Source organism: Streptomyces viridiviolaceus, assembly GCF_014650995.1.
In the GTDB taxonomy this organism is placed as follows: Bacteria; Actinomycetota; Actinomycetes; order Streptomycetales; family Streptomycetaceae; genus Streptomyces; species Streptomyces viridiviolaceus.
In genome coordinates this window covers 345,541-402,031 of sequence record NZ_BMWA01000001.1, presented here as the reverse complement: position 1 = coordinate 402,031, position 56,491 = coordinate 345,541, and the positions used below count along the sequence as shown (strand labels likewise).

The 56,491-nt window shown below is 72.0% G+C and carries 53 protein-coding genes (2 of these 53 running past the window's edge); 31 read left to right on the top strand and 22 right to left on the bottom strand.

What is annotated here, in order from left to right:
- A protein-coding gene (locus IE260_RS01640; RefSeq protein WP_189868703.1) for a glycerate kinase crosses the window boundary here: on the top strand, positions 1-248 show its final stretch. The gene continues 871 nt to the left of window position 1, outside the view; only the last 248 of its 1,119 coding nucleotides appear in the window; the start codon falls outside the window, past its left edge; the stop codon is at positions 246-248.
- A gap of 433 nt (positions 249-681) precedes the next feature.
- Here IE260_RS01640 and pssA read toward each other — a convergent pair whose 3' ends face one another.
- The 9 genes from pssA to IE260_RS01595 form a co-directional block, all read right to left on the bottom strand.
- Positions 682-1,500 (bottom strand): CDP-diacylglycerol--serine O-phosphatidyltransferase, encoded by an 819-nt coding sequence (pssA, locus tag IE260_RS01635; protein ID WP_189868702.1) that lies wholly within the window; start codon positions 1,498-1,500, stop codon positions 682-684.
- Positions 1,501-1,522: 22 nt separating this feature from the next.
- Positions 1,523-2,179, bottom strand: a complete 657-nt coding sequence (locus IE260_RS01630) for a phosphatidylserine decarboxylase (protein ID WP_189868587.1) — start codon at positions 2,177-2,179, stop codon at positions 1,523-1,525.
- A 170-nt stretch (positions 2,180-2,349) separates the two neighbouring features.
- The gene (locus IE260_RS01625) at positions 2,350-3,555 is read right to left on the bottom strand and encodes an acyl-CoA dehydrogenase family protein (RefSeq protein ID WP_189868586.1); all 1,206 of its coding nucleotides are present in this window, start codon (positions 3,553-3,555) and stop codon (positions 2,350-2,352) included.
- 7 nt (positions 3,556-3,562) lie between these two features.
- Entirely contained in the window at positions 3,563-4,075 is a 513-nt protein-coding gene (locus IE260_RS01620; RefSeq protein ID WP_189868585.1) for a MaoC family dehydratase, read from the bottom strand.
- 5 nt (positions 4,076-4,080) lie between these two features.
- Positions 4,081-5,043 (bottom strand): HpcH/HpaI aldolase/citrate lyase family protein, encoded by a 963-nt coding sequence (locus IE260_RS01615; RefSeq protein ID WP_189868584.1) that lies wholly within the window; start codon positions 5,041-5,043, stop codon positions 4,081-4,083.
- Positions 5,040-7,067, bottom strand: a complete 2,028-nt coding sequence (locus IE260_RS01610; protein WP_189868583.1) for an ethylmalonyl-CoA mutase — start codon at positions 7,065-7,067, stop codon at positions 5,040-5,042. Before IE260_RS01610 ends, IE260_RS01615 begins: the two co-directional genes overlap by 4 nt.
- A gap of 10 nt (positions 7,068-7,077) precedes the next feature.
- Positions 7,078-8,415 carry a crotonyl-CoA carboxylase/reductase gene (gene ccrA / locus IE260_RS01605; RefSeq protein WP_189868701.1) on the bottom strand — a complete coding sequence of 446 codons (1,338 nt, stop codon included), beginning with the start codon at positions 8,413-8,415 and terminating at the stop codon, positions 7,078-7,080.
- Between the two features lie 433 nt (positions 8,416-8,848).
- Positions 8,849-9,661: a TetR family transcriptional regulator gene (locus IE260_RS01600; protein WP_229880322.1), complete on the bottom strand. Its 813-nt coding sequence runs from the start codon at positions 9,659-9,661 to the stop codon at positions 8,849-8,851.
- A 136-nt stretch (positions 9,662-9,797) separates the two neighbouring features.
- A complete protein-coding gene (locus IE260_RS01595) occupies positions 9,798-11,603 on the bottom strand; it encodes a 3-hydroxyacyl-CoA dehydrogenase family protein (protein WP_189868581.1) in 1,806 nt (601 codons plus the stop codon).
- Positions 11,604-11,980: 377 nt separating this feature from the next.
- Here IE260_RS01595 and IE260_RS01590 point away from each other — a divergent pair, with 377 nt between their 5' ends.
- Entirely contained in the window at positions 11,981-12,565 is a 585-nt protein-coding gene (locus IE260_RS01590) for an adenylosuccinate lyase (RefSeq protein WP_189868580.1), read from the top strand.
- A gap of 4 nt (positions 12,566-12,569) precedes the next feature.
- Here the strand turns inward: IE260_RS01590 and IE260_RS01585 are convergent, their stop codons facing one another.
- From IE260_RS01585 to IE260_RS01570, 4 genes are all read right to left on the bottom strand, one after another.
- Positions 12,570-13,073, bottom strand: a complete 504-nt coding sequence (locus IE260_RS01585) for a GNAT family N-acetyltransferase (RefSeq protein ID WP_189868700.1) — start codon at positions 13,071-13,073, stop codon at positions 12,570-12,572.
- 20 nt (positions 13,074-13,093) lie between these two features.
- On the bottom strand, positions 13,094-13,492 hold the full coding sequence (locus IE260_RS01580; RefSeq protein ID WP_189868579.1) for a RidA family protein: 399 nt from the start codon (positions 13,490-13,492) through the stop codon (positions 13,094-13,096).
- A 60-nt stretch (positions 13,493-13,552) separates the two neighbouring features.
- Complete coding sequence (locus IE260_RS01575) at positions 13,553-15,133, bottom strand: alpha/beta hydrolase (RefSeq protein ID WP_189868578.1); 1,581 nt, start codon at positions 15,131-15,133, stop codon at positions 13,553-13,555.
- A gap of 136 nt (positions 15,134-15,269) precedes the next feature.
- Complete coding sequence (locus IE260_RS01570) at positions 15,270-16,307, bottom strand: Rv2578c family radical SAM protein (RefSeq protein WP_189868577.1); 1,038 nt, start codon at positions 16,305-16,307, stop codon at positions 15,270-15,272.
- 182 nt (positions 16,308-16,489) lie between these two features.
- On the opposite strand from IE260_RS01570, the gene IE260_RS01565 reads away from it, so the two are divergent.
- From IE260_RS01565 to IE260_RS01545, 5 genes are all read left to right on the top strand, one after another.
- The gene (locus IE260_RS01565; protein WP_189868576.1) at positions 16,490-16,933 is read left to right on the top strand and encodes an SRPBCC family protein; all 444 of its coding nucleotides are present in this window, start codon (positions 16,490-16,492) and stop codon (positions 16,931-16,933) included.
- A gap of 147 nt (positions 16,934-17,080) precedes the next feature.
- Positions 17,081-19,483: an MFS transporter gene (locus tag IE260_RS01560; RefSeq protein ID WP_189868575.1), complete on the top strand. Its 2,403-nt coding sequence runs from the start codon at positions 17,081-17,083 to the stop codon at positions 19,481-19,483.
- Between the two features lie 361 nt (positions 19,484-19,844).
- Positions 19,845-20,294: a nitroreductase family deazaflavin-dependent oxidoreductase gene (locus IE260_RS01555; protein WP_189868574.1), complete on the top strand. Its 450-nt coding sequence runs from the start codon at positions 19,845-19,847 to the stop codon at positions 20,292-20,294.
- Positions 20,295-20,476: 182 nt separating this feature from the next.
- Positions 20,477-22,081 carry an FAD-binding oxidoreductase gene (locus IE260_RS01550; RefSeq protein WP_189868573.1) on the top strand — a complete coding sequence of 535 codons (1,605 nt, stop codon included), beginning with the start codon at positions 20,477-20,479 and terminating at the stop codon, positions 22,079-22,081.
- A gap of 28 nt (positions 22,082-22,109) precedes the next feature.
- Positions 22,110-22,964 (top strand): aldo/keto reductase, encoded by an 855-nt coding sequence (locus IE260_RS01545; RefSeq protein WP_189868572.1) that lies wholly within the window; start codon positions 22,110-22,112, stop codon positions 22,962-22,964.
- A 69-nt stretch (positions 22,965-23,033) separates the two neighbouring features.
- On the opposite strand, the gene rfbA is transcribed toward IE260_RS01545, so the two are convergent.
- A complete protein-coding gene (rfbA, locus tag IE260_RS01540; RefSeq protein ID WP_189868571.1) occupies positions 23,034-23,909 on the bottom strand; it encodes a glucose-1-phosphate thymidylyltransferase RfbA in 876 nt (291 codons plus the stop codon).
- Between the two features lie 249 nt (positions 23,910-24,158).
- On the opposite strand from rfbA, the gene IE260_RS01535 reads away from it, so the two are divergent.
- Both IE260_RS01535 and IE260_RS01530 read left to right on the top strand, forming a co-directional pair.
- Positions 24,159-24,443 (top strand): acyl carrier protein, encoded by a 285-nt coding sequence (locus tag IE260_RS01535; protein WP_229880318.1) that lies wholly within the window; start codon positions 24,159-24,161, stop codon positions 24,441-24,443.
- 267 nt (positions 24,444-24,710) lie between these two features.
- A complete protein-coding gene (locus IE260_RS01530) occupies positions 24,711-25,481 on the top strand; it encodes an AfsR/SARP family transcriptional regulator (RefSeq protein ID WP_189868570.1) in 771 nt (256 codons plus the stop codon).
- A gap of 105 nt (positions 25,482-25,586) precedes the next feature.
- On the opposite strand, the gene IE260_RS01525 is transcribed toward IE260_RS01530, so the two are convergent.
- Complete coding sequence (locus IE260_RS01525; protein ID WP_189868569.1) at positions 25,587-26,444, bottom strand: class I SAM-dependent methyltransferase; 858 nt, start codon at positions 26,442-26,444, stop codon at positions 25,587-25,589.
- 154 nt (positions 26,445-26,598) lie between these two features.
- Here IE260_RS01525 and IE260_RS01520 point away from each other — a divergent pair, with 154 nt between their 5' ends.
- Genes IE260_RS01520 through rdmE form a run of 5 tightly spaced genes read left to right on the top strand, consistent with a single transcriptional unit; the run spans position 26,599 to position 31,517 of the window.
- Entirely contained in the window at positions 26,599-27,072 is a 474-nt protein-coding gene (locus IE260_RS01520) for an ester cyclase (protein ID WP_268254911.1), read from the top strand.
- A gap of 38 nt (positions 27,073-27,110) precedes the next feature.
- Positions 27,111-28,223, top strand: coding sequence for a methyltransferase (locus IE260_RS01515; RefSeq protein WP_189868567.1), 1,113 nt, complete (start codon positions 27,111-27,113; stop codon positions 28,221-28,223).
- A 6-nt stretch (positions 28,224-28,229) separates the two neighbouring features.
- The gene (rdmC, locus tag IE260_RS01510) at positions 28,230-29,132 is read left to right on the top strand and encodes an anthracycline biosynthesis tailoring methylesterase RdmC (protein WP_189868566.1); all 903 of its coding nucleotides are present in this window, start codon (positions 28,230-28,232) and stop codon (positions 29,130-29,132) included.
- The gene (locus IE260_RS01505; RefSeq protein WP_189868565.1) at positions 29,129-29,872 is read left to right on the top strand and encodes a class I SAM-dependent methyltransferase; all 744 of its coding nucleotides are present in this window, start codon (positions 29,129-29,131) and stop codon (positions 29,870-29,872) included. The genes rdmC and IE260_RS01505 overlap by 4 nt, the downstream gene beginning before the upstream one ends.
- Positions 29,873-29,921: 49 nt before the next feature.
- Positions 29,922-31,517 carry an aklavinone 12-hydroxylase RdmE gene (gene rdmE / locus IE260_RS42520; RefSeq protein WP_189868564.1) on the top strand — a complete coding sequence of 532 codons (1,596 nt, stop codon included), beginning with the start codon at positions 29,922-29,924 and terminating at the stop codon, positions 31,515-31,517.
- A 115-nt stretch (positions 31,518-31,632) separates the two neighbouring features.
- Here rdmE and IE260_RS01495 read toward each other — a convergent pair whose 3' ends face one another.
- A complete protein-coding gene (locus tag IE260_RS01495; protein ID WP_189868698.1) occupies positions 31,633-32,637 on the bottom strand; it encodes a Gfo/Idh/MocA family protein in 1,005 nt (334 codons plus the stop codon).
- A gap of 194 nt (positions 32,638-32,831) precedes the next feature.
- Between IE260_RS01495 and IE260_RS01490 the strand changes: the two genes are divergently transcribed.
- From IE260_RS01490 to IE260_RS01470, 5 genes are read left to right on the top strand one after another with little or no spacing between them, the layout of a single operon-like run.
- Complete coding sequence (locus tag IE260_RS01490; protein ID WP_189868563.1) at positions 32,832-33,971, top strand: cytochrome P450 family protein; 1,140 nt, start codon at positions 32,832-32,834, stop codon at positions 33,969-33,971.
- Positions 33,968-35,284, top strand: a complete 1,317-nt coding sequence (locus tag IE260_RS01485) for an activator-dependent family glycosyltransferase (RefSeq protein ID WP_189868562.1) — start codon at positions 33,968-33,970, stop codon at positions 35,282-35,284. The genes IE260_RS01490 and IE260_RS01485 overlap by 4 nt, the downstream gene beginning before the upstream one ends.
- Positions 35,285-35,295: 11 nt before the next feature.
- The gene (rfbH, locus tag IE260_RS01480; RefSeq protein WP_189868561.1) at positions 35,296-36,597 is read left to right on the top strand and encodes a lipopolysaccharide biosynthesis protein RfbH; all 1,302 of its coding nucleotides are present in this window, start codon (positions 35,296-35,298) and stop codon (positions 36,595-36,597) included.
- Between the two features lie 7 nt (positions 36,598-36,604).
- Positions 36,605-37,390, top strand: coding sequence for an SDR family NAD(P)-dependent oxidoreductase (locus IE260_RS01475; RefSeq protein WP_189868560.1), 786 nt, complete (start codon positions 36,605-36,607; stop codon positions 37,388-37,390).
- 8 nt (positions 37,391-37,398) lie between these two features.
- Positions 37,399-38,757: an SRPBCC family protein gene (locus tag IE260_RS01470; protein ID WP_189868559.1), complete on the top strand. Its 1,359-nt coding sequence runs from the start codon at positions 37,399-37,401 to the stop codon at positions 38,755-38,757.
- 70 nt (positions 38,758-38,827) lie between these two features.
- Here IE260_RS01470 and IE260_RS01465 read toward each other — a convergent pair whose 3' ends face one another.
- Together IE260_RS01465 and IE260_RS01460 are read right to left on the bottom strand one after the other, a co-directional pair.
- On the bottom strand, positions 38,828-39,574 hold the full coding sequence (locus IE260_RS01465) for an SDR family NAD(P)-dependent oxidoreductase (RefSeq protein ID WP_189868558.1): 747 nt from the start codon (positions 39,572-39,574) through the stop codon (positions 38,828-38,830).
- A 42-nt stretch (positions 39,575-39,616) separates the two neighbouring features.
- Entirely contained in the window at positions 39,617-40,033 is a 417-nt protein-coding gene (locus IE260_RS01460) for a nuclear transport factor 2 family protein (protein ID WP_268254910.1), read from the bottom strand.
- 182 nt (positions 40,034-40,215) lie between these two features.
- On the opposite strand from IE260_RS01460, the gene IE260_RS01455 reads away from it, so the two are divergent.
- The 3 genes from IE260_RS01455 (at position 40,216) to IE260_RS01445 (ending at position 43,019) form a co-directional block, all read left to right on the top strand.
- The gene (locus IE260_RS01455; RefSeq protein WP_189868557.1) at positions 40,216-40,995 is read left to right on the top strand and encodes a cyclase family protein; all 780 of its coding nucleotides are present in this window, start codon (positions 40,216-40,218) and stop codon (positions 40,993-40,995) included.
- 189 nt (positions 40,996-41,184) lie between these two features.
- Entirely contained in the window at positions 41,185-41,913 is a 729-nt protein-coding gene (locus tag IE260_RS01450; protein WP_189868556.1) for a class I SAM-dependent methyltransferase, read from the top strand.
- The gene (locus tag IE260_RS01445) at positions 41,910-43,019 is read left to right on the top strand and encodes a DegT/DnrJ/EryC1/StrS family aminotransferase (RefSeq protein WP_189868555.1); all 1,110 of its coding nucleotides are present in this window, start codon (positions 41,910-41,912) and stop codon (positions 43,017-43,019) included. The genes IE260_RS01450 and IE260_RS01445 overlap by 4 nt, the downstream gene beginning before the upstream one ends.
- A gap of 82 nt (positions 43,020-43,101) precedes the next feature.
- Here the strand turns inward: IE260_RS01445 and IE260_RS01440 are convergent, their stop codons facing one another.
- From IE260_RS01440 to IE260_RS01425, 4 genes are all read right to left on the bottom strand, one after another.
- Positions 43,102-44,538, bottom strand: coding sequence for an NDP-hexose 2,3-dehydratase family protein (locus tag IE260_RS01440; protein WP_189868554.1), 1,437 nt, complete (start codon positions 44,536-44,538; stop codon positions 43,102-43,104).
- Positions 44,535-45,494: an NAD-dependent epimerase/dehydratase family protein gene (locus IE260_RS01435; protein WP_189868553.1), complete on the bottom strand. Its 960-nt coding sequence runs from the start codon at positions 45,492-45,494 to the stop codon at positions 44,535-44,537. The genes IE260_RS01440 and IE260_RS01435 overlap by 4 nt, the downstream gene beginning before the upstream one ends.
- A gap of 9 nt (positions 45,495-45,503) precedes the next feature.
- A complete protein-coding gene (locus IE260_RS01430) occupies positions 45,504-46,130 on the bottom strand; it encodes a dTDP-4-dehydrorhamnose 3,5-epimerase family protein (RefSeq protein WP_189868552.1) in 627 nt (208 codons plus the stop codon).
- Between the two features lie 67 nt (positions 46,131-46,197).
- Positions 46,198-47,487, bottom strand: coding sequence for an activator-dependent family glycosyltransferase (locus IE260_RS01425; protein WP_189868551.1), 1,290 nt, complete (start codon positions 47,485-47,487; stop codon positions 46,198-46,200).
- Between the two features lie 247 nt (positions 47,488-47,734).
- Here IE260_RS01425 and IE260_RS01420 point away from each other — a divergent pair, with 247 nt between their 5' ends.
- The 9 genes from IE260_RS01420 to IE260_RS01380 form a co-directional block, all read left to right on the top strand.
- The gene (locus IE260_RS01420) at positions 47,735-48,304 is read left to right on the top strand and encodes a PadR family transcriptional regulator (RefSeq protein WP_189868550.1); all 570 of its coding nucleotides are present in this window, start codon (positions 47,735-47,737) and stop codon (positions 48,302-48,304) included.
- 102 nt (positions 48,305-48,406) lie between these two features.
- Entirely contained in the window at positions 48,407-49,288 is an 882-nt protein-coding gene (locus tag IE260_RS01415; protein ID WP_229880313.1) for a hypothetical protein, read from the top strand.
- A 114-nt stretch (positions 49,289-49,402) separates the two neighbouring features.
- Complete coding sequence (locus IE260_RS01410; RefSeq protein ID WP_189868548.1) at positions 49,403-49,738, top strand: antibiotic biosynthesis monooxygenase family protein; 336 nt, start codon at positions 49,403-49,405, stop codon at positions 49,736-49,738.
- On the top strand, positions 49,735-51,003 hold the full coding sequence (locus IE260_RS01405; protein WP_189868547.1) for a beta-ketoacyl-[acyl-carrier-protein] synthase family protein: 1,269 nt from the start codon (positions 49,735-49,737) through the stop codon (positions 51,001-51,003). The genes IE260_RS01410 and IE260_RS01405 overlap by 4 nt, the downstream gene beginning before the upstream one ends.
- The gene (locus IE260_RS01400; protein ID WP_189868546.1) at positions 51,000-52,244 is read left to right on the top strand and encodes a ketosynthase chain-length factor; all 1,245 of its coding nucleotides are present in this window, start codon (positions 51,000-51,002) and stop codon (positions 52,242-52,244) included. Before IE260_RS01405 ends, IE260_RS01400 begins: the two co-directional genes overlap by 4 nt.
- Positions 52,241-53,275 (top strand): ketoacyl-ACP synthase III family protein, encoded by a 1,035-nt coding sequence (locus tag IE260_RS01395; protein WP_189868545.1) that lies wholly within the window; start codon positions 52,241-52,243, stop codon positions 53,273-53,275. Before IE260_RS01400 ends, IE260_RS01395 begins: the two co-directional genes overlap by 4 nt.
- A complete protein-coding gene (locus IE260_RS01390; RefSeq protein WP_189868544.1) occupies positions 53,272-54,321 on the top strand; it encodes an acyltransferase domain-containing protein in 1,050 nt (349 codons plus the stop codon). Before IE260_RS01395 ends, IE260_RS01390 begins: the two co-directional genes overlap by 4 nt.
- Before the next feature lie 155 nt (positions 54,322-54,476).
- Entirely contained in the window at positions 54,477-55,727 is a 1,251-nt protein-coding gene (locus tag IE260_RS01385) for a cytochrome P450 family protein (RefSeq protein ID WP_189868543.1), read from the top strand.
- A gap of 34 nt (positions 55,728-55,761) precedes the next feature.
- Positions 55,762-56,491 carry the 5' portion of an activator-dependent family glycosyltransferase gene (locus IE260_RS01380; protein WP_189868542.1) on the top strand. It continues 551 nt past the right edge of the window, so only the first 730 of its 1,281 coding nucleotides appear in the window; it begins with the start codon at positions 55,762-55,764; its stop codon lies beyond the right edge, outside the window.

Below are 56,491 nucleotides of genomic sequence, written 5' to 3'. Positions count from 1 at the left end.
CGCTGGACGAGCAGACCCTGCACGGCAAGGCCCCGGCGGGCGTCGCCGCCGCCGCACGGGCCGCGGGCAAGGAGGTCGTCGCGGTGTGCGGGCGGCTCGCCCTGCCGCCGGAGACGCTGGGGCGGGCCGGGATCCGGCGTGCGTACCCGCTGACGGACGTCGAGCCGGACGTGGCGAAGTGCATCGCGGAGGCGGGGCCGATCCTGGAGCGGGTCGCGGAGCGCATCGCGCGGGATTTCCTGGCCTGAGGGTTCTCGCCCCCGCCGCCCCTACCCGGTCCAGACCCGGGGGCTGCCGCCCCCGGACCCCCGCTTCGGCCCTGACGGGCCTCGTCCTCGAACGCCGGACGGGCCGAATTCCTCGCCTCGGCCGACTGTCATCCGCCCGGGTCGGACGGTCGCCGGGCGGGCTGGATTCGCCTGTCTCGGCCGACTGTCATCCGCCGGACTCGGGCGGATGACAGTCGGGCTGAATGCGCCCGCGACGGCCGCATCCATTCGCCCGGGTCGGGCGGAAATCGCCCGCGACGGCCGCATTCCATCCGACCGAGTCGGGTGGTGGGTGGGCACAGGCCCGGGGGTCCGGGGGCGGGGCCCCCGGCGAGGCCCGCACACACGCCGGGCGCGGACAAGCGAAGGGCCCCGAACCCGACCCGGGTCCGGGGCCCCACTCAGCGGAGCGCTACGGCAATTGCGCCGCCCGCGCCTCCCGCCGATTGTCACGGAAGTTGTTCACCCGGCGAGCCGTGGCGAACAGGGGGATCACCGCACCCATCACCAGCTGCAGCGCACACCCCGTCTGCAGCAGCAGCTGGCCGCTCGGGGCGTCGAAGGCCCAGGCGGCCAGCAGGCCCATGGACAGGACGATCCAGGACAGCATCGCCACGGCGAGGCGGCCCCGGGGCTTGGGGTACTCGACCCGGCTCACCATCAGCCAGGCCGTGCCGATGATCGCGAGGAGCGTCGCCACGAAGGGCAGCTCCAGCAGCACGATCGACACCACCGTCAGCGCGCCGAACGGCGACGGCATGCCCTGGAACGTGCCGTCCTTCACGGTGACGCAGGAGAATCTCGCAAGCCTCAGCACCACCGCCAGCAGCACCACGATCGCCCCGACCGCCGCGACCCGCTGATACGCGTCGTGCGCGACCATGCCGTAGACCAGGACGAAGTACGCCGGCGCCAGCCCGAAGCTGATCAGGTCGGAGAGGTTGTCCAGCTCGGCGCCCATGGGGGAGGAGCGCAGCTTGCGCGCCACCAGGCCGTCGAACAGGTCGAAGATCGCCGCGCACAGCATCAGGATGACCGCCGTGGCCGCGCTGTGCCGGGCCATGCCCGACTCCTCGCTGCCCGTGAGGTGCGGGATCAGGATGCCGGTGGTGGTGAAGTACACCGCCATGAAGCCGCACGTGGCGTTGCCGAGGGTGAGGGTGTCGGCTATCGACAGGCGGAGCGAGAGGGGCATCTCCTCCTCGTCGTCCACCTCGTCGGCCTCGGGCACCCAGCCCGCCTGCGTCTGTGGATCAATCACGGTCAATGCGAGTCACCCCAGCCACGGTCTTCTGCCCCACTTCGACCGCCACCTCCACGCCCTCCGGCAGGTAGAGGTCGACACGCGAGCCGAAGCGGATCAGACCGATCCGGTCGCCCTGCTCGACCTTGGTGCCCTGGGGCAGGTACGGGACGATGCGGCGGGCCACCGCGCCGGCGATCTGGATCATCTCGATGTCGCCGAGCTCGGTGTCGAAGTGCCACACGACCCGCTCGTTGTTCTCGCTCTCCTTGTTGAAGGCGGGAACGAAGCCACCGGGCACGTGCTCCACCGACGTCACCGTGCCGGACAGCGGGGCGCGGTTGACGTGGACGTTGAGCGGGCTCATGAAGATCGCGACCCGGGTGCGGCCGTCCTTCCACGGCATGATGCTCTGCACCACGCCGTCGGCGGGCGAGATGACCCGGCCCTGGGCGATCTCGCGCTCGGGGTCGCGGAAGAACCACAGCATCCCCGCCGCGAGCGCGGTGGCGGGGACGGCGACGGCCTTGGCGGCGCCGGAGCGACGTGCGCGGGCCAGGCTGAGGGCCGCCGTGGCGACGGTCGGGAGGAGCCACGGCGATGCTCCGCGCGCGAGGCGTACGCCAGCGATGCTGTCGCGTGGTGCAGAGGTTTGGCTGTGGGGCATGGATGACCTTCGTAGCGGATGATGCCGCGCTCTGACGGGGGACGGCGGCTTTCCGGCGATCGTAGCGGCTCCGGGCCGCAACTGGGTAAGCCAGGAAGCCGAGTCGGCGGCCGAACAGTGCCTACGGGGTGTGACCTTCTTCTCCAAGAAAACACCCCGTATCCGGACATCTAACCCTGGAATCGATACTCTTCGAGCAGTCGGCGGCCGATGATCATTTTCTGGATCTCGGCGGTGCCTTCACCGATCAGGAGCATCGGAGCCTCGCGATAGAGGCGCTCGATCTCGTACTCCTTGGAGAAGCCGTAGCCGCCGTGGATCCGGAAGGCGTCCTCCACGACCTCCTTGCAGTACTCGGAGGCGAGGTACTTGGCCATACCCGCTTCCAGGTCGTTTCGTTCGCCGGAGTCCTTTTTGCGCGCAGCGTTCACCATCATGGCATGCGCCGCCTCCACCTTGGTAGCCATCTCGGCGAGCTTGAACTGAATGGCCTGGTGCTGGGCGATCGCCTTGCCGAAAGTGTGACGCTGCTGGGCGTACTGGACACCGAGCTCGAAGGCACGCTGAGCGACGCCGCAGCCACGCGCCGCGACGTTGACGCGGCCGACCTCCACGCCGTCCATCATTTGGTAAAAACCTCGGCCGGTGACGCCGCCGAGCACCCGGTCGGCCGGAATGCGCAGGCCGTCCATGATGAGCTCGGTGGTGTCGACGCCCTTGTAGCCCATCTTGTCGATCTTGCCCGGGATGGTCAGGCCGGGGCGGACCTCGCCGAAGCCGGGCTCCTTCTCCACCAGGAAGGTCGTCATCGACTTGTGCGGCGCGGTGCCCTCGGGGTGACCCTCGTCACTGCGGACCAGTACGGCCACCAGCGACGACGTGCCGCCGTTCGTCAGCCACATCTTCTGGCCGTTCAGGACGTACTCGTCGCCGTCCTTCACCGCCTTCGACGTGATCGCCGACACGTCCGAGCCCAGGCCCGGCTCCGACATCGAGAAGGCGCCCCGGATGTCGCCGGCCGCCATACGGGGCAGGAAGTGGTCCTTCTGCTCCTGCGTGCCGTGCTGCTTGAGCATGTACGCCACGATGAAGTGCGTGTTGATGATGCCGGACACCGACATCCACCCGCGGGCGATCTCCTCCACACACAGGGCGTAGGTCAGCAGCGACTCGCCCAGGCCCCCGTACTCCTCGGGGATCATCAGTCCGAACAGGCCCAGCTCCTTGAGCCCGTCGACGATCGCTTGCGGGTACTCGTCGCGGTGCTCCAGCTCCGTCGCGACTGGGATGATCTCCTTGTCCACGAAGTCCCGGACGGTGGAGAGGATCTCCTGCTGGACGTCCGTGAGGCCGTGGGTCTGTGCGAGTCGGCTCATTGCTGCCTCACTTCTCCTGGGACTTGAGCTCGGGACGGCCGGGCTGCTCGCCGCCGCGTTCCTTGATGTACGTCTCGGTGGGCACCATCACCTTGCGGCGGAAGACGCACACGAGCGTGCCGTCCTGCTTGTAGCCCTTGGTCTCGACGTGGACGATGCCGCGGTCGTTCTTGGACTTCGACGGCCACTTGTCGAGCACGGTCGTCTGGCCGTAGATGGTGTCGCCGTGGAAGGTCGGCGCCACGTGCTTGAGCGACTCGATCTCCAGGTTGGCGATCGCCTTGCCGGAGATGTCCGGCACCGACATGCCGAGCAGGAGGGAGTAGATGTAGTTCCCGACCACCACGTTCTTGCCGAAGTCCGTCGTCTTCTCGGCGTAGTTCGTGTCCATGTGGAGCGGGTGGTGGTTCATGGTGAGGAGACAGAAGAGATGGTCGTCGTACTCCGTGACCGTCTTGCCCGGCCAGTGCTTGTACGTCGCCCCGACCTCGAACTCCTCGTAGGTGCGTCCGAACTGCATCGGGCTCAGGCCTCCGGGATCTCGAACTTGCTGGTGCGCTGCATGCCGGCCGCGCGGCCCTTGCCGGAGATGACGAGGGCCATCTTGCGGCTGGCCTCGTCGATCATCTCGTCGCCGAGCATCGCGGAGCCCTTCTTGCCGCCCGCCTCGGACGTGTAGTAGTCGTACGCGTCCAGGATCAGCTCGGCGTGGTCGTAGTCCTCCTGCGAGGGCGAGAAGATCTCGTTGGACGCCTCGACCTGGCCCGGGTGCAGCACCCACTTGCCGTCGAAGCCGAGGGCGGCGGCGCGCCGGGCGACCTCGCGGTAGCCGTCGATGTTGCGGATCTGGAGGTAGGGGCCGTCGATCGCCTGGAGGTCGTTGGCGCGGGCGGCCATCAGGATCTTCATGAGGATGTAGTGGTAGGCGTCCGCCGGGTAGCCGGGCGGCTGCTCGCCCACGACGAGGGACTTCATGTTGATGGACGCCATGAAGTCGGCCGGGCCGAAGATGATGGTCTCGACGCGCGGGGAGGCCTGCGCGATCTCGTTGACGTTGTTCAGGCCCTGCGCGTTCTCGATCTGCGCCTCGATGCCGATCCGGCCGACCTCGAAGCCCATCGTCTTCTCGATCTGGGTCAGCAGCAGGTCGAGGGCGACGATCTGCTGGGCGTCCTGGACCTTCGGCAGCATGATGCAGTCCAGGTTCTGGCCGGCCCCCTCGACGACCGTGACGACGTCGCGGTACGTCCATTCGGTCGTCCAGTCGTTGACGCGCACGACGCGGGTCTTGCCCGTCCAGTCGCCCTCGTTGAGGAACTTGACGATGGTGTGCCGGGCCTCGGGCTTGGCCAGCGGGGCGCACGCGTCCTCCAGGTCCAGGAAGACCTGGTCCGCCGGGAGGCCCTGGGCCTTCTCCAGGAAGCGCGGGTTCGAGCCCGGTACCGCCAGGCAGGAGCGCCGGGGGCGAAGGCGGTTGACCGTGGTCATGCGGGGACCTCCAGGGGGTCGAGCTTGTTCGCTGTCCGGATCTCGTCGACGATCCGGCCGATGATTCCGGTGATGTCGAAGTCCTTCGGAGTGAAGACCGCGGCCACTCCCGCGGCCCGCAGCTGTTCGGCGTCACCGTTCGGGATGATGCCACCGGCGATCACCGGTATATCTGTGGCACCGGCCACACGGAGCCTGTCCAGCACGTCCGGCACCAGCTGGGCGTGCGAGCCGGAGAGGATCGACAGGCCCACCGCGTGGACGTCCTCGGCGAGGGCGGCGTCCACGATCTGCTCCGGGGTGAGCCGGATGCCCTGGTAGACCACCTCGAAGCCGGCGTCGCGGGCACGCACGGCGATCTGCTCGGCGCCGTTGGAGTGACCGTCCAGGCCCGGCTTGCCGACCAGGAAGCGCAGCTTGCCGACGCCGAGGTCCTTCGCCGTCAGATCCACCTTCCGGCGTACCAGGGCCAGGGAGCTGCCCTCCTCGGCGGCGACCGCGACCGGCGCCGACGACACGCCCGTCGGCGCGCGGAACTCGCCGAACACCTCGCGCAGCGCCCCGGCCCACTCGCCGGTCGTGACCCCGGCGCGGGCGCACTCCAGGGTGGCCTCCATGAGGTTCTCGGTGCCCTTCGCGGCCTCCTTCAGCCGCTCCAGCGCCTTGCAGGGGCGGGGGTGGTTGAACGGCGGCTGGTAGCGGGTGTCCCGCCAGTTCTGCAGCGAGGCGATCACGCGCGCCTCCACCGCCGGGTCGACCGTCTGGATCGCGGTGTCCAGGTCGGCGGTGAGCGGGTTCGGCTCGGTGCCCTCGAAGGCGTTGACGCCGATGATCTTCTCCTCGCCCGACTCGATCCGGGCCCGGCGCTCGGCGTGCGAGGCGACCAGCTGCGACTTGAGGTAGCCGGACTCGACGGCCGCCATGGCGCCGCCCATCTCCTGGATCCGGTCGATCTCGGCGAGCGCCTCGGCGACCAGCTCGTCCACCTTCGCCTCGATCACCTTCGAGCCGTCGAAGATGTCGTCGTACTCCAGCAGGTCGCTCTCGTACGCCAGCACCTGCTGGATGCGCAGCGACCACTGCTGGTCCCAGGGGCGGGGAAGGCCCAGGGCCTCGTTCCAGGCGGGCAGCTGCACGGCACGCGCGCGTGCGTCCTTGGAGAGGGTGACGGCCAGCATCTCCAGCACGATCCGCTGGACGTTGTTCTCCGGCTGCGCCTCGGTCAGCCCGAGGGAGTTGACCTGGACGCCGTAGCGGAAGCGGCGGTGCTTGGGGTTCTCGATGCCGTACCGCTCGCGCGTGACCTTGTCCCAGATGCGGCCGAAGGCCCGCATCTTGCACATCTCCTCGATGAAGCGGACACCCGCGTTCACGAAGAAGGAGATGCGCCCGACGACGTCACCCATGCGCTCCTGGGGCACCTGGCCGCTGTCGCGCACGGCGTCGAGCACGGCGATGGCGGTGGACATCGCGTACGCGATCTCCTGCACCGGCGTGGCGCCCGCCTCCTGCAGGTGGTAGCTGCAGATGTTGATCGGGTTCCACTTGGGCATGTGGGAGACCGTGTACGCGATCATGTCCGTCGTCAGGCGGAGCGACGGTCCCGGCGGGAACACGTGCGTGCCCCGGGACAGGTACTCCTTGACGATGTCGTTCTGGGTCGTGCCCTGGAGCTTGGTGATGTCCGCACCCTGCTCCTCCGCCACGACCTGGTAGAGCGCCAGCAGCCACATGGCCGTGGCGTTGATGGTCATCGAGGTGTTCATCTGCTCCAGGGGGATGTCCTGGAACAGCCGGCGCATGTCACCGAGGTGTGCGACCGGCACCCCGACCCGGCCGACCTCGCCGCGGGCGAGGACGTGGTCGGAGTCGTAGCCGGTCTGCGTCGGCAGGTCGAACGCCACCGACAGACCCGTCTGGCCCTTGGCGAGGTTGCGTCGGTACAGCTCGTTGGACGCCTCGGCCGTGGAGTGGCCGGCGTAGGTCCGCATCAACCACGGCCGGTCCTTCTGACGCTCAGTCATGCCGTGCTCCTCAGACGTTCCGGAAGCGGTTGATGGCGTCGACGTGCTGGGCGCGCATCTCCTCGTCGCGCACGCCGAGGCCCTCCTCGGGTGCCAGGCAGAGCACACCGACCTTGCCCTGGTGGAGGTTGCGGTGGACGTCGTACGCCGCCTGGCCGGTGTCCTCCAGGGAGTACACCTTGGAGAGCGTCGGGTGGATCTTGCCCTTGGCGATGAGGCGGTTGGCCTCCCAGGCCTCGCGGTAGTTGGCGAAGTGGGAGCCGATGATGCGCTTCAGGGACATCCACAGGTAGCGGTTGTCGTACTGGTGCATGTAGCCCGAGGTCGAGGCGCAGGTGGTGATGGTGCCGCCCTTGCGGGTGACGTAGACGCTCGCGCCGAAGGTCTCGCGGCCGGGGTGCTCGAAGACGATGTCGATGTCCTCGCCGCCCGTGAGTTCGCGGATGCGCTTGCCGAAGCGCTTCCACTCCTTCGGGTCCTGGGTGTTCTCGTCCTTCCAGAACTTGTAGCCCTCGGCGCTGCGGTCGATGATCGCCTCCGCGCCCATGGACCGGCAGATGTCCGCCTTCTGCTCGCTGGAGACGACACAGATCGGGTTGGCGCCGCCGGCCAGCGCGAACTGGGTGGCGTAGGAGCCGAGACCGCCGGAAGCGCCCCAGATGAGGACGTTGTCGCCCTGCTTCATTCCGGCGCCGTTGCGGGAGACGAGCTGGCGGTAGGCGGTGGAGTTCACCAGGCCCGGGGCCGCGGCCTCCTCCCAGCTGAGGTGGCCGGGCTTGGGCATCAGCTGGTTGGACTTGACGAGCGCGACCTCCGCGAGCCCGCCGAAGTTGGTCTCGAAGCCCCAGATGCGCTGCTCGGGGTCGAGCATCGTGTCGTTGTGGCCGTCGGACGACTCCAGCTCCACGGAGAGGCAGTGCGCGACGACCTCGTCACCGGGCTGCCAGGAGTTGACGCCGGGGCCGGTGCGCAGCACGACGCCCGCCAGGTCGGAGCCGATGATGTGGTACGGCAGGTCGTGGCGCTTGGCCAGCTCGCTGGTGCGGCCGTAGCGCTCCAGGAAGCCGAAGGTGGACAGCGGCTCGAAGATCGAGGTCCACACCGAGTTGTAGTTGACCGAGGAGGCCATGACGGCCACCAGGGCCTCGCCCGGTCCCAGTTCGGGCAGCGGGACCTCGTCCAGGTGGATGGACTTGCGGGGGTCCTTGTCGCGGGTCTCGAGGCCCGCGAACATCTCCGTCTCGTCCTTGTGCACGGTGATCGCGCGGTACGACTCGGGGAGCGGGAGAGCGGCGAAGTCGGCCGAGGTGGTCTCGGGCGCCTGGATCGCGGCCAGGATGTCCTTCATGGTCACGGTGTTGCCTCCGGCGTCGAGCGCCCTGAGGGAGGGGCGCTGAGGGTTACGTCGGTGCTGCTGAGGGTCGGGTTGCTGGTCTGCCGTCGGTTCGGCGGTGGGTGGTGCTTCGGCAGCGCTTTGTGGCGCGGGAGGGTGCCTGTGACGCAGGCGTCCGGGCGCGCAGGCCATTGGCTTGCTGGGACAGCCGACGCGCGAATGGTCTCTGCGCGCCGGCCGCCCGGACTCCTTCAACGTATGGCACCGCGTGTCACCCCGCAAGGCACTGCGTGCCAGAAATTGGCCTCAGATGAAATCTTTACGTAACAAATGAGCGATGATCGATCGAAGCGGTCCTCGGAGACGGCGGAAAACGGCCCCTGACATGCCAAAACGGCCACCCGGGGGGTGGCCGTTCTCACAGGAGGATCACGGGAGTAGGAGTGGCTCAGCGCTCCTTCAGGGCCTGCTCGATGGTCCGCATGACCTCGTGCAGCGGCGCGTCGGTGCGGGCGACCGTCACCAGCACCTCGCCCTGCGCGGAGGCCGAGGCGGCCGGCGGGCGCGTGGCCGAGCCGCTGCGTCCGGCGCCGATACCCGTGCCGAACGTCTTCCGCACGATCGCGAAGGCGTGGTCGAGCTGGGCCTCCACGTCGCCCTGCCCGCCCGCCCGCAGCCAGCGGCGCAGCACGTGGTTGTGGGCGGTGACCACGGCGGACGCGGCGACCTCCGCGAGCAGCGGGTCGTCGTTGGCGTCGTCGTCGTGCGCGTGCTCGTCGAAGTGGCCCAGCAGATAGCGGGTGAACAGGCGCTCGTAGCGGGCCACCGACGCGATCTCCGCCTCGCGCAGGGTGGGCACCTCACGCGTCAGCTTGTAACGGGCGACCGAGATCTCCGGCCGGGCCGCGTACATCTTCATGACTTCCTTGATGCCGCGGCACACCGTGTCGAGCGGGTGCTCGTGCGCGGGCGCGGCGTTGAGCACCGCCTCGGCGCGGACGAGGGTGTCGTCGTGGTCCGGGAAGATGGCCTCTTCCTTGGAGCGGAAGTGGCGGAAGAAGGTGCGGCGGGCAACGCCTGCCGCGGCCGCGATCTCGTCGACCGTGGTCGCCTCGTACCCCTTGGTCGCGAACAGCTCCATCGCCGCGGCTGCCAATTCCCGGCGCATTTTCAGCCGCTGGGCGGCGGCTCGGCTGCCGGCGGCGCTCTCCGGAGCGTCGGGCGTAGCTGGTGTACGTGAGGACTTGGCGGGCTGGGGCATGACCCGAACGTACTGCATGTGCGCAGCTTGATGCGCATGACCGGGGATTCCCCCGCCCCGGGAGGGCGGGGGAGACCCGGCGGGATCCAGCAGTCCGCCCCAGTCCTCTTCGGACCGGAACCAGTCGCCCGGACGTTCAGCGCCGGGCATATTCGCGGAAACCGCGGCCCGTCTTGCGGCCGAGGCAGCCCGCGGCCACCAGGTGCTCCAGGAGCGGCGCGGGTGCGAGGCCGGGGTCGCGGAACTCGCGGTGGAGCACCTTCTCGATGGCCAGCGAGACATCGAGCCCGACGACGTCCAGCAGCTCGAACGGGCCCATCGGGTAACCGCCGCCCAGCTTCATCGCCGCGTCGATGTCGTCGAGCGTCGCGTAGTGCTCCTGCACCATCTTCACCGCGTTGTTCAGGTACGGGAACAGCAGCGCGTTGACGATGAACCCGGCCCGGTCACCGCAGTCCACGGCGTGCTTCCTGACCTTGGCGCACACCTCACGGACGGTGGCGTGGACGTCGTCGGCCGTCAGCACCGTGCGGACCACCTCGACCAGCTTCATGGCCGGCGCCGGGTTGAAGAAGTGCATGCCGATCACGTCCTGCGGGCGCGAGGTGGCGCGGGCGCAGGCGACGACGGGCAGGGAGGAGGTGGTGGTGGCCAGGACCGCGCCGGGCTTGCAGACCTTGTCCAGCGTGCCGAACAGCTGCCGCTTGACCTCCAGGTCCTCGGCGACCGCCTCCACGGCCAGGTCGACGTCGGCGAAGTCGTCGTACGTGCCGGTCGGAACGATCCGCTCCAGGGTCTCGGCGGCGGCCTCGGCGGTCATCCGGCCCTTGTCGACGCTGCGCGCGAGGGACTTGCCGATCCGGGCCTTCGCCGTCTGCGCCTTCTCCGCGCTGCGGGCGGCGAGCACGACCTCGTACCCGGCCTTGGCGAACACCTCGGCGATGCCGGAGGCCATGGTGCCCGAGCCGGCGACGCCCACCGAGCGGACGGGGCGGCCGGGGACCGGGGTGTCGCTCTTCCGCGGCGTCAGCGCGTCCGGCACGACGACCGCGCTGCCCGGTGCCTCGTAGGTGTAGAAGCCGCGCCCGGACTTGCGGCCGGTCAGGCCCGCCTCGCTGAGCTGCTTCAGGATCGGGGCGGGGGCGTGCAGACGGTCGTGGGAGGCCGCGTACATGGCCTCCAGGACCGTGCGCGCGGTGTCGACACCGATCAGGTCCAGCAGGGCCAGCGGCCCCATGGGCAGGCCGCAGCCCAGCCGCATCGCGGCGTCGATGTCCTCCCGGGAGGCGTAGCGCGCCTCGTACATCGCCGCGGCCTGGTTGAGGTAGCCGAACAGCAGCCCGTCGGCGACGAACCCGGGCCGGTCACCGACCGCGACGGGCTCCTTGCCGAGGTCGAGGGCGAGGTTGGTGACCGCCGTGACGGCCGCGGGCGCGGTCAGCACGGAGGAGACGACCTCGACCAGCTTCATCGCCGGGGCCGGATTGAAGAAGTGCAGGCCCAGCACCCGCTCCGGGCGGGCCGAGTCGGCGGCGAGGCGGGTGACGGACAGGGCGTTGGTGCCGGTGGCCAGGATCGTCTCCGGCGGCACGATCCCGTCGAGCTCCCGGAAGATCTGCTGCTTGACCTCGTACGACTCCGGAGCCACCTCGATCACCAGGTCGGCGCCGGACGCCGCCCGCAGATCGGTGGAGGTACGGAACCGGGCGAGGGCGTCCGCGCGCTCGCGCTCGGTCAGCCGGCCGCGCTCGACGGCACGGGCGGTGGAGGACTCCAGGGCGGCGACGGCCTTCGCGGCCTGCGCCTCGCTGACGTCGATGCCGACGACGTCACGGCCGGCCTTGGCCAGCACCTCGGCGATACCGGTGCCCATGGTGCCGAGGCCGACCACGGCGACGGTCCGGAGCGGGGACAGAGGGGTGTCGGACAGGGGAGTGGCCATCGCGGACTCCAGGAGAATGAGGGTGACGACGGGAGACACGCCCGGGTACGCCGAGGGGCGCACCGGGTGCGTGCGGAAGGAGTGCGGGTGTTGCCGGGCTGACTGGCGCACACGCCCGGAGCCGTCGGGGAGGGCGTGCACACGCCCGCCGCTGCGGCGGTGACCGACCGGCCCTGTCCCGAGGCCGAGTCGCACTGCGGTACCTGATGTACCGAACCGACTGCTCTCACAGCGGCTGCGTCACCAAACCGCCGTGAGGAGTGCAGCGAGTGGGTAACTCGCTCGTCTGAGCTTAACTGCCGGGTAACGAGCGCGCCAGCCCTTGGTGTTCGTGATGTACGTCCCACACGACCGGCAAGGCCCCTAACCTCGGTGTCATGGACGAAGAGTTGCGAGCGCTCACGGAGCGTTTGCGGGGCGAGTCGGCCGCCGCGGGCGGTTCGGCGGCGTACGACCGCCTCGTGGCCACCGAGGACCGGGACGAGCTGGCAGCGGTGCTGATCGAGCCCGCACAGCCTTTGTGGGCGCGCGAGCTGGCCGCCTTCCGGCTGGGCGTCGCGGGGGACCGCCGGGCGTTCGAGGCCCTAGTGCTGCTGCTGAACCACCGTGACCCGCCGCGCTGCGCCTTGGCCGCCCACGCCCTGGCCCGCCTCGGCGACCCCCGTACCGCCCGCGCCGCCGCCGCGCTCGCCACCAACGAGCTGCGCGTCGCCTACGCCCTGTACCCCGTGCGGCTGCTCGTCGAGCTGCGCGCCCCGGAGGCCGTGCCCGCGCTGATCACCACGCTGGAACGGCGGCTGCGCCCGCACGACCCCTACCGCCGGGTCGCGCTCGCCTGCGTCGACGGGCTCGGCTCGCTCGGCGACGACCGGGCCAGACCGGTGCTGAACGACGCCCTCGCCCACCCTGCGCTGGCGGAGGCGGCGGTGCGGGCCCTGGCGCGCATCCCGGGCCCGCGGTGAGCCGTCAGCCGGTCAGTGCCCGGGCGTACCGCACCTCGGGCACGGCGACCCCGTCCACGTCGAACGGCTCCTCGGCGCCGTCGGCGTGGAATCCCGCCTTCTCGTAGAAGCGCCGGGCGCGGGCGTTGCCCTCGAGCACCCACAGGAGCATGCGCGTGTGCCCGGCGGTCGTGCACCGGCGTACCGACTCGGTCAGCAGGGCCCGCCCGATTCCGCCGCCGAGCCGTGAGGCGTCGACGTAGAGGGCGTACAGCTCGGCGTCGGCGGTGCGCAGGTCGCCGTCGCGGTAGGGGCCGTGGCAGGCCCAGCCCACGATCTCGCCGCCGTCGTCCTCGGCGACCAGGTTCACCACGCCGTCCGGGGCCCGGGTGAAGAGGGTGCGGCGTCGTGCGGCGTCCCCCGCGACGCTGAGCCCGTCGAGGTACGGCTGCGGCATCAGGCCCCGGTAGGCGGACCGCCAGCCCCCGACGCGTATCGCGGACACGCGGTCGCAGTCGGCGAGGGTCATCTCGCGCACCCGGGGCCCGGTCACTGCGGGACCACCGCGAACGCCTCGATCTCCATCAGGAACTCGGGCCGGACCAGTGCGGCGACCTGAACCGCCGAGGCGGCCGGCAGTCGGTCGTCGGGCAGGTGCTCGGCGCGGGCCGCGCGGATCGCGGGCATGTGCGCCATGTCCGTGACGAAGAAGGTCAGTTTGACCACGTCGTCGAAGGTCGCGCCGGCCGCGGACAGACAGCGGCGCAGGTTCTCGAAGACCTGGCGGGCCTGGGCCGCCGGGTCGCCCTCGCCGACGACCCGGCCGTCCTCGTCCAGGGCGAGCTGGCCCGAGACGGCCACGAAACGTCCGGTGCCGAGGACGACGTGGGAGTACTGGGCGGCGGGGGCGACGCCGTCGGGGGCGGGGATCCTGGTCAGCTCACTCATGCGTCCATGGTGGACCACGGGTCCGACAACGCCCCCGACGGGCCGTCAGGCGGGGCCGGCCTAGCTGCGGAAGCCGAGCAGTCCGTGCAGCGTGGATCCGCGGGAGGACATCGACGCGGCCTTCGACTCCAGCGGCTTCGGCCGGGGCGACGGCGAGCACACCGCGTCCGCCTCACCGGCGCCGCGCGGCACGGTCCCGTCCGTCAGGTACGCCGCCAGGTGCTTGTCCAGGCAGGCGTTGCCGCTCAGCGTGATGCCGTGGTTCCCGCCGCCCTGCTCCACCACCAGGCTGGAGTTGTGCAGCATTCGGTGGACCGTGACGCCGCCCTCGTACGGGGTGGCCGCGTCACCGGTCGCCTGGAACAGCAGCGCCGGGGGCAGCTTTCGGTTGGTGACGTCCACCGGACGCAGCGAGTCCGTCGGCCAGAAGGCGCACGGCGCGTTGAACCAGGCGTTGTTCCACGCCATGAACGGCGCCTTCTCGTACACCTTCCAGTGGTCCGCGCGCCACGTCTCCCAGTCGCGCAGCCAGGCGGTGTCCCGGCACTGCACCGCGGTGTAGACGCTGTAGCTGTTCTCCCCCGAGGCGTCGGTGGCCCCGAAGTTCTCGTACGCCTCGACGAGCGGGCCGGCGTTCCCGTCGTTCACGAAGGCCGAGAACGCCTCCGCCAGGTAGGGCCAGTAGCCGTTGTAGTAGCCGCCGGGGAGGAAGGTGTCCTCCAGTTCGGCGGCGCCGACCCTGCCGTCGGCGGGCTTCTTCGCCAGCGCCGTACGCATCGCGTACCACTGGGCCTCGATCCGTTCCGGGTCGGTGCCGAGCCGGTACGTCGTGTCGTGGTCGGCGATCCAGGCCATCAGGGCACGGTGCCGGTCGTTGAAGGCGTGGTCCTGGTTGATGTTGGCGTCGTACCAGACGTCGGTCGGGTCGACGACGGAGTCCAGCACCAGGCGCCGCACCCGCTCGGGGTGGAGCTTGGCGTAGACGGCGCCCAGGTAGGTGCCGTACGAGTAGCCGAAGTAGTTGATCTTCCGGGCCCCCAGCGCCGTCCGGATCGCCTCCATGTCCCGTGCGGCGCTGACCGTGTCGATGTACGGCAGCACGTCCGCGTACTTCGTGCCGCAGGCGTCGGCGAAGGACTTCGCGCGCGCGATGTTGGCCTTCTCCACGGCCGGCGTCGTCGGCAGCGAGTCCGGGCGCACCGGGGCGAAGTGGCCCGGCCGGCAGTCCAGGGCGGGCTCGCTCTTGCCGACGCCCCGCGGGTCGAAGCCGATGACGTCGTACTGCGCGGCCACCTTCTTCGGGAGCGAGGACGCCACGAACCCGGCCAGCGTCAGACCGCTGCCGCCGGGCCCGCCCGGGTTGACCAGCAGCGGACCCTGGGACTTGGCGGCGGTGTGCGGGATGCGGGACAGGGCGAGCGTGATCCGCTTGCCGTCCGGGCGGGAGTGGTCGAGCGGGACCGTGAGGGACGCGCACTGGAGCGTCGGATAGTCGGTGGTGCCGCACTTCTTCCAGCTCGGTTTCGCGGCGTGCGGGGCCTGCGCGGAGTGCGCTGTGCTCGCCTCGGCGGTGGCGGCCGTGAAGGCCCCGGCCACGACGACGACGGCGGCGCCGCACAGCGCGACTGCGCGGTGTCTCATGGAGTCCTCCCAGGACCACGGGGTGTCGGACCGTGAGGATCACGGTCCACGCCGCATCGTCCCGGGAAGCGCGCCGGAAAGAACGTATTCTGTCCAGAGTTGACCCGGTTGCGTCGCCAGATGCCCTCGAATGCACTCAGAGGAGGGAGAGTTGCGTCGGCTCCGGCGCCACGGGTTCGGCCGGCTCCGGCTCCCCGATCCGGCGCGGCATTCCCGCGCGGGCGGGGCCGATGCCGTACTCCCGGGCCAGGTCGTGCACCTGGCGCGTGATCCGGCGCTGATACCACTTCGGGGCGTAGGCGCCCTCCGCGTAGAGCCGTTCGTAGCGGCGGACCAGGTGCGGGTGGTGGGCGGCGAGCCATGCCATGAACCACTCCCGGGCGCCGGGCCGCAGATGCAGCACCAGCGGCGTGACCGACGTGGCCCCGGAGGCCGCGATCGCCCTTACGGTCGCGCGCAGTTGGGCCGGCTGGTCGCCCAGGAACGGGATCACCGGCGCCATCAGCACACCGCAGCCGATGCCGTGCTCGCCGAGCGTCCGTACGACCTCCAGCCGGCGTTCCGGTGCCGGCGTGCCCGGTTCGACGGTGCGCCACAGGTCGGCGTCGGTGAAGCCGACCGAGACGGAGATGCCCACGTCCGTCACCCGCGCGGCCCGCGTCAGCAGGTCCAGGTCACGCAGGATCAGCGTGCCCTTGGTGAGGATCGAGAAGGGGTTCGCCCGGTCGCTCAGCGCCGCGATGATGCCCGGCATCAGCCGGTAGCGTCCCTCGGCGCGCTGGTAGCAGTCGACGTTGGTGCCCATCGCCACGTGCTCGCCCTGCCAGCGGCGCGACGCGAGCTGGCGGCGCAGCAGCTCCGGCGCGTTCACCTTGACGACGATCTGGCTGTCGAAGCCGAGGCCGGTGTCGAGGTCGAGGTAGCTGTGCGTCTTCCTCGCGAAGCAGTACACGCACGCGTGCGTGCATCCCCGGTAGGGGTTGACCGTCCATTCGAACGGCATGCGGGAGGCTCCCGGCACCCGGTTGAGGATCGAGCGGGCCCGCACCTCGTGGAAGGTGATGCCGCGGAACTCCGGCATGTCGAAGGTGCGGGTGGTCACCGCGTCCGCGCCGAACAGGGCGGCGTCGGCCGCCCGGCCGTGACCGGAGTCGGTGAGGTTCTCCCAGCGCATGACGCCTCCTCGGTAGTGCTGGGCCCACAATAGAACACTTGTTCCCTTGATCGTGCGGACCTGCCGCTTCGCCGGCCGTCGGCCGCTGCGTCGATCCGCTTCGCGCCCCCCGATTTGGTGGCCGGGCGGCGGGGTGGTTGGCTTGCTCCGACCCCGAGGAACCAGGCCCTGGAGGAACCCCGATGGCGCAGGTCGAGGCCACGACGGAGCGGATCGTCACGGCGGACGCGGAGACGGTGTTCGACACCCTCGCCGACTACAGCGGCACGCGCGCGCGACTGCTGCCCGAGCAGTTCAGCGAGTACGAGGTCCGCGAGGGCGGCGACGGCGAGGGCACCCTCGTGCACTGGAAGCTCCAGGCCACCAGCAAGCGCGTCCGCGACTGCCTGCTGGAGGTGAGCGAGCCGACCGACGGCGAACTGGTCGAGAAGGACCGCAACTCCTCCATGGTCACCACCTGGCGGGTCACCCCGGCCGGTGAGGGCAGGTCCCGTGTCGTCGTCACCACCACCTGGCAGGGCGCGGGCGGCATCGGCGGCTTCTTCGAGAAGACGTTCGCACCCAAGGGTCTCGCCCGGATCTACGACGCGATGCTCGCCAGGCTCGCCGCCGAGGTGGAGAAGTAGTCAAGAGCCCGCTCTCCGAGGGCTGTTGAGGCCCTCACCGGTTCGAGTGATCTGCTCACGTATGCGCCTTGTGGCGTAACTCGTCGTAGTTCTTCGCAGTTGTCGCTTAATGCGGGAAATGCGGCAGTGCGACGAGGGGAGCGGTACGTGGGCGGGATCACTCTGGTGCAGGACGAACCGGTCGCCGCACCCCCCAGCGTTCCCCTGCCCGAGCCGGAGCGGGACGCGGGGCTCGGCCCACGACGGGTGCGGCTGGTCTTCTTCGGGCTGATGCTGGCGCTGCTGCTCGCCGCGCTCGAGCAGATGATCGTCGCCACGGCGCTGCCGAAGATCGTCGGCGAGCTGCACGGCCTGGAGAAGATGTCGTGGGCGATCACCGCCTATCTGCTCACCTCCACGGTCGGACTCCCGATCTACGGCAAGCTCGGTGACCTCTTCGGCCGCAAGGGCGTCTTCCAGTTCGCGATCCTGGTCTTCGTCGTCGGCTCCGCGCTCGCCGGCCGGGCGCAGACGATGGACCAGCTGATCGCCTTCCGCGCCGTACAGGGCGTGGGCGCGGGCGGACTGATGATCGGCGTGCAGGCGATCATCGCGGACATCGTGCCGCCCCGGGACCGGGGCCGGTTCATGGGCCTGATCGGCGCCGCGTTCGGCCTGGCATCGGTGGCCGGCCCGCTGCTCGGCGGGTATTTCACCGACCACCTCTCCTGGCGCTGGTGCTTCTACATCAACGTGCCCTTCGGGCTGCTCACCATGGCCGTCGTCGCCCTCGTCCTGAAGCTGCCCAAGCCGCAGGCCAAGCCCCGGCTGGACATCCTCGGCGCGCTGCTGCTCGCCGCGGCCTCCACCTGCCTGGTGCTGCTGACCAGCTGGGGCGGCACCGAGTACGCCTGGGGCTCGACGACGATCCTCGGCCTCGGCGCCGGGGCCGCGGTGTCCACCGTGCTCTTCCTCGTCGCCGAGCACTTCGCGCCCGAGCCCCTGATCCCGCTCAGGCTGTTCCGCGACTCCGTCTTCAACATCACCGGTCTGGTCGGTCTCGTCGTCGGCGTCGCCCTGTTCGGCGCCGCCAGCTATCTGCCGACCTTCCTGCAGATGGTCGACGGCGCCTCCGCCACCGAGTCCGGCCTGCTGATGCTGCCGATGATGGGCGGCATCGTCGGCGCCTCGATCGTCTCCGGGCAGCTCATCAGCCGTACCGGCCGCTACCGGATCCACCCGATCCTCGGCGGGATCCTCTCCGTCGTCGGCATGTGGCTCCTGTCCCGGCTCGACGCCGACACGCCCCGGCTGCACTACAGCATCTGGATGGCCGTCCTCGGCGCCGGCATCGGCATGGTGATGCCCGTCCTGATCCTCGCCGTGCAGAACTCGGTGCGTCCCTCCGACCTCGGCACGGCCACCAGCGCCAACAACTACTTCCGCCAGATCGGCGGGAGCGTCGGCGCGGCCATCTTCGGCACGCTCTTCGCCGACCGGCTCACCGACGCACTGGCCGACCGCCTGCCCGCCGAGGCGGGCACCGGGCTGCCCGACGCGGAGTCCATCACCCCAGAACTCGTCCACACCCTGCCCCCGGCGCTGCGCGACGCCTACATCGGGGCGTACGCCGACGCCATGCCGCGGATCTTCCTCTACCTGGTGCCGGTACTCGTCCTCGGCCTGCTCATCGCCTTCTTCCTCAAGGAGATCCCCCTGTTGAACAGTGCAGCGTCCCCCAGCGCCCCCGCCACCGAGACGGGGACCGCGCGCCCCACCGCCGCGGTCCCGCACGGCCGTTCGCCGTACGCCGCCGGCATCCCGGTCTGCGGCACGGTGCAGCACCCCGACGGCACCGTCGTGCCCCGTGCGGCGCTCACCCTCATCGACGTCGCCGGGCAGCAGATCGGCCGCGGCGCCAGCGGCGACGACGGGCGGTACGCGCTGGCCACGCCCGGCTCTGGGTCCTACGTCCTGATCGCCGCGGCCGGCGGCCACCAGCCGCAGGCGGTGTCCGTCACCGTCGGCGAACGTCCGGTGGAACTGGACGTGGTGCTCGGCGGCGCCGGGCGCCTCGCCGGCAGCGTGCTCACCGCCGACGGCAGCCCCGTACGGGACGCGACCGTCACCCTCACCAACGTCCACGGCGAGGTCGTGGCCACCACCCGCAGCGGCCGCGAGGGCGGCTACGTCATCACCGAGCTGGTGGCCGGCGAGTACACCCTCGCCGCCAGCGCGCCCGCCTTCCGTCCGGCAGCCCTGCCCGTCAGCGTCCAGGCCGCCCGGGAGACCCGCCAGGACGTCGAGCTGGCCGGGGGCGCCGTGCTGCGCGGCACCGTACGGGCCGGCGGCGGGCGGGTCGTGGAGGACGCGCGCGTGACGCTGCTCGACGCGGCCGGCAACGTCGTGGACACGCTGACCACCGGGCCCGACGGCACCTTCCGGTTCGTCGACCTGTCGTCCGGCGAGTACACCGTCATCGCCGCCGGTTACCCGCCCGTCGCCACGGTGCTCCAGGTCGCCGGCGGCGGACGCACGGAACGCGACCTCCAACTGGGCCACGAGGACTGAGACCCGCCACCGGCGCGCACCCCGCGCGCCGGTGCCGCGGCTCCGAACGTCACCCGGCCCCACCGCGGCGACGGGCACGCGGGCCGCCGCCCTCCACCAGGCACGGCATCGCCGCCTGCCGGGCGGACGCGACCGACGGCGCGCTCGAGAAGACCTCGAGAACGGCTCGGAGCGCGTTGCGCGGGGTGGGGCCGTCGCGCATGCTCGTACGCGTCCGTCAGGGCAGCGGACGGCGGAGCCACCGCCTCACCGCCCGGCGTCCAACTCCCCTTTCTCTTCCGCCAGTCGGGGGAATCGGTGATCGATACTCAAATTGGAGTATCGGGTGGTACGGTGTCGCTCCGGCGGACGGAGGCAGTGCATGGACGAACAGGACGACGTGCTCGACAGCCCGACCGGCTGGGTCGCGACCCACGTGCGGCGGTACGTGTCCAGCGCGGGCGCGAACGGACACATCTGGTACGGCAAGCCCACGCTGCTGCTGACCACCCGGGGCCGCAGGTCCGGGGCCCTGCGGCGGACCGGGCTGATCTACGGGGAGGACGACGGGAACTACGTCGTCGTCGGATCCAACGCCGGGTCCGACCACCACCCCCACTGGTACCTGAACCTGCTGGCGGAGCCACGGGCCAGGGTGCAGGTGGCCGCGGAGACGTTCGACGCGGTCGCCAGAGAGGCCGAAGGGGAGGAACGGGCGCGCCTGTGGCAGGCGATGACCGAGATCTTCCCGCAGTACAAGAGCTACCAGAAGAAGACCAGCCGGAAGATCCCCGTCGTCGTGCTCGAACCACGGAGCGCGGCACACGGATGACGGCTGCCCGACGCCTCCGATGAGGGAGGCGGCGACGGCGGTGCTCGGGGGAACGCGCCACGGTCGACGGCCCGACCGGCCGGAACCGTGGCGCGGACAGCAAAGAGCCGTGCCGTGGGGGGACGGGCCGACGTGCCGTCCCACCCACTCGTTCTCATCGTCGAAGGGTTGGGTGTTGTGTCGTGGGCCGATTCAGTCGCCGGGGGTTCCTGGCCGCCACCACCGCGGGAGCCGCGGTGGCCACGACGGGGGGCGCGGCTTCGGCCGCGCCGGCCGGGAAGAAGGGCACGTCGTGCGTTCCCCAGCCGGGGGTCACGACCGTCGCCGGCGGCGATCCGCGGTACCAGGAGCTGGTGCACCGGGGCTTCAACGCCCGCTTCGCGGCCACGCCCGACCGGGTGCACGTGGTGCACTCGGCCGAGCAGACGGCGGACGTGGTCACGGAGACCGTGAAGGCGGGCCGGCAGCTCGCGGTGCGCAGCGGAGGCCACTGCTTCGAGAACTTCGTCGACCACCGCGACGTCCGCGCGCTGATCGACACCTCTCCGATGCGCGCCGTGTACTACGACGAGCGGCACCGGGCGTTCGCGGTGCAGCCCGCGGCCACCCTGGGCGAGGTCTACCGCACCCTGTTCCACGACTGGGGGGTCACCCTGCCGGCCGGTGTCTGTCCGCAGGTCGGCGCCGGCGGGCACGTCGCCGGCGGTGGGTACGGGCCGCTGACCCGCCGGGACGGGACCGTGGTCGACCACCTGTACGGCGTCGAGGTCGTCGTCGTGAAGGCCGGCGGCAACGCCCGCGTGGTGACGGCCACCCGCGAACCCGACGACCCCAACCGCGAGCTGTGGTGGGCGCACACCGGGGGAGGCGGAGGCAACTTCGGCATCGTCACCCGCTACCTCTTCCGCACCCCCGGAGCCGAGGGGGGCGACCCGTCGGCCCTGCTGCCCAAGCCGCCGACCCGTCTGCGCAGCACCTATGTGACCTGGCCGTGGGCCGACCTGAACCTCGCGCGCTTCACCCGGCTGGTCACCAACTTCAGCCGCTGGTACGAGGAGAACGGCTCCGACCCCCGCTACGCCAGTCTCTACAGCACGCTGCACCTGAACACCCACGCGATCGGCGCCGTGTCCCTGGAGGCCCGGTTCGACGGCGGTCGCCCCGACGCGGCCGAGCTGATCGAGCGGTACGTCGCGGCGGTCAACGAGGGGACCGGACTGGAACCGGCGGTCGAGCACCAGGACGACCTCTGGCTCCAGGCCACCCTCGGTGCCCGATTCGACACCGGCGGATACGACCGGCACAAGTCGAAGAGTGCCTACCTCCGGCGGACGTGGACACCCGAGCGCATCGCGGTCGTCCACAAGCACCTGACCGACGCCGCTTTCGACGGCTGGGGCGCCGTGGACCTCTACTCGTACGGGGGGAAGGTCAACACCGTGGCGGCCGACGCCACCGCCCTGCCGCAGCGCGACTCCATCCTCAAGGCGTGGTTCTCCGTCACCTGGATGGACCCGGAGCTGGACGAGTTGCACCTGCGCTGGATCCGCGAACTCTACCGGGACGTCTTCGCCGACACCGGCGGCGTCCCCGTGCCGAACGCCGACCACGACGGCTGCTACATCAACTACCCCGACACCGATCTGGCCGACCCGCGCTGGAACACCTCCGGCGTGCCCTGGCACACCCTCTACTACAAGGCGGGCTACCGCCGTCTGCAGCAGGTCAAGGCGGAGTGGGACCCCCGCGGTGTCTTCCGCCACCCGCTCTCCGTCCGGCTCCCCTGACCCCGAATCCGGAAGGAAACGCGCCACCGTGGACTCCGCCCGATCCGTCGGCACACACGTCACCCTGGGAGAGGACCTCACCGTCGGCCGGCTGGGCTTCGGCGCGCTGCGGCTCACCGGGCCCCACCACTGGGGCCCGCCGGCCCGGCCGGACAAGGCCATGGAGGTCGCACGGCGCGCGGTCGAGCTCGGCGTGACGTTCATCGACACCGCGGACGTCTACGGCCTCGGTGCCAACGAGGAGCTGCTCGCCTCCGCGCTGCACCCCTACGCACCGGGGCTGGTCGTCTCGACCAAGGCCGGCGAGGTCAGGCCCGGCCCGCACCAGTGGCGGGCCCTCGGCAGGCCCGATTACCTGCGCCAGCAGGCGGAGCTGAGCCTGCGCCGGCTGCGGCTGGAGTGCGTCGAGCTCTTCCAGCTGCACCGCGTCGACCCCCAGGTTCCGCTGGAGGACCAGGTCGGTGCGCTCAAGCAGCTCCAGGAGGAGGGGAAGGTCCGGCACATCGGCCTCTCCGAGGTCACGGTGGACCAGCTCGAGCGGGCCCGGGAGATCGTCCCGGTGGTGAGCGTGCAGAACAAGTACAGCCTCTACGACCGGCGCCACGAGAAGGTGCTGGACCACTGCGCGCAGCAGGGGATCGCGTTCATCGCCTGGAAGCCGCTGGCCGGGACGGTGCGGCCGGCGCCGGACAGCGCCCTGGCCCGGGTCGCCGCCGAGGTGGGGGCCACGACCACGCAGGTGGCACTCGCCTGGCTGCTGCACCGCTCCCCGGTGCTGCTGCCCATTCCCGGCACCGCCTCGATGTCCCACCTGAGGGCCAACATGGCGGCGGCCGGCATCGCCCTCACCGACGAGCAGCTCGCCCTCCTGAACGAGGAGTGAGACGGAGGACGCCGGGAGCGCGGCGGGGGCCGGCGAGCAGCACCCGCCGGCCCCCGCCGCGCACCCGGGTCAGGCACCCATCTCGCCGGCGACGGCCATCACGTACTCGCCGTACCCGGAGCGCGAGAGCTTCGCCCCGAGCCGGTGGCAGGCGTCGGCGTCGATGAAGCCCATCCGCAGGGCGACCTCTTCCAGGCAGGCGATCCGCACCCCCTGGCGGTCCTCCAGGGTCTGCACGTACTGGCCGGCCTGGAGCAGCGACTGCGGGGTGCCGGCATCCAGCCAGGCGAATCCGCGGCCGAAGGTGACGAGTTTCGCCCTGCCGGCTTCGAGATAGACCTGGTTGACGTCGGTGATCTCCAGTTCCCCGCGCGCTGACGGACGTATCCGACGGGCGATTTCGACCACGTCGTTGTCATACAGATAGAGACCCGTGATGGCCAGATTCGAACGCGGCTTTTCGGGCTTTTCGGCCAGAGATACAAGACGCCCCGATTCGTCCACTTCGCCGACTCCGTATCGCTCGGGGTCGTTGACCGGATATCCGAAGAGGACGCAGCCGTCGACGTTCCGGGTGTGCTCCGCGAGGAGATCGTAGAAACCGTTTCCGTGAAAGATGTTGTCGCCGAGGACGAGGGCCACCGAATCATCGCCGATATGGTCGGCTCCCGTGATGAAGGCTTGCGCCAGCCCGTTGGGGACGGGCTGCTCCGCGTACGTGAGCGAGATCCCCAGCTGGCTGCCGTCTCCCAGGAGTCGTTGCAGTTGAGGGATGTCGCCGGGCAGCGCGATGATCAGGATGTCCCGGACGTCGGCCAGCATCAGCGCCGACAGCGGGTAGTAGATCAACGGTTTGTCGTTGACGGGAAGCAATTGCTTCGACACCGCCAGGGTGATCGGATGCAATCGGCTGCCGTAGCCGCCCGCCAGGACAATTCCTTTCACGGTTCCTCCTTGGTCTGGGCATTCTTTGGTGACAGTAGGCGGGAGGGGCTCCGGGGACAATAATCGTCTGGCGGATATTGACCGCGATCCGAGGTCGTGGGGCGTTGTGGTGCATTCCTGGCGGCTCCGCTCGATCGGTTCTCGAGTCTTCCGCTTCCGAAGCTGCATAGAGTGCACTTCGTGGCCGTGGTCGACCGAAGTTGTACATGATCGATCGGTATCGGTGACCGACGGTGAACGGAACGAGGAGTGAACGACCACAAGGAAGGCAGCACGATGGCGACGGAACTGACGATGGAAAGGCTTTTCTCCATCCTGCGCGAGTGCGCGGGGGAGGAGGAAGTGGCCGGCGGGGCGGCAGAAGTGGCCGAAACCGAATTCTCGGCGCTCGGTTACGACTCGCTGGCCCTGCTGGAGACCACCGCGCGCGTTTCACGCGAATACGGCGTGGAGATCCCCGAGGAGGACCTCGCCGACGTGAAGACGCCGGCCGCGTTCGTGGCCGCCGTCAACACGCGGCTGTCCGCGGCCTGAGAGAACATGGTCTTCATCGTCGGACGGGAAGGAAACTTGTCGACGGCCCGCATCCGCCGTTGCATCCGGCGCGTTCCGTGATCCGGAATCCAGGTCCTCCTCCGTATCCCAGCGGGAACCTGTGAAGCGCCTGCTACGTTTGCATAGTTGAGGCACGGTAGACCACTGGCTGTCTGCAACCATGGGGGAAACATCGTGAAGCTGGGTGTTTTAGGCCCGCTTTCCGTGCAGGTCGAAGGTGACTTGCACACTCCGAGCGCACCGAAGATGAGAAGCGTACTGGCGACCCTCCTCGTGCACGCCGATCAGGTGGTGCCCGTTTCGTCGCTGATACGCGAACTGTGGGACGAGGATCCTCCGGTCAGCTGCCTGACCACGCTGCAGACCTACATCCTCAACCTGCGCAAACTGCTCGCGACCGCCACGGGGTTGACCGCCCGTCAGGTCGCGGCCGACATGCTCGTCACCCGGTCCGGTGGGTACCTCTTCCGGACCGGCCGGGGGGACCTGGACGTCCACCGGTTCCACCAACTCGTCGCCGACGGGCGCAGGGCGCTGTCCTCCGGCGACGACGAAACCGCCCTGTCCACCCTCTCCGACGCCCTTCAGCTCTGGCGGGGCCCGGCCCTCGTCGACGTGGTCGCCGGGCGCATCCTCGAAGGGCGGCGCCAGCAGTTCGAGGAGTCCCGGCTGGTGGTCCTCGAGTACCTCGTCGACACCCAGCTGAGGCTCGGCATGTACCGCGAGGTGCTCACCGAGCTGGCGGCACTGACCGCCGACAACCCGTACCACGAGGGCCTGCACGCCCAGTACATGAGGGCCCTCTACCTCAACGGGCGGCGGGCGCAGGCGCTGGAGGTCTTCCAGCGGCTGCGGGTCAACCTGGTCAACCACCTCGGGCTGGACCCCGGCCCGCTGGCCCAGGACCTGCACCGGTCCATCCTCAACGCGGAGCCCATCGATGCCCAGGGCGGCCTGCGCCGGCCCACCGGGGACATCGTCCGCATGTCCTCCTCGGGCGCGGCCCGCGTGTACTGACGCGGCGTGACGCCGCACGGAAGGTGACAACGGCCCGGGCCGGAGCGGTCGCAGACCGCGCCGGCCCGGGCCTGCCTCTTCCGCCGGCCGCGGAACCGGCGGGACTCAGGCCGCGACCGAGGCCACCACGTACCGCACCGGCGTCGGCAGCCGCAGCGGTCCGTCACCGCGCAGCCGGTCCAGCTCGGTGATCAGCCGCTTGCGCAGCTGCTCGCTCTCGTAGGCCGGAAGGTGCTGCCACAGCAGCCGCATGCCCTGCGTGTGCGACCAGTCCACCCAGGTCGTGCCGTCCGGCGCGACGAGACCGACGTGCTCGTCGGCGATCTCGACGTCCTCGAAGCCGGCACGGATCATCGTGCGGGTCAGGTCCCCCGTGTCCGAGAGCCAGCTGTTGAACCGGCGCTTGAGCGCCTCGGGACGCCACTCGACGGGCAGGTTGCGCAGCAGCCGCTGCGGGATCAGCTCGGTGAACACCGGGGGCAGGAAGGGGAACGTGCCCTCCAGGAACACCGGGCTGGTGAACGCGATCCGTCCGCCCGGCCGCAGCAGGCGCGCGTAGCGGGGCAGCGCGGCCGGTGCGTCCGGCAGGAAGATCAGGCTGTAGCTTCCGGTCACCACGTCGAAGGAGGCCGGCTCGAGGCCGGGGCGCTCGCCGTCCATGACCCGGACCTCGACATGGCCGGTACCGAGCGCCTCGGCCCGCTGCCGCGCCGCCTCCACCATGGCCGGCGCGATGTCGATCCCGAGCACGTGACCGGACGGGCCGACCCGCTCCGCCGCCACGAACAGCGCGGCTCCCCGCCCGCAGCCCACGTCGAGGACCCGCTGCCCGCGCTGCGGATCGGCCCGTTCCACGAGCCGCCGGCCCATCGGCGTGAAGAACTCGACACCCAATTGGTCATAGGTGGCCGCCGCGTCATTGAACGCCTCGGCGACCGTCGCCTTGTACTTCGTTTCGTCCATGAGTCCTCCGGATTGCGATGGCCCGACCGGACAACCCTGTCCAGTGACTCTGAAAAATGGGTCGGACGATACTCGTCGGCTGCTCGAACCTGGCTTGCCCTTGGGTCGAGAGGCCCTGGCAGCGCATTGTTCCGGAACAGATCCGGAAGCAAGGATGAGGCTATCGCCGAACCAGCGGGAGGAGCCGATCGTGAGCGACCGGATCGACATTGTTCGCCGTATGGTGAATTCCTACAACACCGGAAACACGGACGACGTCGCGGAATTCATCCACGACGAGTACCTGAACCCCGGCGCCCTGGAACACATGCCGGAACTGCGCGGCCCCGAAGCCTTCGCACTCGCCGTGAAGTGGTTGAAACTCACCTTCTCCGAGGACGCCCGCCTCGAGGAGATCGGCTACGAGGAGAACGGCAGCTGGGTCCGGGCCAAACTCGCCCTCTACGGCCGCCAGGTCGGCGAACTCGTGGGGATGCCCGCCACCGGCCGCCCCTTCTCCGGCGAGCAGATCCACCTCATCCGGATCGTCGACGGCAAGATCCGCGACCACCGCGACTGGCCCGACTACCTCGGGACCTACCGCCAGCTCGGCGAGCCCTGGCCCAAGGAGGAGGGCTGGCGCCCCTGACCGAGGCGTTCCGGCAGCCCATCGCCCAAGGAAGGAACATGGTGAGCGCATCCTCACCCGCGCAGCCCCACGGGAACACCGCCTCCGACACCCCCACCGACGCCGACCTCGACGTCCTGCTCAAGCAGCTCGGCAACCTCCTGACCCCCATGGCCGTCCGGGTGGCGGCCACGCTCCGCCTCGTCGACCACCTCCGCGACGGGGTCCACGACATCGCCGGACTGGCCGCCCGCACCGGCACCCACCCCCCGGCCCTCGCCCGCCTCGTCCGCCACCTGGTCGTCGTGGGCGTCCTGGAGGGCGGCGAGGAGGGCGGGCCGTTGCGCCCCACCCGCCTCGGACTGCTCCTCGCCGACGACCACCCGGCCCAGCAGCGCGCCTGGCTGGACCTCGACGGCACCGTCGCCCGCGCCGACCTCGCCTTCACGGGACTCCTCGACGTGGTGCGCACCGGCCGCCCCGCCTACCCGGACCGGTACGGCAGGCCGTTCTGGGAGGACCTCTCCGCGGACCGGGCGCTGGCCGACTCCTTCGACGCGCTGATGTCCTGCGACGAGGACCTGGCCTACGAGGGACCGGCCGCCGCGTACGACTGGTCCGGCGTCCGGCACGTCCTGGACGTCGGCGGCGGCAACGGCGCCCTGCTCGCGGCCGTCGCGCGGGAGGCCCCCGGCGTACGGGGCACGCTGGTGGAGCTGGCCGGCCCCGCCGAGCAGGCCCGGCGGCGCTTCGCGGACGCCGGCCTCGGCGACCGGCTCACGGTCGTGGAGGGCGACTTCTTCAAGCCGCTGCCCGTCACCGCCGACGTCGTCGTCCTGTCGTTCGTCCTGCTGAACTGGTCCGACGAGGATGCCCTGGCCATCCTGCGAGGCTGCGTCCAGGCCCTGGAACCCGGTGGCCGACTCCTCGTCCTGGACCGCGCCGACAGCGCCGGGGACGGAGCCGACCGCTTCTTCAGCACCCTTCTCGACCTGCGGATGCTGACGTTCATGGGCGGAAGGGTCCGCACCCGCGACGAGGTGGTGCGGCTCGTGGCCTCCGTCGGCCTCACCGAGGCCGCCCGGCACACCAGCCGCTCGAAGACCCTCCCGTTCGACTTCTCGATCCTCGAGTTCGTCGCCGCCGCCACACCGGCCTCAGCCAAGGAGTAGCCGCCCATGTCCGTACGCACCGTGCCCAGCGGGGACGTCGAGCTGTGGAGCGACGACTTCGGCGACCCCGCCGACCCGGCCCTGCTGCTCGTCATGGGCGGCAACCTGTCCGCCTTCGGCTGGCCCGACGAGTTCGCCCGCCGGCTCGCCGACGGCGGCCGGCACGTCATCCGCTACGACCACCGCGACACCGGCCGGTCCACCACCCGCGACTTCGCGGAACACCCCTACGGATTCGACGAACTGGCCGCGGACGCGGTCGCCGTCCTCGACGGCTGGGGTGTGGAACGCGCCCACGTCGTCGGCCTGTCCATGGGCGCCACCATCGTCCAGGTCCTCGCGCTGAACCACCCCGAGCGCGTGAGCAGTCTGACCATGATGCTCGGCGGCGGGCTCGACATCGACTTCGACGCCAACATCGAGCTGACGATGCGCGGCGAGCCCACGCCCGACGGACTGCCCGGTCCACGTCCGGAGTTCATGGAGGCGCTGGCCCTCATGGCCGAGCCCGCCGAGGGACGCGAGGCGGAGGTCGCCAAGCGCGTACGCAAGTGGCGGCTGCTGTCCGGGACCGGCGTGCCGTTCGACGACGCGGAGTACGCGCGCTGGGAGGAACGGGCCATCGACCACGCCGGCGGCGCCCTCACCGAGCCGCACGCCCACTACTCCCTCACCCTGCCGCCGCCCGACAGGGCCGCGGGGCTGCGCCGGGTGACCGCGCCGGCCCTGGTGATCCAGGCCGAGAACGACCCCATCGCACCGCCGCCGCACGGCAAGCACCTCGCCGGGCTCTTTCCGGCCGCGCGGCTGGTGCAGATCCCCGGCATGGGACACGGCCTGCCGTCGTCGGTGCACGGGCCGGTGGCCGAGGCCGTGCTCGAGCACACCGGATCGGGGCAGCGACCGTGACGGCCGCGCGGGAGACGGAGCGGACGACGTACGGAGGGAACCTCGCGCAGGTCTACGACCTGGTGCACCGGGCGCGGGGCAAGGACTACCGCGCCGAGGCCGAGTCGGTCGCCGCGGCCGCCCGCGAACGCTGCCCGGGCGCCGGCCGGCTGCTCGACGTCGCCTGCGGGACGGGGGGCCATCTGCGCCACCTGGCGGAGCTCTTCGACCACGTCGAGGGACTGGAGCTGTCGGAGCCGATGGCGGCGGCGGCCCGTGCCGGGCTGCCCGCGGTGACGATCCACCCGGGCGACATGCGCGCGTTCGACCTGGGAGCCACCTTCGACGTGGTGACCTGCATGTTCGGCTCCATCGGCTACATGGCGTCGACCGCCGAACTGACGCAGGCCCTGCGTATGTTCGCCCGGCACCTCGAACCCGGCGGGGTGGCCGTGGTGGACCCCTGGTGGTTCTACGAGACGTTCCGGGACGGCCACGTGTCGGCCGACGTCGTCACCGTCGACGGCGTGACGGTCTCCCGCGTCTCGCACTCGGCGCGCAGGGGCAGCGCCTCGCACATGGACGTGCACTTCGTCGTCGCCGAACCCGGGGCCGGCGCTCGTCACTTCGTCGACACCCACGTCATCTCGCTGTTCAGCCGCGCCGAGTACGAGCGGGCGTTCCGGGAGGCCGGGTTCACGGTCGACTACCTGGCCGAAGCGCCCTCGGGCCGTGGCCTGTTCGCCGGCGTGCGCACATGAGGCACACCCGCGGACGGCGGACATCACAAGGAATCGGGAAAGGAGTGGCATGAGCGACCGCGAGGTGGACGTCCTGGTGGTGGGAGCGGGCCTCGGCGGCCTGTCGACGGCGATGTTCCTCGCCAGGCAGGGTGTCGGCGTGCTCGTCGTGGAGCGCAGGGCCGGCCTGTCGCCCTACCCCCGGGCCGCGGGGCAGAACCCGCGCACCATGGAGCTGCTGCGGATCGGGGGCGTCGCCGAGGAGGTGACCCGCGCCGACGACATCCGCGGCAGGCAGGGCGACTTCGTCATCCGGCTCGCCCAGAGCGTGCGGGGCGAGGTGCTCAGGACCGTCTCGGAGAGCTTCGACGACATGGTGGCCGCCACGGCGCCCTGCACGCCCGCCGGCTGGGCGATGCTGTCCCAGGACAAACTGGAGCCGATCCTCCTGGCCCAGGCGGAGCGGCACGGCGGCGCCGTCCGCTTCGACACCCGGCTGCTGTCCTTCCGCCAGGACGGGGGCGGGGTCACCGCCCGCCTCAGCGGCCCCGATGGGGAGTACGACCTGCGCGCCCGGTACCTCGTGGGCGCGGACGGCAACCGCAGCGTGGTCCGGGAAGCGCTCGGCATTGGACGCTACGGACACGGCACGCTCACCCGCATGGTCGGGGTCATCTTCGACGCCGACCTCAGCGGCATCATGGAGCCCGGCACCACCGGCTGGTACTACCTGCACCACCCGCAGTTCACCGGCACCTTCGGGCCGACGGACCGCCCCGACCGGCACACCCTGTTCGTCGAGTACGACCCCGAGAAGGGCGAGCGTCCCGAGGACTTCACGCCGGAGCGCTGCACCGACTACATCCGCCTCGCCCTGGACGCCCCCGACCTGCGGCCCGCGCTCATCGACATCCAGAGCTGGGAGATGGCCGCCCGGATCGCCGAACGGTGGCGCGACGGGCGGGTGTTCCTCGTCGGCGACGCGGCGAAGGTGACGCCGCCGACCGGCGGCATGAGCGGCAACGCGGCCGTGGCCGACGGCTTCGACCTGGCCTGGAAGCTGGCGGCCGTGCTGAACGGCGAGGCCGGCCCCGGCCTCCTCGACACCTACGAGGACGAACGCAAGGTCGCGGCGGAGCTGGTGGTGGCCGAGGCGCTGGCCATCTACGCACAGCGGATGGCGCCGCACATGGCGGACGTGTGGGACAAGTCGGTGGGCTATCCCGAGACGCTGCTCGGCTTCCGTTACCGGTCCGCCGCGGTCCTGGCCACCGACGACGACCCGGCGCGCGTGGAGAACCCGCTGGAGCCGAGCGGCCGGCCCGGCTTCCGCGGGCCGCACGTCGAGGTGGACCGGGCCGGCGAGCGAGTCTCCACCGTGGACCTGTTCGGCGACGGCTGGACGCTGCTGGCGGGCGAGCTGGGCGAGGAATGGGCCGACGCCGCCGGGACGGCCGCCGCCGGACTGGGCGTTCCCGTACGGGCGTTCCGGCTGGGGGCCGACCTGACGGACCCCGGGGAAACGGTGGCCGACCGCTACGACATCGGCAAGGCGGGGGCCAGCCTGGTCCGTCCCGACGGCATCGTCGCCTGGCGCACGGACGAGTCCCCGGCCGACGCCGCGGGCACCCTCACCGACGTGCTGCGCCGGGTCCTGGACCGGTGACCCGGCGGTTCTGCCGGCCGGCCACCGGCCGGCAGGGCCGGTCCCGCGCACGCCGACGCCCCGCCGGAACACGCTCCGGCGGGGCAGCACCGCCCAAGGCAACGGGACGGCGCGCTCAGCGGACTCCCGGAGTCTCGCCCAGCAGCTCGTGTCCGCGGGCCCCGGAGCCGACGAGCCTCGCCGTGCGGCGGACGCGGTCGACGAGCAGGGCCTGGCGCAGCGTCGCCGAGGTGTCACCGGTGGCGGGGCCCTCCCCGAGCGCCGCGCGGACGAAGGCGTCCATGGCGTTGAAGACCTGGTTGTCCTCGGGCAGCGACCGTTCCGTCACCACGTCCTGCTGCTCGATCCTGACCACCGGCTTCAGCTGTTCCGGCGGGGTGAAGGCCCGCCGCACGCTGACCCGCCCCCGCCGGCCCCAGAGCGCGTAGGTCGACCGGTAGGAGTGCTCGAAGCCGAAGTCCAGCTGGGCCGTCACACCCCGGGCGTCGCTCAGCAGGACACTGCCCGCCACGTCGACCCCGGTCGCCTCGTCCACGCGCAGACAGGCGCCGAGCACCTCCAGCTCGCCGGCCAGGTACAGCTGCGCCGCCCGCAGCGGGTACACCCCCACGTCCAGGAGCGCGCCGCCCCCCAGACCGGCCTGGTACCGGAACGAGTCCGGGGCCAGCGGCGGCACGGCGAAGGTACCCGAGAACTGCCGCAGTTCTCCCACCGCGCCGTCGAGCATGGCGGCCACCGCCGCGTGCTGGGAATGATGGAGGAACATGAAGTTCTCGGCCAGGACGAGGCCGAGTTCCGACGCGGTCGAGATCAGTTCGAGCGTTTTCTCATAGGCGTCCGACATCGGTTTCTCGACCAGCACGTGCTTTCCCGAACGCAATGCCCGCAGGGCCCACTCGTGATGCATGCCGGGCGGCAGCGGAATATAGACCGCGTCCAGGTCCTCCGACTCCAGGAGGGCGGCGTAGTCCCCCACTCCCCGGCAGCCGAAGACGGCTCCGACCCGCTCCGCCCTGGCCTTGTCCCGGCTGGCCACCGCGACGAGGTCGACGCGGTCGTGCGCGGCGAGAACGGGCAGAATCCGGCGGATCGCGATGTTCGCGGTGCCGATCACGCCCATTCGGAGCGCCCGTTGCTGACGGTGCTCTGGCATAGGGATCCTCATCACCTTGCGGGAGTCGAGTGGGCCCTCAACCTACGACCCCGGGTTCAAACACCGCTTGAGGAACGCTGGACGCGGGAAAAGGCCGTTCGAGTGTTCTTCTAATACGGCCCCGTACCTTGCCGGAGTAATCGGACGACGGAGGTGGCGGGGTGACAGCGGCGACGAACGCCCTGGAACACGAACTGCAGTTGGTGCATGCGGCCCAGTGGCTCTACGCGCACAACGGCGAGCCGTTCGTGCCGGGGGCCGGAGACCCGTACGCGCGGCTGGTACGGGGATTCGAGACCGACGACAACGACACGGGGACGGTGCTCGCCTCGATCGCGCGGCGCGGAGCGGTGTGGCGCAGCCGGCTCGACGCCTGGGTCGTCACCGACCGCCCAACGGCGCGGCTGCTGCTGGACCACCCGGACCTGGCGGTGGCCGCCGCCGTCCCGCAGGCGGAGCCCTGGCTGCCGGACCCGGAGCGGCAACGCACGGGCGGGCCGGTGCGCGACCTGGCACGGCGCGGCGGACCCGGGGCCGTCCGGGCGTACGCCGGGACGCTGCGGGAGAGGACGGAACAGGCCGTGGCACGGCTTGCCCCGGGACCGGCCGACCTGGTCGAGGACTTCGTGACGCCGCTGACCGCGGCCGTCTACGCCGGGCTCCTGGCCGTTCCCGGGACACGCCACGCGGACTTCGCCGCCGGCCTGGCCGGCACCGCCCCGGCCGTGGACGCGCTGCTGTGCCCGCAGACGTCCGCGGTGACCCGGCGCACGGCGGCGGCGGTGCGCGGACTCAAGGACGTCCTGGCCGGGCGTGAGCGGGCCGAGGCCGACCTCGTGCTCGCGGTGGCCGGCGGGCGTGCCGCGGCCGACCTGCTGGGCAACGCGCTGGAGGTGCTGCTCGAGCGGCCCGCGCAGTGGACGCGGCTGGGCGCGGAACCGGCGCACGCGGCCGACGTGATCGACGAGGTCCTGCGCGACCGCTCGCCCTGGCGGATCCACCCGCTGGTGGCGCTGGCGCCCGTCGAGGCGGGCGGCGTACGGATCGCCACCGGCGACACCGTCGGCGTCGTCACCGCCGGGGCCGGCGGGTCCCACCGGGACGAAGCCCCGCCGCCCGGCGGCCCCTGCGGGCTGCTGCTCCCGGCCGCGCGGGCACAGGCCGAGCAGGCCCTCGCGACCTTGGCCGCGCGCTTCTCGAGCTTGCGGCCGGACGGAGCACCGGTGCGGATGCGCCGGGCTCCCCTGACCCGGCGCCTGGTCAGGCTGCCGGCCCGGCTCGGTGGGGAGGAGCTCCGATGAAGGTCCTGTTCACGTCACTGGCCCACCACACCCACTACTACCCCCTGGTGCCGCTGGCCTGGGCGCTGCGCACCGCCGGCCACGAGGTGCGGATCGCCAGCCAGCCCGAGCTGACCGACGTCATCACGGGCACCGGGCTGACCGCCGTGCCCGTGGAGTGGTCGCTCGGCGACATCGAGGACCTCGGTCTGCTCGGCAGACTGCACGACGAGGCGTCCGCGCACGTGCAGGGCTTCGACTACGCCGCCCGCGGCGACCACCCGTGGACGTGGGAGGAGTTGCTGGCCCTGGAGAACATCATGGTGCCCACGCTCTACGGGGCCCTGAACAACGACACCATGGTCGACGCCCTCGTCGGCTTCGCCCGCTCCTGGCAGCCCGACCTCGTGGTCTGGGAGACCTTCACCCTCGCCGGGGCCGTCGCCGCACGGGTCACCGGGGCCGCGCACTGCCGGCTGGTCTCCGGCCCCGACATCGGTGTCCGCGCCCGCAAGGAGTTCCTGCGGCTCGCCGCCGGGCAGGAGCCGGAGCACCGCGAGGACCCCACGGCCGAGTGGCTGGAGCGGACCCTGCGGCGCCTCGGCTGCGACACCGGGTTCGACGAGGACATGGTCACGGGACAGTGGACGGTCAACACCACCCCGCCCAGCACTCAGCTCGCCCTCGGACTGCCCAGCGTCCAGGTGCGGCACGTGGCGTACAACGGCCCCTCCGTGGTGCCGGACTGGCTGCGCGCCGACCCGGGGCGCAGCCGGGTCTGCGTGACGCTCGGCTCCTCCGCCTCCGACGTCGGCGTCGACCTGACCGGACTGCTGGCCGGCCTGGCCGACCTGGACGCCGAGATCGTGGCCACGGTCGACGAGGAGACCCGCCGGGCGGCGCGGCACCTGCCGGACAACGTCCGCCTGGTCGACTTCGTGCCGCTGAACGACCTGCTGCCCACCTGTGCGGCGGTCGTGCACCACGGAGGCGTGGGCACCAAGGCGACGGCGGAGCTGCACGCGGTGCCGCAGCTGATCCTGGCCTTCGGCTGGGACACCGAGGTCATGGGCCGGGGCCTGGAGGACATCGGCGCCGGCATCTGCGTGCCGAGCGCGGACCTGTCCCCGGACGTCCTGCGCAAGCACGTCCAGCGGCTGATCACCGAGCCGTCGTTCGCGGACGGGGCGCGCCGGCTCCAGGAGGAGCTGCTCGCCGCGCCCAGCCCCAACGAGGTCGTACCGGTGCTGGAACGGCTGGTCGCCGAGCACCGCGGCCACCCCGGGCCCGTACCGGCGCAGCACGGCACGAGCGGATCGGCCGACCGAAGGTGAGGGATGCAGAGGTGGCGGACACCAAGGCGCTGATGCTGGAGCTGGCGCGCAAGTACCACAAGGAACAGGCGTCGCCCGGCTTCGAGCCCGGGGTCACGCCCATCCTGTCCTCGGGCGCGGTCCTCGACGAGGAGGACCGGCTCGCCCTGGTCGAGGCGGCGCTGGAGATGCGGATCGCCGCCGGCGTGCGCACCCGGAGGTTCGAGAGCGAGTTCGCGCGCTACTTCCGGCTGCGCAAGGCCCACATGGTGAACTCGGGGTCGTCGGCCAACCTGCTCGCGGTCGGTGCCCTCACCTCACCCAAGCTGAAGGACGTGCGGCTGCGCCCCGGCGACGAGGCCATCACGGTCGGCGCCGGATTCCCGACCACGATCAACCCGCTCGTCCAGAACGGCCTGACCCCCGTCTTCGTGGACGTGGAGCTCGGCACGTACAACGCCTCGCTGGAGCAGATCGAGGCGGCGATCTCCCCGCGGACCCGGCTCATCATGATCGCGCACGCGCTGGGCAACCCGTTCCCGGTCGCCGAGGTCGCCGAACTCGCCCGCAGGCACGACCTGTTCCTCATCGAGGACAACTGCGACGCCGTCGGCTCCACCTACCAGGGCCGGCTCACCGGCACCTTCGGCGACCTGACCACGGTGAGCTTCTACCCCGCCCACCACATCACCGCCGGGGAGGGCGGCTGCGTCCTGACGTCGAGCCTGGAACTGGCCCGGATCGTGGAGTCGATGCGCGACTGGGGCCGGGACTGCTGGTGCGAGCCGGGCACGGACAACACCTGCCTGAAGCGGTTCTCGTACCAGCTCGGCACACTCCCGGCCGGCTACGACCACAAGTACATCTTCTCCCACGTCGGCTACAACCTGAAGGCGACCGACCTCCAGGGGGCCCTGGCGCTGAGCCAGCTGCAGAAGGTCGACGACTTCGTGGCGGCCCGCCGGCGCAACTGGCGGCGGCTGCACGACGGTCTGGCCCGGGTGCCCGGCCTGCTGCTGCCGCGGGCCACCCCGGGAAGTGACCCGAGCTGGTTCGGCTTCGCCCTCACCGTCCTGCCCGACGCGGGCTACACCCGCAGGGAGCTCGTCGACTTCCTCGAAGGACGCAGGATCGGCACCCGCAGGCTCTTCGGCGGGAACATCACCCGCCACCCCGCCTACGAGGACGTCCGCTACCGGGTCGTGGGCGAGCTGACCAACTGCGACACCGTCACGGAGGACACCTTCTGGATCGGCGTCTATCCCGGGCTCACCAACGAAATGCTCGACTACGTCGTCGAGTCCATCACCGAGTTCTGCACCCGAAGGGGCTGATCACGCCATGTCCGCACAACCGAGCAGGACCGCCGTCGTCACCGGCGCCACCAGCGGCATCGGCCTCGCCGTCACCCGCTCGCTGGCCGCGGCCGGACACCGCGTGTACCTGTGCGCGCGTGACGCCGACCGGGTGGCCCTCACCGTCAAGGAACTGCGCGGCGAGGGGTACGAGGTGGACGGCGCCGCCTGCGACGTCCGTGACGCCGCGGGCATCGGGGCGCTGGTGTCGGCCGCCGTGGCCCGCTACGGACCCGTCGAGGTGCTGGTCAACAACGCCGGGCGCAGCGGGGGCGGGGAGACGCACACCCTCACCGACGAGCTGTGGGACGACGTGATGGCCACCAACCTGGACAGCGTCTTCCGGTTCACCCGGACCGTGCTGTCGGCCGGCGGGATGCGGGCGAGGAGCTGGGGACGCATCGTGAACATCGCCTCCACCGGCGGCAAGCAGGGCGTGGTGCTGGGCGCCCCCTACTCCGCGTCCAAGCACGGGGTCGTCGGCTTCACCAAAGCCCTGGGCCTGGAGCTGGCCAAGACGGGCATCACCGTCAACGCGGTGTGCCCCGGCTATGTGGAGACCCCCATGGCGGTGCGGGTCCGGCAGGGCTACGCCGCCGCCTGGCAGACCACCGAGGAGGACGTGCTCGGCCGGTTCCAGGCCAAGATCCCGCTCGGCCGCTACACCACACCCGAGGAGGTCGCGGGCATGGTCGGCTATCTGCTGACCGACGCGGCCGCACCCGTGACCGCGCAGGCGATCAACGTCTGCGGGGGACTGGGCAACTACTGAGGAGAGCCATGTCGGACGAGACCGGGCACGAGACAGTTCACGAGATCGAGGTGGCGGCCCCCGCCGGGGTGGTGTACGACCTCGTCGCCGACGCCGCCCGCTGGCCGGTGCACTTCCCGCCCAGCGTCCACGTCGAACGGCTGGAGGGCGACGGGCGCGAGGAGCGGCTGCGGATCTGGGCGACGGCCAACGGCGAGGTGAAGAACTGGACCTCGCGCCGCGAACTGGACCGCGCCGCACTGCAGGTGACGTTCCACCAGGAACGGTCCCAGGCGCCGGTACGGAGCATGAGCGGCGCCTGGCACCTGGAGCCGCTCACCGCCGAGCGCACCCGCGTGCGCTTCACCCACACCTTCACCGCCGTCGACGACGACCCCGGCCACGTGGAGTGGATCCGCCGGGCCGTCGACACCAACACCCGGGCCGAACTCGAGGCGCTGCGCAGCTCCGCCGAGGACGCGGACCCCCGGCTCACCTTCACCTTCGACGACACCGAGCGCGTCGAGGGATCCGCCAAGGACGCCTACGAGTTCATCCGCGCGGCCGACCGGTGGACGGAGCGCCTGCCGCACGTCTCGCGGGTCGTCCTCACCGAGGACACCCCGGGCGAGCAGATCCTGGAGATGGACACGCTCACCGCCGACGGCGACACGCACACCACCCGCTCCGTCCGCATCTGCTTCCCCGGCGACCGCATCGTCTACAAGCAGATCCGGACGCCCGCGCTGATGGCCGCGCACACCGGGGAGTGGATCTTCGAGGAGGACGCGGACGGCTGCACGGTCACCTCCCGCCACACCGTCCGCATCGCACCGGACGCCATCACCGGCGTCCTCGGCCCGGACGGCGACGTGGACGGGGCACGTGCCCTGATCCGCGAGGCGCTCGGCCGCAACAGCCGGGCGACGCTGCGGCACGCCGCGGACCACGCCCGGAGCCTCGGCGCACCGGAGCCGGTCCCCGCCGAGGTGTACGTCTCCGTGCAGCGCTTCTACGCCGAGCAGATGCGGCTCCTCGACGAGCAGCGGGCCGAGCCGTGGGCGGAGACCTTCACCGAGGACGGCGTCTTCGCCCAGAACACCGGGGCCGAGCCGCTGCGGGGCCGGGCGGCGATCGCCGGGGCGGTGCTGCGGAACCTGGAACGGCTCGCGGACACCCCGCAGCAACGGCGGCACGTGTTCTCCATGCTCACCGTGGAACCGGGGAGCGGCGGCACCGTCCGCACCCGCTGCTACGCACAGGTCCTGGCCACCCCGCCCGGGGGACCGGCCACCCTGCACCTCAGCGCGGTCTGCGAGGACGTACTGGTGCCGCACGGCGACCGCTGGCTGGTCCGGCACCGCCGGGTCGAGCACGACGGAGTCTGACTCCGCACGCCACATGCCTGCGGGCCGCACCGCCCCGAGCGGTGCGGCCCGCAGGCGCGAGCGGCCGGGATCAGGTCAGGGACAGCCCGCCGTCGACCGGGACGACCGCCCCCGTCATGTACCGGCCGGCCGGGTCCGCCAGCGTGGTGATCCACCACGCCACGTCCTCGGGGGTGGCCACGCGCCCCAGGGGGATCCGCTCGGCCAGCCGGTCCAGGAACGCCCGGTACTCGTCGGCGGACATGCCGACCCGTTCCCCGATGCCGGTGTCCGTCACGCCCGGCGCCACCGACACGACCCGGATGCCGCGGGGCGCGAGCTCGACCGCCCAGGTGCGGGTGAAGTGGTTCAGCGCCGCCTTCGTGGCCCAGTAGACCGAGTTGTCGGGGAACCCCTGGATGCCGAGGGAGCCCGCGGAGCTGACGTTGACGATCGTGCCGCCGGCCGCCTCCAGGGCGTCCAGCGCCGCCTGCGCCAGGAAGGCGGGCCCGACCAGGTTGGTGGCCAGCTGCTGCTGCGTGGCGTCCCGGTCGAGCTTGGCGAGCGGGGCGAACGTGCCGGTCCCGGCGTTGTTGACGAGGACGTCGAGGCGTCCGTACGCCCGCAGGGCCGCCTCGACCACCTTCTCGCCGGCACCCGGTTCGGTGACGTCCGCCACCAGGGTGCGGATGCGGTCGTGGCCGTCGGCCGCCGCCTCCAGCGCGGCCGCGGTGCGGCCCACGACCAGGACCCGGTCTCCCTGCGCGGCGAAGCGGTGGGCCGCCGCGCGGCCGATGCCGGTGCCTCCACCGGTGATGATGACTGTCCGAGGTGTCATGCCGAGGACGCTACGGAGGGCGGCTCGAACCGGGGTCGCGGTTCAGCCGTGCGGCCGGTCGTCGCGGCTGATCCGCCGCTGCGCGACGAGCAGTTCGCCGTCCTGCCGGACCAGGCGGTCCCGCATCACGCACGACAGAAGCAGCCGTGGGGCGCCGTGCCGCCGGGTGGCGAGGATCTGCACGTACGAGACGGCCTCGATGCCGTCGCCGGTCTCCTGGGCGGTCGTCATGGTCACGCAGTGCCGGTGGACCTCGGCGTCGGCGGCGCGCCGGCCGACGGCCGCCCGGGCACCCGCGGCGATGTCCTCCCGCCCCCGCACCGGCTCCGTCATCGAGGGTGCGGCGAAGGTGGCGTCGGGCGTGAAGGTCCGGGCCCACGCCTCGGCGGCACCCCCGTCGAGCAGGTGCATGTGGCGGGCGTAGAACTGCTGTATCTCCACGCTGTCGGTGTGCTTCACGAGCCGGCCTCCCCGTGTGGTGGACGCTGTCGGTCCCCGATGGTCCGGGACGTTCCCGGGCACCGACCCTCGCGCATGCGCGTCGATTCCCGCTCGAGGCGGCCCGCCCCCGCGTCGAGTGGTCTTCCAATGCCTTCCGAGCGGCGGCCGAGAGGCTGAGCCGTGACGTCCAGGAGGTGACCGTGCGCATCATTGACCTGTCCTCGCCGGTGGACTCCGGCTCCTTCGAGCCGGACCCGGTGGTCCACGACGTGATGTCCCCGCGAGAAGGCGCGCTCCACATGCGCGACGAGATGCGGCGCCATTTCGGGATCGAGTTCGACCCCGACGAACTGCCCGACGGCGAGTTCCTCTCGCTGGACCGGCTGAGTCTGACGACCCACACCGGTACGCATGTCGACGCGCCCTCGCACTACGGTTCCCGCACCTCGTACGGCACCGGCGTGCCCCGGCACATCGACGCCATGCCGCTGGAGTGGTTCCTCGCGCCCGGAGTGGTCCTGGACGTCCGGGGCCGCGCGGCCGGTGTGGTCGACGCCGCCGACCTGCGCAAGGAACTCGGCCGGATCGGTCACACGCTCCAGCCGTCCGACATCGTGCTCCTGCACACCGGGGCGGCCGAGTGGTCCGGGACGAGCCGGTACTTCTCCGACTTCGTCGGCCTGGACGCCAGCGCCATCGCCTTCCTGCTCGACGCGGGCGTCCGGGTGGTCGGCACCGACGCGTTCAGCCTGGACGCGCCGTTCGCCACCATCATCGCCGAGTACCGGCGGACCGGGGACCGCAGCGTGCTCTGGCCCGCCCACGTGGCCGGACGCCACCGGGAGTACTGCCAGATCGAGCGGCTCGCGCACCTGGAGGACCTGCCCGCGCCCCACGGCTTCCAGGTGGCCTGCTTCCCGGTGAAGGTGGCCGGTGCCGGGGCCGGTTGGGCCCGCGCGGTCGCCCTCGTCGACGAGTAGGGAAGGCCGTACGGGCAGCCCGGCCCCGGGGCCGCCCTCCGCACGGCACCTCCCGCGTCCTTCGCCGACCGCCCGACCGCCCGACCGCCGGCACAGGCCGGCCCGCACGCACGCCCGCCGGTCCCGGGAGCACCCGAGGACCGGCGCGACTTCTGGCGCCACGATCAGCAGCCGACCCGAGGAGAACCCATGTACAGCACGGACCTCGCCGAGGTCTACGAGACGGTGTACCGCAGCCGCGGCAAGGACTGGGCCGCCGAGGCCGAGGACATCGCGGCGCTGGCCCGCTCTCACGCGCCGGACGCCGACTCGCTGCTCGACGTCGCGTGCGGCACCGGCGCCCATCTCGGTCCCTTCAGCAAGCTCTTCACCGTCGCGGAGGGCGTGGAGATCGCCGCGCCGATGCGCGAGCTGGCGCTGCGCCGCCGGCCCGGCCTGACCGTGCACGAGGGCGACATGCGCGACTTCGACCTCGGCCGCCAGTACTCCGTCGTCACCTGCATGTTCTGTGCCATCGGCTATCTGGGCAGCGTGGCGGAGATGCGCTCCGCCGTCGCGGCCATGGCCCGCCACCTGGTCCCGGGCGGAGTGCTCGTCGTCGAACCCTGGTGGTTCCCCGAGCAGTTCGTGGAGGGCTACGTCGCCGGGGACTTCGCGCGTGACGGGGACCGCACGGTGGCGCGGATCTCCCACTCCACCCTCCAGGGACGGGCCACCCGCATGGAGGTCCGGTTCCTCGTCGGCGAGCCGACGGGCATCCGCACCTTCACCGAGATCGACGTACTGACCCTGTTCACGCGCGAGGAGTACGAGCAGGCGTTCACCGACGCCGGATGCTCCGTCGCGTACCAGCCGGGCCCCCCGACCGGGCGGGGCCTGTTCGTCGGTGTCAAGGAGCGGAAGGCGGACGGGCGATGACCACGTATGTCTGGGACTACCTGCGGGAGTACGAGGAGGAGCGCGAGGAGATCCTCGACGCCGTCGACACGGTGTTCCGGTCGGGCCGGCTCGTGCTCGGCCCCAGCGTGTCCCGGTTCGAGGAGGAGTTCGCCGCCTACCACGGCCGGGCGCACTGCGTGGGCGTGGACAACGGCACCAACGCCCTGGTCCTCGGCCTCCAGGCGCTCGGCGTGCAACCGGGCGACGAGGTGATCACGGTGTCCAACACGGCCGCCCCGACCGTCCTGGCCATCGACGCCGTCGGCGCCACGCCGGTCTTCGTGGACGTGCGCGAGGAGGACTACCTCATGCGCACCGACCTGCTCGCCGACGCCGTCACGGAACGGACCAGGGCCATCGTGCCGGTGCACCTGTACGGGCAGTGCGTCGACATGGCCGCGGTGACCGAGGTCGCCGGGCGCCACGGCCTGAAGGTCCTGGAGGACTGCGCGCAGGCGCACGGCGCACGCCACCACGGCCGGCTCGCCGGGACCATGGGAGACGCCGCGGCCTTCTCCTTCTACCCGACGAAGGTGCTGGGGGCGTACGGCGACGGCGGCGCGGTCGTCACCGAGGACGAGCAGACCGCGTCGAACCTGCGCCGGCTGCGCTACTACGGCATGGAGGACCGGTACTACGTTGTCAGCACCCCGGGACACAACAGCCGCCTCGACGAGGTCCAGGCCGAGATCCTCCGCCGCAAGCTCCGGCGCCTGGACGCGTACGTCGAGGGCCGGCGGCGCGTGGCGCGACGCTATGCGGACGGGCTGGACGGCACCGGCCTGGTCCTGCCCGCGAACGCGGTGGGAAACGATCACGTCCACTACGTCTACGTGGTCCGCCACCCGGAGCGGGACCGGATCATCGAGCGGCTCAAGTCCTACGGCATCGAGCTGAACATCAGCTACCCGTGGCCCGTGCACACGATGACCGGCTTCGCGCACCTGCCCTACCGGACGGGCGACCTGCCGGTGACCGAGCGGCTGGCGAAGGAGATCTTCTCCCTGCCGATGTACCCCTCCCTCGCGCAGGACGTCCAGGACAAGGTGATCGAGGCGGTCCGCACGGTCGTCGCCGAGCTGTGAGCGGGGTGTGAGCGGCGAACGCCGTGCCCCGGGGAGGCGACCGCCTCCCCGGGGCACGGCGTTCCGCGGTCGCGCCGGCCGGTCAGCCCCCGTGGTACAGGCTGTGCAGGCAGGCGATCAGACTGCGGGCCTGGACGTTGACGTAGTGGCTGTGCCGCAACAGGTCCGAGAGCTGGTGCAGGGTCATCCAGCGGTAGTCCGGGTGGCCGTCGGGGACGTCCTGGGAGGTCTCCACGATCATGTAGCGGTTGAGCGCGTGGTAGAAGCGGCCGCCCTCCTCGGAGAGCAGCGTGTCGAACCGGACCCGGTCGGGGCCGGCCTCCAGGACCTCGGACAGGAACGGCGAGGGGGCGGGGCCGGGCAGATGGGCGTAGCTCCGCGCCACGCACTGCACCGTCGGGCCCAGTTCCACCACGTCGAGGAAACCGGGCTCCACACGGGCGTGCACGAGGACGTGCAGCACCCCGGCGAACCGCCGGACCAGGAAGGCGATGACCCCCTGTCCCACCGGTTCGATCATGGGCTGGCACCACCGGCGCACCTCCCGGCCGCCGGCGTCGACCCGGACCCCGACCACGTCGAAGAACGCGCCCTCGTCGTGGCGGATCCGGTCCTCGGTGCGGGACCAGCCCCGCAGCTCCCTCAGCGGGATGCGGCGGACCACGATGTCGCTCGCGGTCCGCCGGTCGGTGATCCAGCCGAGCAGCTCCGCCGTGCCGTGCACGCTCGCCTGCCGGGGATCGCCGGAGCGCCGCAGCGCCGCCCGGAACCCGTCGCCGTCCGTCCGGCCGTCCTCGGCGACGCCGTCACCGGTGAACGGCAGACAGGACAGGACGGTCCGCGCGTCCATGTTCACGGTGTCCTCGCGGTGCAGCAGCTCGTGGATCTGACCCAGCGTCAGCCACCGGTACCCGTCCAGCGCAGGCACGGGTTCGGGCAGTTCGACGACGATGTTGCGGTTGCGCTTGCGGTGGAACCACGACCCCTGCTCGGACTGGCGTACGTCCGCGAGCACTCCCGGCCGGCTGTGGATGTCCAGGAAGTGCTCCAGGTACGGCACGGGCCGGCCCTGGTGGACCCGGGTGTAGTTGCTGCGGGTCGCCTGCACGGTGGGGGAGAGCTGGAGCCCGCCCACGTTGCCCGGCTCCACCTTCGCCTGCATCAGGTAGTGCAGCACACCGTCGACGGGCGCGGCGAGGATGCCCAGGATGCCGATCTCCGGCTGGTCGATGATCGGCTGCGTCCACCGCGGGACGCGTCCGCCGGGGTGGTCGACCTCCAGTCCGTGCACGGTGAAGAACCGGCCCGTCCGGTGCCGCAGATCACCGGTCGCGGGGTCGGTGACCCAGCCCTCCAGCGCGTCGAGGGGGACGTGCTCGACCCGGGTGTAGGCCCGCCGCGCGTGCTCGGCGAACCACTGGGGGAAGTCGGACAGGTCGCCGAGCGGGCCGGTGCGCAGCCGCGCCGAGGCGTCGATGCGCCGCTGCGCGGGTTCCCGCGTCGTGGCGGAGTTGCTCATGAGACCTCCAGTGACGTGGTGCCGGCGGCCGCTTCCCACATCGCCCGGATGGAGTCGCGGAGCGGGACGCGGGGACGCCAGCCGAGCGTCCGGGCGGCCAGCCGGATGTCCGCGCAGGTCCAGCCGCCGCCCTTGCTGGTCACCTCGGCGGGTTCGAGCCGTACGGTCGCCGGGTCCACCCCGGCGACGTCGAACAGGGCCTCGACCAGGTCGCGCATCGGCACCGCCTCGCCGCGGCCGATGTTGACGGCCAGGCCGACGGCCGGGGCGTGCAGCGCGGCGACGGCCGCCCGGGCCAGGTCGCGCACGTCGACGAAGTCCCGGCGGGCGTCGGCCACGTCGAGCGCGAGCGGCTCACCCGGGCCGAGGGCGCGCAGGCGGGCCACGACGGCCCCGAGGAAGCTCGCCGTGGTGGTGTGCGGTCCGCAGACGTTGACCGCGCGCAGCACGACGCCGTCCACCCGGCCGGCCCGGGTCTGCTCCAGCAGGTGCTCGGAACCGGTCCGCTTGGTCAGCCCGTAGGGGGTCAGCGGCCCCGGCTGGTGCCGCTCGTCGATGAGGACGCCCTCGGGGACGGGACCGTACTCGTGGATCGACCCCATCTGGACGACCCTGAGCCGCCGCGAGGTCGCCGCGCAGCCGTCGACGAGGCGTTCGAGGAGCTCGATGTGCGCGTACCGCATCTCGCGCGCGGTGGTGCCCCAGCCGCCGGTGGCGTTGACCACCGAGTCCACCCGGTGGCGGTCGAGGAGCGCGGCGAGTTCCCCGGGCGCCGCGGCGGCGACGTCGAGGGCCGCGAAGGCGGACGCGTTCGTGTGCGGGGCGGGGCGCCGGGCCACCGCGAGCACCCGGTGCCCCGAGCGGAGCAGCTCGTCGCAGACGCTGCGCCCGACGCATCCGGTGGCACCGAGGACGGCGACGGTCGCGGCCGGCCGGCCGTTCGTGGTCGTGGGCATCGCGGGCCCTCAGCGGGTGGCGACGGTGCCGGAGGACTGCCAGAGGCGTTCCTCGACCGCCGCCGACGCCGCGTAGTCGGGCAGCAGTCCCCGCGCGCGGGCCGCGGCGAAGGAGAGCGCCGCCCGGTCGCGGTCCGACTGCACCGGGTCGATGCCCGGCGGGATGCGCACGCCCAGTTCCGGGTCGAAGACGTCCACGGCGAGCTCGTGCTCCGCGACGTACGCCCCGGTGAGCAGGTACGACATCACGGTGTCGTCCTCCAGCGCGACGAAGGCGTGGCCCACCCCCACCGGGAAGTAGGAGGAGCGGAAGCGGACCTGGTCCATCTCGACCGCGTCCCACCGGCCGAAGGTGGGCGAGCCGACCCGCAGGTCGACCACGATGTCCAGGGCCCGGCCGCGCGCGCAGTACACGTACTTCGCGGTGCCGGGCGGCGTGACGGTGAAGTGGATGCCGCGGACCGTGCCCCGGCGGGAGACGCTGTGGTTGGTCTGCGCGACGGGGAAGTGCGGCCGGCCCAGGGCCTGCTGGAACGCCTCCTGCTGGAAGGGCGAGACGAACAGACCGCGGTGGTCGCGGAACTGCCGGGGGGTGAACTCGTACGCCCCCTCGACGTTGAGCTTTCGGACCTGCATCGCTGGGTTCACCCTCCGGGAAGTAGTCGGGTAGGTCGCGGCCGGCGGCGGGGTGCGCTGGCCCCGGTCACCGGCGGTGTTCGACGGCCAGCCGCTCCAGCGTGGGCACGACCTGGGCGGGGGCGGGGGCGGCGAGGGCCTCCTGCCGCAGGGCGCCGGCGTTGCGCCGGAAGACCGGTTCCTCCAGCAGGCGGACGAGGAGTTCGCGCAGGCCCTTGGCGCTGAGCTTGCCCGGCACGTAGAGCCCCGCCTGACGCTCCTCGAGGTAGCGGGCCTTGTTGATGGTGTCCCAGACCCCGTCGACGACGATCAGCTGGGGCACGCCGTGGATCATCGCGGTGCCGAAGCTGCCGGAGCCGCCGTGGTGGATCACCGCGTCGCAGCTGGGCAGCAGCGCGTCGAGCGGCACGAAGTCGACGGCGCGCACGTTGTCGGGGAGGGTGTCGAAGTCCTTCAGCTGGTTCTCGTCGAGGGTGGCGACGACCTCCACGTCGTCGAGTCCGGCGACCGCCTCGAGCAGATCGCCGATGGAGGCCCGGTCCGCGCCGAGCACCTCGCGGTGCGCCACGCCCAGCGTGATGCAGATCCGGCGGCCCTTCTTCGGCGGCTCCTGGAGCCACCGCGGCACCGTGGACTGGCCGTTGTAGGGCACGTAGCGCATGGGCACGTAGTGCAGGTCCACGGGCAGGCGCATGGACGCCGGCAGCGGGCAGACCGTGAAGTCGCCGGTCACCGCGGACTCCTCGAAGGCGGCGCCGTGCCGCTCCAGGCTCCAGGTGAGCCACTCGCGCAGCGGGTCGTCCCGCAGCTCGGGCGGGAGCGAGGAGAGCTGCTCCAGGAAGGTCTGCCGCATCCGGCCCGCCAGGTCCAGGCCGAAGAGAACCCGGCCGTGGGCGGTCCTGGTGGCCAGCGCGGCGATCGCCCCGGCGAAGGTCATCGTGTCCCACAGGACGAGGTCGGGCTTCCAGGAGCGGCAGTGCTCGACGAGTTCGTCGACCATGCGGTCGGAGCAGCAGTTCTGGAACACGACCGACGTCATCGCCGTGAACACCCCGAGGGTGTAGTCCCGGGTCAGCCGCTCCGGCCGGGTCTCGCTCATGTCGAGGCCGACCTGCGCCTGGCTCTCCAGCTGGTCGACGTCCTGGCCGATGTTCTCCTGCGTCTCCTGCATCTGCTCGTCGAGGTGCAGTTCCTCGCCGACGCCGACGGCGGTCAGCCCCGTACGGGTGATCTCGTCGGCGAGATCGGGATGGCTCGCGATCCTGACGTCGTGGCCCGCCGCCTTCAGGGCCCAGGCCAGTGTCACCTGCGCGTGCATGTGCGACTTGGCGGCGAAGGTGGTGAAGAGTACCCGCATCCCTACCCCTGTTCCGGCGAACGACCCGTGGTGGACGGCTCCACCCTCGGGCGGGCACCTCGTGCGGGAGTCGAAAGTCGTTGCAGGAGTGGTCGACCGGACGGTGCGAGGCCGGTCTTCCCCGTGCACGCGCCCGCGGAGAAGCGCAGGTCATGTACTACCGTGGGGGCAGTCGGCCACGACCGGCCGACCGCCGGCCCGCCAGGTGTGCCGGTGCGCGCCGCGCGGGAGATTCAGCAGGGAGACGATGTCAGCCACGAGATTGCTCGTCCTGGGTGTGGTGCGCATGCACGGCCGGGCACACGGCTATCTTGTCCGCTCCGAACTGCTCTCCTGGGGAGCGGACGAATGGGCGCACATCAAGTTCGGCTCGATCTACCACGCGCTGCGGCAGCTGGCGAAGGACGGTCTGCTGAAGTCGACCGACATCCCCGACTGGCCGGGCCGTGTGGACTACGAGCTCGCGCCACCGGGCGAGGAGGAGTTCTTCCGGCTGCTGCGTGACGCGCTGCGGCAGGGCAACAACCGGCCCGACATGCTCGGAGCCGCCCTCGTCCTGCTGCCGGCCCTCAGCCGCGACGAGGCCATCGCGCTGCTCCACGAGCGGATCGAGTCGCTCTCGGCCGAGCAGGGGGAGCTGGTCGCCCGGGTCGACGAGACCGCGGGCGAGCAGCCGCAGCGGGCCCACATCCGTGAGCTGCTCGGACTGTGGGAGCACACCGCAGCCAGCCAGGCGGCCTGGACCCGGGGGCTGATCGAGCGCCTGGAGGAGGGCCAGTACGTCATGGCGAAGGAGCGGCCGGCCGGAGGGAAGTGATCCGGCCGTTGCAACGGGATCGCGTGGATCCGGTTTCGCACAGCGTGATACTCAAGTTTGTGTATCCATGTCGCCCGCCCTGAGAGGACGACTGTGCCGATCATGCTGACGTCGGAAGACGTGGACGAGGTCTTCGATGACGTGGCCTTCCTGGAGGAGCGGTTCTCCGACGTCCAGCGGCTGCTGCTGGACGACCCGGCGGCCGGCCGCGAGAACCCGCTCACGCTCCCCGCCACACCCTGCCGCCTCACCGTGGGGCCGCACGTCCCCGGCCCGTTCGGGCCCTGCTTCGCCGTGCGCCTGGAGCCGTCCCCGCACGCCGGCGCGGCCCGGGTGGAACTGCTCCTCGCCGACGACGGCTCCCTGCTCGGCATCGCCGACGCCGGGGCACTCGACGGCTGGCGGACCGCCATCCCCTCCGGCCTGGCAGCCCGCTACCTGGCACCACCGGCCCCGCGCCGGCTCGGCCTGTTCGGCGCCGGCGACCCCGCGTGGTCCTGCCTGCTCGTCCTGCACCACGCGCTGCCCTCGCTGTGCGAGATCGAGGTCGTCGGCCACGACCCCGGCACCACCCGGCGGTTCGCCGCGGCGGCCGCCCGCCGCACCGGGCTGACGGTCCGTGCCTCGCAGGACGCCGCCGCGACCGCACGGCGCGCGGACATCGTCACCACCACCGGGGGGCACCCCCCGGTCCGGTCCGACTGGCTCTCCGCCGGTGCACTCCTCATCGACCACACCGCCGCCCCGCCCACCCCGGCCGTCCGGCACATCGGGCTGGCCGCCGGCGCCACCCCGCCCGCCCCGCTGCTGCTCGCCGAGGTCGTCGCGGGACGGGCCCTGCCCCGCCACGCCGGACGGGACATCGTCCACTACCGGGCCGGCGAACTGGCCGGGTGGAGCGCCCTGGCCGCGGCGGCCGGCTTCGGCGAGGCCTGGCACCGGGACGTCGGCACGCCCATGCGCCTGGGGCGCGGCATCCGCTGAGACGCGGCCCCGGTCCAGCCGTCTTCTAGGCCGTCGCGAGCCACGCCGCCGAGGGTTTCAGTCCGAACCCGGCGCACACCTCGCCGGACGCCCGGAGATGAGGAGACCGCTGCCATGTCAGCCGAGCAGCCCCGCACCGCACCCGACGGCCCGGCCACCTTCGTCAACAGCTTCACCCTCCGCGCCACGCCGGAGGAGTTCGAGGACGCCTTCGCCCGCACGGCGCGGTTCATGGAGCGCCAGCCCGGCTTCCTCGGCTACACCCTCGTACGCCACCTGGAGGAGCCGCACAGCTACGTCAACATCGCCCGCTGGAAGGACGTCGCCTCCTTCCGCGCGGCCGTCGGCCACGCCGAGTTCCGACCGCACGCCGAGGCCCTGCGCGCGATCAGCACCAGCCGCTCGAACCTGTACCTCGAGCGGCACAGCGCGACGGTGGAGGCGCGGTGACACGGCGCGTCGCGATCACCGGCATCGGCGTGGTGGCACCCGGTGGCATCGGGACCAAGCAGTTCTGGCAGACGATCACCGCCGGACGCACCGCCACCCGGACCATCAGCCTCTTCGACCCGGCGCCCTTCCGCTCCCGGATCGCCGCCGAGTGCGACTTCGACGCGGCGGAGCAGGGCCTGTCGCCCGAGGACGCCCGACGCCTCGACCGCGCGGCGCAGTTCGCCCTCGTCGCCCTGCGCGAGGCCGTCGCCGACAGCGGCCTGGAAACCGGCCCCGACACCGCCCACCGCACCGGAGTGAGCCTCGGCAGCGCCGTCGGCTGCACCGAGCGGCTGGAGCGTGAGTACGTGGCCATGAGCGGCGGCGGCGAGGAGTGGCTGGTGGACCACACCGCCGCCGGCCCCCACCTCTACGACCACTTCGTGCCCAGCTCGATGGCCGCCGAGCTCGCCTGGGAGGCCGGAGCCGAGGGCCCTTGCACCGTCGTCTCGGCCGGCTGCACCTCCGGCCTCGACTCGGTCGGGCACGCCGCGGACCTCATCCGTGAGGGCACCGCCGACGTGATGATCGCCGGCGCCACCGACGCCCCGATCTCCCCCATCACCGTCGCCTGCTTCGACGCCATCCGGGCCACCTCGCCCCGCAACGACGACCCCGCCACCGCGCTGCGCCCCTTCGACCGCACACGCAACGGCTTCGTCCTCGGCGAGGGCGCCGCCGTCCTCGTCCTCGAGGAACTGTCGGCCGCCCGGGCGCGCGGCGCCCACGTGTACGCCGAGGTCGCGGGGTACGCCTCCCGCGGCAACGCCTACCACATGACCGGACTGCGCACCGACGGACGGGAACTGGCCGCCGCCGTGGGCGCCGCCCTCGACCAGGCCCGGCTCGCGCCCGACGACCTCGGATACGTCAACGCCCACGGCACCGCGACCCGGCAGAACGACGTGCACGAGACCGCGGCCCTCAAGCGCGGTCTCGGTGCCCACGCCCACCGGGTGCCGGTCAGCTCCATCAAGTCGATGATCGGCCACTCGCTGGGCGCCATCGGGACCATCGAGATCGCCGCCACCGCGCTGGCGCTCGAGCACGGCGTCATCCCGCCCACCGCCAACCTCACCGACCCCGACCCCGAACTCGACCTGGACTACGTGCCCCTGGTCGCCCGGGAGCGGCGGATGTCGGCGGCGCTCACCGTCGGCAGCGGATTCGGCGGCTTCCAGAGCGCCATGGCGCTGCGCCGGCCCGAGGGGAGGGCCGCATGACCGCCGTCGTGGTCACCGGGATCGGCGTCGTCGCGCCCACCGGACTGGGCCTGGACGCCTACTGGGCGGCGACCCTGCGCGGCGACGACGGCATCCGGCGCGTGACGGCGTTCGACCCCGGCCGCTACCCGACGCAGCGGGCCGGCGAGGTCACCGGATTCGAGCCCGGCGAGCACCTGCCCGGCCGCCTGATCCCGCAGACCGACCGCATGACCCAGTTCGCGCTCGCCGCGTCCGACTGGGCCGTCGCCGACTCGGGCGTCGACCTGGACTCCGTGCCGGAACTGGAGCGCGGCGTCGTCACGGCCGGCGCCTCCGGCGGCTTCGGCTTCGGCCAGCGCGAGCTGCAGAACCTGTGGGGCGAGTCGCCCAAGAAGGTCAGCGCCTACATGTCGTTCGCGTGGTTCTACGCCGTCAACACCGGCCAGATCTCCATCCGGCACGGCATGAGCGGACCGGCCGGGGTCCTCGTCGCGGAGCAGGCCGGGGGCCTCGACGCCCTCGCCCACGCCCGCCGCCAGGTGCGGGCGGGCCGCCGGCTGATGATCTCCGGCGGCATGGACTGCTCGCTGTGCCCCTACGGCATGGCGGCCCAGCTGGCCGGCGGGAGGCTCGGCACGGAGGCGTACCGTCCCTTCGACAGCCGGGCCGCCGGCCATCTGCCCGGGGAGGGCGGGGCGATCCTGGTGCTGGAGGACGCCGAGCGGGCCCGTGCCGAGGGCCGCCGGTCCTACGGCGAGATCGCCGGGTTCGGCGCCACCTTCGACCCGCGGCCCGGGTCCGGGCGTCCTCCGGCCCTGCGCCGGGCCGTCGAGCAGGCACTCGCCGACGCCGGCACGCGGCCGGAGGACATCGCGGTCGTGTTCGCCGACGGCGCGGGCGTGCCCGAACTCGACGCGGCCGAGGCCACCGCGCTGACCGAGGTCTTCGGCGACCGGGGAGTCGCGGTGACCGTGCCGAAGACGGCGACCGGACGCCTCTACTCGGGTGCCGGACCGCTCGACGTGGTCGCCGCCCTGCTGAGCCTGCGCGACCAGGTGGCACCGCCGACGCTGAACGTCGACCGGGTGCCGGACGCCTACGGCCTCGACCTCGTCGTCGGCCGTCCCCGCCCGGTCTCCGGATCGGCGGCGCTCGTCCTGGCCCGCGGCTTCCACGGGTTCAACAGCGCCATGGTCGTACGGGCCCCCGCACCCGCCGGTGCGGTTGCCGCCCGCTTCGCCGGCGGGGCGGCGGCATGAACGGCGGCGAGCTCTACATCAGGGGCACCGGCACCTGGCTGCCCCCCGCCGAACGGGTCGCGGACGCGGTCGCCGACGGCCGCTGCGACGCGGCCGTCGCCCGCGCCACCCGTATGGAGTCGGTGACGGTATCCGCCGCGGAGGCGGCCCCCGAGATGGCCGCCCGGGCCGCCCGGGTCGCCCTCGACCGGGCCGCCGCCGAACCCGGCGACATCGACCTGGTGCTGCACGCCAGCTTCTACTACCAGGGCTTCGACCTGTGGGCCCCCGCCTCCTACGTCCAGCGGGCCGCCGTCGGCAACCAGTGCCCCGCGATGGAGGTCCGGCAGGTCTCCAACGGCGGCATGGCCGCCCTGGACCTGGCCTGGGCCTACCTGGCCGCCGACCCGGCCCGGGCCTGCGCCCTGCTCACCACCGGGGACCGCTTCTGCCCGCCCGGCTTCGACCGCTGGCGCAGCGACCCGGGGACCGTGTACGGCGACGGCGGCACCGCGCTCGTCGTCTCCCGGCACTCCGGGTTCGCCCGGGTGCGCAGCATCGCGACCGTCTCGGTGCCCGGCCTGGAGGGCATGCACCGCGGTGACGACCCGTTCGGACCCGCCCCGTTCAGCCACCGGACGGTCGTCGACCTGGAGGCCCACAAGCGGGACTTCCTGGCCCGGCACGGCGTCAGCCCGACCGTCGCCCGGGTGTCCGCCGCCCAGGAGGCCGTCGTCAAACAGGCGCTCGCCGACGCGGGCGCCGGCCTCGGCGACATCGACCGGTTCGTGCTGCCCCACCTCGGCCACCGCAGACTGCACGTCGCCTACTTCGCCAAGTTCGGCATCGCCGCCGAGGACAGCACCTGGGAGTGGGGCCGGACGGTCGGCCACCTGGGGGCCGGTGACCCCTTCGCGGGGTTCGACCACCTGGTCGCCGGCGGACGGCTCGCGGCCGGCGACCTCTGCCTGCTCTTCGGCGTCGGCGCCGGGTTCAGCTGGTCCTGCGCCGTGGTCGAGATCCTCGACACGCCCACCTGGAGGGCCCGATGAGTCAACTGCCAAGGCCGCGCGCGGAGTCGACGGGCGGCGCGACGGCACCTGCGGGACGCCGGCACGCCCTCCTGCTGCCCGGCCAGGGCGCCCAGCACGTCCGCATGGCCGCCGGCCTCATGACCGCCGAGCCCGTCTTCGCCGAGGCGATGGACGAGGCCCTGACCGCCCTGACGGAACTCGGCCCGCTCGGCGACCGGCCCGCCGGTCTGCGGGAGGACTGGCTCCGGTCACCGGACGCGGCGGTCATCGACCACGTCACGCGGGCCCAGCCGCTGCTGTTCGCAGTGGACTACGCCCTCGGGCGGCTCGTCCTCGGCTGGGGCGTGCGTCCCGCCGCGCTCCTCGGCCACAGCATCGGCGAGGTCGCGGCCGCGGTCCTCTCCGGCGTCTTCACGCTGCGCGACGCCGCCGCCCTGGTGCACGACCGCGTCACCCGGCTCGCGGACGCCCCGCCCGGCGGCATGGCGGCCGTCGCCGCCACCCCGGACGAAGTGGCCCCCTTCCTCGGCGACGAGGTGGCCGTCGGAGCCGTCAACGCCGCCCGGCAGACGGTCCTCGCCGGACTCGACGCACCGCTCGGCGCCGTCACCGAGGCGCTGCGCGAGGCGGGTTTCGTGGTGCAGCGGGTACCGGCCTCGACGGCGTTCCACAGCCCGGCGCTGGCACCGGCCACCGGCGGCGCCGCGGACCGGATCGCCGCCCTGCCCGCCGGCGAGCCGGGCATCCCGGTCATGTCCGGGTACACGGCCCGGTTCCTGACCCCGGCGGAGGCGAAGGACCCGGCCTTCTGGTCCCGCCAGCCGGTGGCACCGGTGCTGTTCTGGCCCGCCCTCGACGCGCTCCTCGCCACGGAGGACCTCGTCCTCGTCGAGGCCGGCCCCGGGCAGGGCCTGTCCCAGCTCGCCCGCCGCCACCCCGCCGTACGCTCCGGATCGTCCGCCGTGATCTCCCTGCTGCCCGCCCGCCCCGGGCCGCCGGAGGCGGACGTCGCCGCCCTGCGCGCCGCCGCCGAGGCCCTGCGGGAGCACGCGGGGGCCGTGTAGCCGGTGTCGAGTGCCCTTGGAGCCACCCGGCCTAGCGTCGCCCGTGACGCTCACCCCGGCCGGTCGTCCCCACGGCCTCCGCCCCGCCTCCTCTCCTCTCTTCCACCCCTTCCACCACCTCTTCCACCACCTCAGAACTCTCCCAGGACGGTGTCATGCTGACTGAGCAGACCAACAGCGAGTTGGGCCGGCATCTGCTGACCATCCGAGGCGTCCAGTTCATCTTCGGCGCCCAGGGCGACCCCTTCGCCCGGATCCTGCGCGCCGGCGAGGACGACCCGCTGGGCCACGGCGCGCGCGCCCGTGAACTCGGCCTGCACGAGAGCAGCGTCGGCGCGTGGGTCACCGCCGGCCGGGACCTCGGCGCCCGGATCCTGGCCGACCCGCGGTTCTCCCCCCGGCACGCCGAGGAGGGCCCCCAGCACCACCCCGGCGTCGACGTCTGGGAGAACCCGCTGCTCTGCCACGTCGTCCCGCTGGACGACGCCCACCTGAACCGCGACCCGGACGACTACCGGCGGCTGGCCGAGGCCGCCACCGAACTGCTCGGCGCCGAGCGGCTCGACGCACGGCGGCCGGAGATCGAGCGGACCTGCCGCGAGGTGCTCGCCGGCACCGGTGAACGGTTCGACCTGTACCGGGACTTCGCGGTTCCCGCCGCCCTGCGCGTGGTGGCCGACCTGCTGGACCTGCCCGCCGGGACGCGCGAACGCCTCCCCGAGCTGCACGCGGGCCTCGCCACCGCCCTGGACGCCGGGCAGTGCCCGCAGCAGCTCGCGACGGCCAGGGCACTGCTGGACGCCGTGTCGCAGCTGTCCGCCGAACTGACCGCCCCCGGCGGCGAGGTCCGCGCCCGGGGCCTGGCCGGGCTCGCCGCGGCCACCCCCGAGGAGGCGGCCGCGATCGGGGCGCTCGCCGTCGTCGTCGGCGTGGAGGTCACCGCCACCGCCGTGTGCAACGCCGTGGAGACGCTGCTGGAGCACGACGGGCAGTGGGAACGGCTCGCGCAGGACCCCGCCGGGGTGCCGGCAGCGGTCCGGGAGGCACTGCGTCTGGCCCCGCCGGTGCGCTTCGAGAGCCGCATAGCGCGCGAGGAGGTCGAGCTCGACGGGAAGACGATCGAGGCCGGCCGGCGCGTGGTGGTGCTCGTCGACGCCGCCAACCGCGACCCGGAGGCGTTCGCCGACCCCGACGCCTTCGACCCCGGCCGCGGCGACGGCGACCGGCAGCTCACCCTGCTCGGCGGGCCCGCCGCCCCGGTCACCGAGGCGCTGGTCCGCGTCCAGACCGAGGCCGCGATCCGGGTCCTCACCGAAGTCCGGCCCGGCCTGCGCCCGGCCGCCGACGTACTGCGCCGCATGCGGTCCGCGGTGCTGCACGGCGTCCTGCGGTTCCCCGTCGCATGACCGGGACCGCCGTCACGAGGGGAGGAGGAGCCCGGTGCGAGTACTGCTGACCGCGTTCGCGCAGGACGCCCACCTGAACGCCGTCGTCCCGCCGGCCTGGGCGCTGCGCACCGCCGGGCACGAGGTGCGGGTCGCCAGCCAGCCGGCCGCGGTCGACGGCATCACCCGTGCCGGTCTGACGGCCGTGCCCGTGGGCGAGGACCACCGGATGGACGACGTCATCCGCACCGTCGGGCCCGGGATGCTGATGCACCACCTGGACCGCGACTACCTGGAGAACCGTCCCGAACGGCTGAGCGTCGACTATCTGCGGGCCTCCAACGCGATGCTCACGGCGACCTTCTACAGCCAGATCAACAACGACTCCATGATCGACGAGCTCGTCGAGTACGCCCGGTTCTGGAAGCCGGACCTCGTGCTGTGGGAGCCGTTCACGTTCGCCGGGGCCGTCGCCGCCAAGGCGACCGGTGCCGCACACGCCAGGCTGCTGGGGTTCCCCGACCTCTTCGCGAACACCCATCTCACGCTGCGCCGGCGCCAGTCGGAGCTGCCCGAGGAACTGCGCGACGATCCGCTGGAGGAGTGGCTGGCGTACACCCTCGACCGGCACGGCGCCGCGTTCGACCCCGAGACGGTCACCGGGCAGTGGTCCGTCGACCAGATGCCCCCGGGCGTGCGGATGGAGCTGGGCCTGCCGACGGTGCCCATGCGCTACGTGCCGTACAACGGCCCGGGCCCGGCCGTCGTACCGGACTGGCTGCGCC

Excerpts from the sequence above, each read along its gene's own strand:
- IE260_RS01630 (WP_189868587.1), bottom strand. The coding sequence starts at position 2,179 with ATGCCCCACAGCCAAACCTCTGCACCACGCGACAGCATCGCTGGCGTA.
- IE260_RS01625 (WP_189868586.1), bottom strand. The coding sequence starts at position 3,555 with ATGAGCCGACTCGCACAGACCCACGGCCTCACGGACGTCCAGCAGGAG.
- IE260_RS01620 (WP_189868585.1), bottom strand. The coding sequence starts at position 4,075 with ATGCAGTTCGGACGCACCTACGAGGAGTTCGAGGTCGGGGCGACGTAC.
- IE260_RS01615 (WP_189868584.1), bottom strand. The coding sequence starts at position 5,043 with ATGACCACGGTCAACCGCCTTCGCCCCCGGCGCTCCTGCCTGGCGGTA.
- IE260_RS01610 (WP_189868583.1), bottom strand. The coding sequence starts at position 7,067 with ATGACTGAGCGTCAGAAGGACCGGCCGTGGTTGATGCGGACCTACGCC.
- ccrA (WP_189868701.1), bottom strand. The coding sequence starts at position 8,415 with ATGAAGGACATCCTGGCCGCGATCCAGGCGCCCGAGACCACCTCGGCC.
- IE260_RS01600 (WP_229880322.1), bottom strand. The coding sequence starts at position 9,661 with ATGCCCCAGCCCGCCAAGTCCTCACGTACACCAGCTACGCCCGACGCT.
- IE260_RS01595 (WP_189868581.1), bottom strand. The coding sequence starts at position 11,603 with ATGGCCACTCCCCTGTCCGACACCCCTCTGTCCCCGCTCCGGACCGTC.
- IE260_RS01590 (WP_189868580.1), top strand. The coding sequence starts at position 11,981 with ATGGACGAAGAGTTGCGAGCGCTCACGGAGCGTTTGCGGGGCGAGTCG.
- IE260_RS01585 (WP_189868700.1), bottom strand. The coding sequence starts at position 13,073 with ATGACCCTCGCCGACTGCGACCGCGTGTCCGCGATACGCGTCGGGGGC.
- IE260_RS01580 (WP_189868579.1), bottom strand. The coding sequence starts at position 13,492 with ATGAGTGAGCTGACCAGGATCCCCGCCCCCGACGGCGTCGCCCCCGCC.
- IE260_RS01575 (WP_189868578.1), bottom strand. The coding sequence starts at position 15,133 with ATGAGACACCGCGCAGTCGCGCTGTGCGGCGCCGCCGTCGTCGTCGTG.
- IE260_RS01570 (WP_189868577.1), bottom strand. The coding sequence starts at position 16,307 with ATGCGCTGGGAGAACCTCACCGACTCCGGTCACGGCCGGGCGGCCGAC.
- IE260_RS01565 (WP_189868576.1), top strand. The coding sequence starts at position 16,490 with ATGGCGCAGGTCGAGGCCACGACGGAGCGGATCGTCACGGCGGACGCG.
- IE260_RS01555 (WP_189868574.1), top strand. The coding sequence starts at position 19,845 with ATGGACGAACAGGACGACGTGCTCGACAGCCCGACCGGCTGGGTCGCG.
- IE260_RS01530 (WP_189868570.1), top strand. The coding sequence starts at position 24,711 with ATGAGAAGCGTACTGGCGACCCTCCTCGTGCACGCCGATCAGGTGGTG.
- IE260_RS01525 (WP_189868569.1), bottom strand. The coding sequence starts at position 26,444 with ATGGACGAAACGAAGTACAAGGCGACGGTCGCCGAGGCGTTCAATGAC.
- IE260_RS01520 (WP_268254911.1), top strand. The coding sequence starts at position 26,599 with ATGAGGCTATCGCCGAACCAGCGGGAGGAGCCGATCGTGAGCGACCGG.
- IE260_RS01515 (WP_189868567.1), top strand. The coding sequence starts at position 27,111 with ATGGTGAGCGCATCCTCACCCGCGCAGCCCCACGGGAACACCGCCTCC.
- rdmC (WP_189868566.1), top strand. The coding sequence starts at position 28,230 with ATGTCCGTACGCACCGTGCCCAGCGGGGACGTCGAGCTGTGGAGCGAC.
- rdmE (WP_189868564.1), top strand. The coding sequence starts at position 29,922 with ATGAGCGACCGCGAGGTGGACGTCCTGGTGGTGGGAGCGGGCCTCGGC.
- IE260_RS01495 (WP_189868698.1), bottom strand. The coding sequence starts at position 32,637 with ATGGGCGTGATCGGCACCGCGAACATCGCGATCCGCCGGATTCTGCCC.
- IE260_RS01485 (WP_189868562.1), top strand. The coding sequence starts at position 33,968 with ATGAAGGTCCTGTTCACGTCACTGGCCCACCACACCCACTACTACCCC.
- IE260_RS01475 (WP_189868560.1), top strand. The coding sequence starts at position 36,605 with ATGTCCGCACAACCGAGCAGGACCGCCGTCGTCACCGGCGCCACCAGC.
- IE260_RS01470 (WP_189868559.1), top strand. The coding sequence starts at position 37,399 with ATGTCGGACGAGACCGGGCACGAGACAGTTCACGAGATCGAGGTGGCG.
- IE260_RS01465 (WP_189868558.1), bottom strand. The coding sequence starts at position 39,574 with ATGACACCTCGGACAGTCATCATCACCGGTGGAGGCACCGGCATCGGC.
- IE260_RS01450 (WP_189868556.1), top strand. The coding sequence starts at position 41,185 with ATGTACAGCACGGACCTCGCCGAGGTCTACGAGACGGTGTACCGCAGC.
- IE260_RS01445 (WP_189868555.1), top strand. The coding sequence starts at position 41,910 with ATGACCACGTATGTCTGGGACTACCTGCGGGAGTACGAGGAGGAGCGC.
- IE260_RS01440 (WP_189868554.1), bottom strand. The coding sequence starts at position 44,538 with ATGAGCAACTCCGCCACGACGCGGGAACCCGCGCAGCGGCGCATCGAC.
- IE260_RS01435 (WP_189868553.1), bottom strand. The coding sequence starts at position 45,494 with ATGCCCACGACCACGAACGGCCGGCCGGCCGCGACCGTCGCCGTCCTC.
- IE260_RS01430 (WP_189868552.1), bottom strand. The coding sequence starts at position 46,130 with ATGCAGGTCCGAAAGCTCAACGTCGAGGGGGCGTACGAGTTCACCCCC.
- IE260_RS01425 (WP_189868551.1), bottom strand. The coding sequence starts at position 47,487 with ATGCGGGTACTCTTCACCACCTTCGCCGCCAAGTCGCACATGCACGCG.
- IE260_RS01420 (WP_189868550.1), top strand. The coding sequence starts at position 47,735 with ATGTCAGCCACGAGATTGCTCGTCCTGGGTGTGGTGCGCATGCACGGC.
- IE260_RS01415 (WP_229880313.1), top strand. The coding sequence starts at position 48,407 with ATGCTGACGTCGGAAGACGTGGACGAGGTCTTCGATGACGTGGCCTTC.
- IE260_RS01410 (WP_189868548.1), top strand. The coding sequence starts at position 49,403 with ATGTCAGCCGAGCAGCCCCGCACCGCACCCGACGGCCCGGCCACCTTC.
- IE260_RS01400 (WP_189868546.1), top strand. The coding sequence starts at position 51,000 with ATGACCGCCGTCGTGGTCACCGGGATCGGCGTCGTCGCGCCCACCGGA.
- IE260_RS01395 (WP_189868545.1), top strand. The coding sequence starts at position 52,241 with ATGAACGGCGGCGAGCTCTACATCAGGGGCACCGGCACCTGGCTGCCC.
- IE260_RS01390 (WP_189868544.1), top strand. The coding sequence starts at position 53,272 with ATGAGTCAACTGCCAAGGCCGCGCGCGGAGTCGACGGGCGGCGCGACG.
- IE260_RS01385 (WP_189868543.1), top strand. The coding sequence starts at position 54,477 with ATGCTGACTGAGCAGACCAACAGCGAGTTGGGCCGGCATCTGCTGACC.